Origin of the sequence: Bradyrhizobium sp. TM239, assembly GCF_036247985.1 — a bacterium.
GTDB classification, from domain to species: Bacteria; Pseudomonadota; Alphaproteobacteria; order Rhizobiales; family Xanthobacteraceae; genus Bradyrhizobium; species Bradyrhizobium ottawaense.
Window position 1 is genome coordinate 167,807 of record NZ_BTIR01000012.1, and the last position, 57,671, is coordinate 225,477.

Sequence of the window (57,671 nt, forward strand, 5' to 3'; positions counted from 1 at the left end):
GCCGAGCTCGCGCAGCTGCTGCAGGATCGTCAGCGCCTCCTCGTCGTCGCGGATCAGCACGGTCTCGGTGATCTCGAGCTCGAGCCGGCCGGGCGCAAGTCCTGATTCCGCGAGCGCCGCTGCGACCTTCAGCGCCAGCGTCCGCGAGCGGAACTGCACTGGCGAGACGTTGACGGCAATGTGAATCTGGCCGGGCCAGGACGCGGCCTCATGGCAGGCCTGCTTCAGCACCCATTCGCCGATCTCGCCGATCAGTCCGGTGTCTTCGGCGACGGGAATGAAGTCCGCCGGCGAGACCATGCCGCGCTCGGGATGGCGCCAGCGCAGCAGCGCTTCGCAGCCGGTCACGACATTGGCCGCGAGGTCGACCAGCGGCTGGTAGTGCACCTCGAACTCGCCGCGAGCCAGCGCCTGGCGCAGGTCGAGCTCGAGCTGACGGCGCAGCCTCGCCTTGGCGTCGTATTCCGGCGTGAAGACGCGGTAGGTGCGGCGTCCCTCCGACTTCGCCGCGTACATCGCAAGATCGGCGCGCTTGAGCAGGTCGTCGAGATTGTCGCCGTGGTCGGGCGCGATCGCGATGCCGATGCTGGCATCGGTCGGAATGTCCTGGCCCTTGCAATCCACCGGCGCACGCAGCGCCTTGAGGATATCTTCCGCCAGCGCCGACAGCTCGGCCGGATCGCAGGTCGCAGCCGTGACGATGGCAAACTCGTCGCCGCCGAGCCGTGCGACGAGGTCGTTGCCGCTGACGCAGGCGCGCAGGCGCACCGCCACCTGCCGCAGCAATTCGTCGCCGACCTCGTGTCCCAGCGAATCATTGACGCCCTTGAACTCGTCGACGTCGATATAGAGGATGGCGAACGGCTTGCCTTGGGCAAGCTCCGCCACGCGCCGCTCCAGATGACCGCGCAGCAGCACGCGGTTGGGCAAGTCGGTCAGCGCGTCGTAATGCGCCATATGCGCGATGCGCTCGTCGGCACGGATGCGCGCGGTGACGTCGTCATGGGTCGCGAGCCAGCCACCGGCAGCGCCGGGCTGGTTCTTGATCTCGATCAGGCGGCCGTCCGCGGTCTCCACGATGGTGCTCTGGGTGCGCCCGACATGGCTCAAAATGTCGTCGCAATAGGCCCCGACGTCGCCGTGGAACGAGCCGGTGTCATGGCGGTGCCGGATCACGTCGCGGAAAGTGGCGCCGGGCTTCACCACGTCGGCGGACAGGCCGTACATCTCGATGTAGCGCCGGTTGCAGACGATCAGCCGCTCGTCCTGATCGAACATCAGGAGCCCTTGCGTCATCGTGTTCATCGCGGTGTTGAGCCGCTGCTTTTCGAGCGAGAGCCGGTTCGTCACCTGGCGGAAGATCAGGAACAGCGTGAGCACCAGCAGGCCGATCGACAGCACGGCGACGGTGACGAAGAACTTCGTCTGCGTGCGCCAGGTCGCAAGCGTCGCATCCAGCGATTTGGTCGCGACCACGACCAGCGGCTCGCCGGCGAGGAGGCGCGAGGCGACGATGCGGTCCTTGCCGTCGATCGGGCTGGCGAGCTGCATGGTGACGAAGGTGCGATCGAACACCGCCACCTGCTCCGGCGTGCCCTTGCGAAAGTTCTGCCCGATCATCGCATCGACACGCGGAACGCGCGCCAGCAATTGGCCGTTCTGGTGGTGCATCGCGATTGAGGAGTCCTCGCCGAGCCCGGTCGAGGCGAAGAAGGATTCGAGCTGCTCGGGCACGATCGCGCGCGAGACCAGCCCGAGGAATTCGCCATGCGGGCCGGACACGCGCCGCGCGAACACGATCGCCGGCCCGCTGCCGAGCCGGCCGTTCACCACCTCCACGTCTTCCTGCGCGGTCGGATCGTTCTTGAGGCGGTTGAAGTAGCCGCGGTCCGCGACCGAGACGTCGGCGACCGGCCAGCGCCGCGACGAGTTGATCAGCATGCCCCTGGAATCGAACAGATTGGCGCCGGCGACGTCGGTCCAGCCGCTGGCTTTCGCACGCAGCACCTCGTGCATGGCCAGCGTGCCCATCTCGCTGCGGAAGATGTCGGCGGATTCGATGCCGCGGCTCTCGAGCTCGGTGATGATGCTCTTCTGGAGCACCGCGAAATCCTCGAACTCGCGGTCGAAATGCCGGGCCAGCAGGCGCACGGAATTTTCAAGGCTGTCGCGGCCGCTCTCGATCGCATTCTGCCGGAAGCGGTCGACGGTGAGCGCGGTGCCGATTGCGGTCGCGGCCATCAGCACGAAGCCGCCGACGATCAGCCATGTCAGTGGCGCTCCCCGCCAGCGACGGAGCAGCGCGCGCATGCGCGCGGTCCATCGGATCGATGTGCCCATCCAGCCCTCCCGTGGGATGCAAGATGCAGCAAAACCGACAAGACCCCGTTACCAGCGAGGGTTAGGAAACTATGAATCGGAACGAAATCAGAGGGTTGGTTCCAGCGCTCGCGGCGATTGCGTTGCACTCACCGCTTGATCTCCCATTCAAGCGCTTCCGCATTGCCCTTGGCGAACATCGCCGGGACATCGAACTTGCCGGTCTTGAGGTCATAGCGGCATTTCCAGTCGGCGAGCCCCTTCACGGCGACGTTCCTCGGATGCTTGTCCATTTCGCCTGACAGCGAGATCAGCAGGTAGCGGTTGTTGGGCCAGTCGACGCCGAGCCAGCGATACCCATCCTCCGTGCCTTTCATGAGATTGGCCGAGATGTGGTAGTCGAGCTTCATTTTCTTCGTGTCGGACCGGCTGTGGAAATAGTCCCAAGCGAGATCGCTGAGCGACTTCTTCGTTGCGCTTACGAACTTCCCGTTCTCGACATGGTAGAGAAAGAGGTCCTGCGAGCCCGAGCCAGTCTTCTGCATGCGCACCAGCCATTGCGAGTCGCTGGTGAAGCGGAAGCCGGCGCCATAGCCCTGCTCGGGCTTCAGCTCCGTCATCTGATCCCCGCGCCGCGCCCAGACCTGCCATTTGACGCCGAAAAGGTCTTCACTGTCCTTCATGTACTGCTCGAGCTTGGTGGTGCCGTCGGGCGAGGTGAAGGCGAACTCGGGCCTCTCGGAGAGGACGAAGCCTGGCGGCGGGCCGGAGGCTGAAAGCGCGGGGGAAGCGGCAAGCGTCAGGGCAAGCGCCAGCCCAAGGGTCAGACCAAGGGTCAGACTTGGGGCGGAACGGCGAAATGCGGTCACGGGAAAAATCCTCAAAAAATGCCGCGATGCGGCCTCGCGTGGTTTGACGCCGGCGGGGTGGCGCCGGTTCATCCCTGGACGCCGGGACGGAGTCTCATCCCATCGAACGTCTTGCTGCCGCAGCCAATTCGGCGCACCCTGCCGGCCTCGGTTGATTTGCCACCCAAGGTTCTTTTCCGATGATGACCGCATCCAAGGCCTTCATTGCTCTTTGCCTGCTCGCACTGGTCGGCACGGTGCTGGTGATCGGCCCGACCGAGCTGCGCCGCCTGCTGCCGGATGGGACCAAGACCGCCGTCGCCGCCAAGCCCGAGTCCAAGGTCGAACCAAAGGTCGAGGCCAAGGTCGACCTCAAGCCCGAGCCGAAACCGGAACAGCCCAAACCGGACCAGCCAAAGCTTGCCGCCATCGCGCCGCCTGCGCCCGCGGCGGCCCCGGCTCCCGAGCCGAAGGTGGCCGCGCTGGGCGAGACCCAGAAGCAGGTCACGGCACTGCCCGATCTCGCACCGGTCAAGCCGCCGCCGGCGGTTGCCGACACCGGCCCCCGTTTCGACGTCGCCCGCGTCGACGATCACGGCGAGGCGGCGGTGATTGCGGGCCAGGCCGCGCCGGGTGCAAAAGTCGAGCTGCTGCGCGACGGCAAGCCGCTCGATACGGTGGTCGCCGACGCCTTGGGCCAGTTCGTGATGACCCCGCCGCAGCTTCCCGCCGGCTCCTATGAACTGACGCTCCGCGCCAGGGCGCCGGACGGCACGGTCACGCAGTCCGGCCGGACCATGCCGGTGACCATCGCCGAGACGGCGCCGCCGCCCGCGCGTCCGGCGCCGGTCGCGAGGCAAGACGTGCGGCAAGACGCCAAGCAGGCCGAGAAGCCGGACGACAAATCGGATGTCGTGGCGTCCCTGCCGTCGACCTCGCCGCATCTCGCCTCGGCATCCGACAGGCAGGCGGCCCGGCCGAGGCTGGTCGGTGCGCCGAAACCCCGGGTCATGGCGCGGGCGCCGGCGGCGACGACCGTTGCATCGGCCTCGCCGGCGGACGTCCTCAGCGCCGCGCCGGCAGAGACAGGCAGCCGGGTGATCTCCCGCGGCGACAGCCTGTGGGCGCTCAGCCGGCTCGCCTATGGCGACGGCGCCCGCTACGCCGTGATCTTCAAGGCCAACCGCGACAAGATCCACAATCCCAATCTGATCTATCCCGGCCAGACGTTTGTGATGCCGCAAAAGGCGGAGTGAGGGCGCGATCTTTCTCCTCCTTCTCCCGCGAGCGGAATGACGTCAGCCGCCGCCCGCGACGCTTTGCCCTGTATCCCCCCGGGGAACAATTGGTTCCCTCGCGCGTCATCTCGATGCGCCGCAGTGCGTGCGTGGCGCTGGGAGGAGGCCGAATGGTCAAGTCAGCGGTCGTGTCAGGACGCATGGGACTGGCGCTGGCGGGCGCGACCATCCTGATTGCGGCAGTGCTGCTGCCTGGTAAGGCCGAAGCGCAGTTCGGATTGCGCGGCGGTCCGCTCGGCGTCGCACGCTTCGCCGTCGGCCACGTGATCGGCATGTCGCGCTTGCGCCATTCCCGCATGGCGGTACGGGGTGGCCGATATCGCTCCGCCGCGTTGAGATCGCAGGATCCTCGTCAAGATTCGCGCGGCGCCGAACGCGGCCAACCTTCCAATCCTTACGTCCTGCGTGCGGCACTCACGGCGCAAGCGGCGTTGTCGGGCTGGCAGGGCGGTCGCCGCCCGCAGGGCTGGTGGCGCCATCCCGACGGCAGTTACGGTTGGGTCGGCCCGGTGTTCTGGCCGTTCGCGCATGACGATCTCACCAATGCCGTCATCTTCGGCGATGCGACCAGCCTCTCGCTCTACGGCTATGGCGATATCTATGCCGCGATCTTCGCGCCCTATGCGGCGACCGAGCTCGCGGCCTACACCGCATCGCAAGGCCGGCGCGGACGACGAGTCCCGACCGCGGAGACCCTGTGCGAGGCCAGCGACACCGGCGGCCTGCCGGTCGACCGCATCGCTAGCGCCCTGCAGCCGAACGAATTGCAGCGCGTGGCGCTCGACGAGCTCGCGACCGCCTGGACCAATGCGCGCGACACCATCCGCGCCGCCTGCCTGGCGCAGGCGCCCGCCAGCGCATTGGAGCGGCTGGGGCTGATGCAGGCGCGCCTCGAGGCCATGATCAAGGCAACCGACGCCATCGAGGCGCCGCTGTCGAAGTTCACAGGTTTGCTCGACGACGGCCAGAAGGCAAAGCTCGAGGCGCTCTCCAAGGACCGTCGTGCCGCGCTTGCGGCCATGCAGCGCAAAGATACGAGCAAGGATGCGCAGGCCTCGAGCGCCTGCGACCCCAACAGCGATCCCCGCTATGACGAAAAGCTGCAGCGTCAGTACGAGCAGCTCGTGCAGCAGCAATGGCCGGCAGGCGACATCGCATCGACGCTCCGCCTCGACGACACCGCCCGCGCCCGCCTCGAGGTGCTCCAGGACACCACCTTGCGCACCATGGAAACGCTCAGCGCCTGCCCGTCACAGACGCCGGAGACACCGCAGGCCCGCCTCACCGCCGTGAAAGCGCGGCTGCAGACCATGCTGCAAGCGGTGAACGGCGTCACTGATGCGCTCGACGATTTCGAGGCCGATCTGAGCGACGAGCAGAAGGCCGGCTTCGAGGCGATCGGGCCGAAGCGCGGCGCGTGAGGCCGACGGCGAGACGCCTCCCCGTGAAATCGGTTAGCTAATCTCCCGCCTGACCTTCGCGGCCGCATCGCACATGGCCTTCAGCTTCCCGAACGCGGTCGCGCGCGGCATGTATTTCATGCCGCAATCGGGCGCGGGGATCAGACGATCGGGCGACACGTGCTTGAGCCCGTTGCGGATGCGATCGGCGACGGTATCGACGCTCTCGATCGCGGGGTCCGCAAGGTCGAGCACGCCGAGCATGATCTTCTTTGACGACAAATCCTTGAGCACGCCGAGGTCGAGCTTCGGCTGCGCCGCCTCGATCGAGATCTGGTCGGCAATGGTGTCGTCGAGCTCGGCCAGGAAGGAATAGCCGGCCGGCTTGTTCGAGCCGGGTACGACGGCCGCATAGCCGAAGCAGAGATGCACCACGGTCGGCACCGTGATCCCTTGCAGGGCGCGGTTGATCGCCTTGACGGCATAGCGCTTGGCGAGCTCGGGATTGTTGCGCACCCAGGGCTCGTCGAGCTGGATCACGTCGGCGCCGGCCTTTTGCAGATCGAGCGCCTCGGCATTGACGGCCTCGGCGAGCGCCATCGCCAGCTCTTCCTCGTCCTTGTAGAACTCGTTCTTGGCCTGCTGGCTCATCGTGAACGGGCCGGGAAGGGTGATCTTCGCCGCACGCTCGGTGTTCTCACGCAGGAACTGCATGTCATGCAGCTCGACCGGACTCTTGCGCTTCACCGGGCCGACGACGCGCGGCACCGGCGTCTTTGTGTTGCCGGTGCGCGCCACGATCATCGCGGGGTTGTCGCCGTCGATGCCGTCGAGCGCGGTGGCGAAGCGATTGGAGTAGCTCTCCCGGCGGATCTCGCCGTCGGTCACGATATCGATGCCGGCACGCTCCATGTCGCGGATCGCGACGATGGTGGCATCGTCCTGGGCTTCCTCCAGATGCTCCGCCGGCAGCCGCCACATGTCGTGCAGGCGGGTGCGCGGCACCACCTTCGACAGCATGGCGCGATTCACCAGCCATTCCGGCTGCGGATAGCTGCCGACCACGGTGGTCGGCAGGATGTGCGTCGGCATGGGCATGGGGTTCTCCTTCTTATTGTTATTGAACGCGATTGGTCAGGCCGCGCGCGTTGCCGCGACTGAACCCTCGTCCTTGACGGGATTGCGCAGGATGCCGATGCCCGAGATTTCGATCTCGACGACGTCGCCGCCCTTCATCCACAGCGGCGGCGTGCGATAGGCGCCGACGCCGCCGGTCGTGCCTGTGACGATCACGTCGCCGGGCACCAGCTCGGTGAAGGTCGAGCAATAGGCGATCAGGGCCGGCACGTCGAAGACGAGGTCGGAGATCGGTGCCTTCTGCACCTCGACGCCGTTGAGCCGGGTGATCAGCGTCTGCGCGGCGACATCGGTCAGCTCGTCGGTCGTGACCATCCACGGCCCGAAGCCGCCGGTGCCGGCAAAATTCTTGCCCGGCGCGAATTGCGAGGTGTGGCGCTGCCAATCGCGGATGCTGCCGTCATTGTAGCAGGCATAGCCAGCGACATGGCCGAGCGCAGCTTCACGCGAGATGCGGCGGCCGGCCTTGCCGATGATGACGGCCATTTCGCCCTCATAGTCGAACCGCTCGGATTCCAGCGGCCGGATCATCGGCTGGCCGTGGCCGACCTGGCTGTTGGCGAAGCGGGTGAAGATCATCGGATGCGCCGGCGTCGGATGGCCGCTCTCGGCAAGATGCGTGGCGTAGTTGACGCCGATGCAGAAGATCTTGTCGGGATCTGGCACCGTCGGCAGCAGCGCGACGTCTTGAAGCGCATAGTCGGGCTTCTCGGCCGCGAGCTTCTTCAACTCATCGAGCGCGCCCTTTGCAAGCAGCGCCTTCAGCGTCGGATAGGCCTTCAGGCGCTTGCCGGCATCGATGACACCCTTGTCGGTGACGATGCCATAGCTCGCGCTCCCCGCGATGGTGAAGCTTGCGACTTTCATGGGTCAAACACTCTCTTCGATGGAGGAAACATAGTCGTTGATCGGAAGCGCGATCTCGCCGACCCGGATCGGAACGCAGGCTGGTGGGAAGTCCTGGCGGAAGCGGGCGCCGGCCGCACCGGCGCGGTCGAGAAAGCGTTCCAGATGCGCCATCGCGCCGGTCGGCAGATCGTGCAGCACCATCAGCGTCCAGGGCTGCCGGCTGCATTGGTCGCGCGCGCGCTCGGTCCAGCCGTCGGGGTCGTCCCAGTCGCGCGGAATGGCATTCCAGAGCACGCAGCTGTGTTTTTTGCGGGTGAGATAGTCGACGACGGACGGCTTGAGCAGCCGCGTGTCCAGATTGCCACCACCGCCGAACGGCCGGAACCAGCGCTGCGGATGCGCGAGATCGCCAATCGCGTCCTGCGTGCGGCCGATCTCGTTCTCCGCAGTATCGCGCCCGGATTGCTCGCCAAGCGGAATGCTGTGCGTGAAGGTGTGGTTGCCGATCCAGTGCCCCTCGCGGTGCGCGCGCTCCGCAAGGCCGCGCCGCTCGGGGTCGGCGAGCTTCTCGCCAATGACGAAGAAGGTGGTCTTGATCCCGCGCGCGGCCAGAATGTCGAGCACGCGCGGCGTCACATCGGGATCGGGGCCGTTGTCGAATGTCAGGGTCAGGTCGTACACGCAGCTACCTCAGGTCGCCGGCTGCATCGCGCCCGTCGCGATGTCGTCGTTGGCCTGGCCGGCGCGGGTGCCGGTCTGCCAGATCGCCGCCTTGCGCTCGATCCACCGGATCACGGCGTTGAAGCCGATCGCGAGGAACAGCACGAGCAGCACGCCCGCGAACACGTGCGGGCTGTCGAGGATGGTGCGGTAGCGCGAGATCAAATAGCCGATGCCAGCCGAGGAGATCAGCATCTCCGAGACCACCACGCCGACGATCACCAGCGCGCCGCCGACACGCAGGCCTGACAGCACGGTCGGGATCGCCGCAGGGATGATGACGCGGACCAGCCGCTGGCTCAGCGTCGCGCCCATGCTGCGGGCCGCGAGCAGGAGCTGCGGATCGATGGTCTGGATGCCGGCAGCGGTCGCGAGCATGGTCGGCAGGAAGCCGTAGATCGAGGCGAACGCGATCTTGGATTCCGAGCCGATGCCCAGCCACACGGTGAAGACGGGATAGAGGATGACGAGCGGCACCGCGTAGAGGCTCGACACCATCGGCATGATCAACACGCGCGGGCGCGGCAGGCTGCCGACGACGGCGCCGAGCAGGATGCCGCCGCCGCAGGCGAACGCCATGGAGACCACGACCTCGTAGAGCGTGACCGCCAGCGCATGACCGTATTCACCCGCGTCGGTCCATCCGGCGATCAGCGTGGACGACAGCGAGGGCAGGAACAGTTCGGGAATGAGCCCGGCACGCGGCAGCAGCTCCCACAACGCGATCAAGCCGATCACGATCAGATATCGCAACGTCTTTGCACTTACTCTCGCACTGATCCTGGCGCTCATGATCGCCTCACGCCGATTTGCGGATGTGCCGCCAGATGCGGTCGCGCAGGCTGCCGAAGGCATCGCCGCTGAGCATCTCGTAGGTGCGGGGCCGCGGCAGCTGGACCTGAAGATGGTCCACGATCCGGCCGGGCCGCGCCGACATCACGATCACCTCGTCGGCGAGATAGACGGCTTCGGTGAGGCTGTGCGTGACGAACACGACCGTCTTGCCGGTCGCCGCCCAGATGCGCAGCAACTCGTCGCCCATGGTCATGCGCGTCTGCTCGTCGAGTGCGGCGAACGGCTCGTCCATCAGCAGCACCGGCGGGTCCTGCACCAGCCCGCGCGCGATCGAGACGCGCTGCTTCATGCCGCCCGAGAGCTCGTGCGGATGGCGCCTGCCGAAACCGTCGAGCCCGACCAGCTTGAGCGCATCCTGCGCCTTGGCGCGGCGCTCGGCCTTGGGCACGCCGCGCAGCGCCAGCGGAAACTCGACATTGTCCTCGGCCGTCAGCCAGGGAAACAGGCTCGCCTCCTGGAACACCACGCCGACCCTGTCGGGGTCTGGCTGCAGGATCGGCGCGCCGTTGATGGTGATGGTGCCCGCGGTCTGCTGGCGCAGCCCCGCCATCATCATCAGAAGAGTCGACTTGCCGCAGCCGCTGGGGCCGACCAGCACGACGAAGCGGCCGGGCTTGATGTCGAGCGAGACGTCCTCCAGCGCGACGACGTCCTGCGACCTTGTCTTGAACACCTGGCCGACATTCTTCACCTCGATCGCGCCGGCGCGCGCGGCGGGCTTCAATTGGGTCACGTTCGCCAATGGCTGCATCGCGTTTCCACCCATCTGACAAGTTCATTGAAGGTCATGGCGATCGCGGCGACCATCACGACGCCGGCGAGGAGCTGCTTCATCTGGAAATTCTCGCCCCAGGTCGCGATCTGGTGGCCGATGCCGTCGCGCGAGGCGTACATCTCGGCGAGGATCACGCCGGTGAGGTTGAAGATCATGGAGATCCGCAAGGCCTCCAGCAGCACCGGCAGCATGCTCGGCAGGTAGACGCGGAACGCGGTCTGCATCCGCGTGGCGCCATAGGAGCGCGCCACCGTCAGATGCTCGACCTTGACCGATTCCACCGCCGTCGTGGTCGACATGATCACGATGAAGATCGTGGAGAAGAAGCCGAAGCCGACCTTCTGGGCAAAGCCGACGCCGAACACCAGGATGAACATCGGCAGGAAGATCGATTTCGGGATGCTGAAGGCGAAGAACAATAGCGGCTTGGCGACATCGGCGAAGTAGCGGTTCTCCGCGACCAGGAAGCCGATCAACGCGCCGAAGGGCACCGCCAGCGCGAACGCCGTCAACACCTCGGTCGCGGTGACCATCAAATCCTTCTGCACCGCCCCGCGGCGCAGAAGATCACCGAGCGTCACGAACGTGTCGGATGCCGACGGCAGCAGCCGCGGATTGACGATGCCGCTGCGCGACAGCACCTCCCACAGCGCCAGGACCGCGACGATGATCGCGATCCGCGCGAGGTTGATGACGAGCGTGCCCTGCATCGCTGCTACTTGGTCGGGACGGGCTTGAACTTGGTCGAGATCACGTCCTCGACCGGCACGATGTCCTTGAGCCCGCCGAGCTTGGCGAGATCAAGCGAGAGCTGCACAGCGGCGCTGACATTGGCCGCGCCCATGTCGCCGCTGGTTTCCAGCTTCATGATCGTGTTGTCGTATTCGAGGCCGGCGATCTCCGGCGGCATTTCGTAGAGCTCGGCGATCAGCTTGACGGTGACGTCGCGGTTGGCCCGCATAAACGCGACCGCGCCATAGAGGGCGTTCACCGCTTTCTGCACCAGCTGAGGCTTGGCCTCGGCGAGCTTGTCGAGCACGATCCAGCCCGCGGTGAGGTTCGGCGGAACCGCGGTCGAATAGTCGAGGATGGTCTTGGCTTCGCCGGATTTCGCGATCTGGAAGCTCAGCGGCGAATAGACCACGGCGGCCTCGACATTGCCTGCGAGCAGGTTCGGCACCAGGCCGCCGCCGCCGACGGGCACGCGCGTGAAATCGATCTTCTTGTCCTGGATGGTCCACAGCGCCAGCAGGTCGGAGCCCGAGCCGGCCGCGGTGATCGCCACCTTCTTGCCGTTGAGGTCCTTGACCTCGAGCGTCGATTTGGTCGGTACCATCAGCTGCCAGCCGAAATTGCCCATCGCGGCGTTGGCGACGATGCGCGACATCACGCCCTTCTTGCGCCCGGCGGAGACCAGCGACGGCGGATCGAGGATGATGTCAGCCGCGCCTGCGGCCATGCCCTCGAAGGTTTCGGCGCCGCTGCGATAGATGGTCAGCTCGGCCTGGATGCCTTCCTTCTCGAACAGCTTTTGCCGCACCGCCGTCTCGGCGATCGTCGTCGGCCAGTAGGTTTTGGTGGGCAGGCCGACGCGGATGGTGTCGGCGGCGCTCGCAGGGCCGGCCAGGATTGCGGCGGCGGCGAGCGATAGGAGCGCATGACGGCGATTGATCTTCATTGTTTCCTCCCGGTCTGTCTTTTTTTGTGTGCCGGATTCTTCCGGATCGTCAGGTCGTGCGGCTCACCTCCGCAATGCGCGAGGCGGCGAGCTCGACGAACTCCTTGGTGGTGCCGAAATGCTTCGACAAGGCGCGAACTGCCGCATCCGCGTCGCGCTTCGTCACGGCAGCGACGATCGCCGCGTGCTCGGCCGCGACGTCGCGCGGCTTGACGCCGGGCTCGCGACGGATCGACAGACGTCGATATCGCTCGCTTTGCTCGTGCAAGACGTCGCGGAAGCCGAGCAGCCATGGCGAGCCGCAGGCGTTGACCAGCGCACGGTGGAAAATGCGGTGACGGATCACCCATTCCTCGTAATGCAACGTGGGATCGTCGGGGTAGTGATAGGGGACGGCTTTCAGATCCGCCCAGGTCGACTTCACCGACGCGAGCCAGGCATCGTCGCCCCGCTCGATCGAGCGTCGCAGCGCAAGCCCCTCGATGTCGATCCGGGTCTGCGTCACGTCGGCGAGATCGGCGAGCGACACCGGGCTGACGCGGAAGCCGCGCTGGTCCGAGGCTTGCACCAGGCCGTCGGCGACAAGGCGCGACAGTGCCTCGCGGACGGCGGCAAGGCTCACCGAAAACTGCTTGGCGAGGCCGGCGATATGAAGCTTCTGGGCTGGCAGCAGCCGCGCTGCCAGGATATCGGCGCGCAGCCGCTCATGCAGCGCCGAGGTCAGGCTGCGCGGACCATCCCCGCGGTTTCCGGACATATCGAACTGAAGCGGACCCATCGGGCGATGATTGCAAGGCGGCGCCCCGCGGTCAACAGAAAATCGAAAATCGATTTTTTTGGCTGGTTAAGCGTCGGCAGAAGGCGCACGCTCGCCGCCATCACCCGCACGCCCAGTCGAACTTCATCTCCTTGAAGTCGAGCTGCGCGTTGCCGCCGCCGAAATTGGTGCCGCCGAAATATTCCTCGAACTCGATGTAGAACGGGCTCATCTCGGGCACCGCCTGGCACGGCCGCATGGTGCCGCCGAGATGGTTGTGGGCGTGGTCCTTGCTCCACTCGTGCAGGCGGAAATTGTCGCGGCCCGGTTTGCCGCCGACATAGTAGTAATAAGGCTGGTAGCCGGTCGGCGGGTTGCTGCGAACGTGCTCGTCCTGCGGGCCCTTGCCGGCGTTGGGATCATCGGCGCGCGCCGTCATGCCAATCGCGCGGGTCTCGCCGAGATCGGCGCGCGGCGGGGTGGCAAACATCTTCTTGGCGAAAGTCGGAGCAGCCTCGAAGAACGCGCTGGCGCCGCCGACATCGAGCCATCGCGGCCGCTCGGCCGTCGCCAGCGCCAGCGGCGCGGGCGGCGTCGCGAACGGGCCTTCGTATTCGGCGCGCGTCAGCAGCAGCGCGGCATATTCGTAATCGAGGATATCGGTCATGCGCGAAAGCCGCGGATGCGAGGGCCGCGCCATCACCGCGTTGCGCACTTCGGGATCATCGGGCGCGCCGCCGTCATTGTGATCGGGCGCGGTGGCAAAGAACGACACTGCGACGATGTCCTCGCCATGCACGCGATAATCCTCCGGCAACAGCAGCGTGAAGCCGTGCATCAGCGGATAGCCGGTGACGGGATCGAGCGGCCATTGCTCGCTGCCGATGCCCGGCGGCAGGCCGTAGACCCAACCATGGTCGCGCGCACGGTCGACCGGACGGTCCAGCATCTGCAGATCATAAGCACGCGAAGGCAAGGCAAACGCCACAGGTAGTCTCCATCCGGATTGTTGCCTCGACGTTGAGGCGAGGGTTAGTCGCGGGGAGGAGGGATGTGGTTCGGGAGCAGGGGATTGTTGGCAACGGCGTCGCCTCATTCTCCCCTGTCGTCCCCGGCGAACGCCGGGACCCATAACCACAGGAAGAAGTTTGGCGAAGATGAGGTGTTCGATCTCAGGCATCCCGCAGCCGGTAGATCGCGCGGTAGGGGTGTGACGACCGGTGAGGGCACGCTGAGGCGGTTCTACCCCTATCTGATCTGTCCGCTTGGAAGCTCTTACGGAAAGGCTTATTCCTACGCTCTGCGAGAAGGAAACGATTGATGTCCTCTTCGCCGCCCTCCAGCACGGCGTCTTCTCCGGGCAGCTTTGACCATGCAATTCGAGTTTGATTGGGACCCGATCAAGGCGGAGAGCAATCGGCGCAAGCATGGGGGCGCCTTCGAGGCGGCGAGGGGCGTTTTCAGCGATCCGCTGGCCCTGTCGTTACTCGACAATGAGTCTGGCGAAAGGGGAGGAGCGATGGGTTACCATGGGCCGGAGCCCGGCTGGTAACCTGCTTCTGGTCGTTCATACCTATGTCGAGCTGACAGCGGACCGGGCCGCGATCCGCATCATCTCGGCGCGCTACCCGAGCCGCCGCGAGATCGGGTGTTATGAAGGTTGATCGGTGATCCGATGAAGGACGAATACGATTTCTCGACCGCCGCGCGCGGCAAGTTCTTCCGCAAAGGCGCTCGCCTCGTGCCGCCGGTCCACCTGGAGCCCGAGGTTCTAACCTACCTCTCGGACCTCGCAGAGACCCAGGGCACTTCGCTGAACGACCTCGTGAACACCCTCCTCAGGGAAGACATCGAGCGCCTCGACGCAGAGAAGCAGCACTCGCCCCGACCATAGGTCTGCTCCCAGCGGAGGCCGCGATGAAGGTTTCAAATGGGATGACGATCTGGCTGTGGCTCTTCCCCCGAAGCTGATCGACCAGCTTGCGCTCAGGGAGGGTGACGAAATCGTCGTCACCGGTGGAAGCGCGACCACTGTCGAGACTCTGGACCAGGGGCGGGCTGCGCGAAAACCCGCTGCGTTGAATTGTCGCTTCCGACCGCATCCGTAACCCATTGATCTGTCAGCCACCGTCTACTGTGCATGGGGTTGTTTTCATATTTCGAGCAGGGTTTGATGCTCGCGTTTGAATTCGGACAATCAAAAATTCTCTTTACCAGAAGAACAAAACACCCTATGCTCCGCTCCAACTCATCCCCCGGTAAGGGACGGATCGCGATCGTCAGGGTTCGTGGGGTGAGGGGCGGTGGACGCGGGCGGCGTTGGCGCCAGGTGCGGTCGCAGGGCGGGGTGTCCCCGTGAGCGATCAGCGGGCGCGTGTACGACGGTGCTTGCCTCGCGTACGGCAAAATCGTGTGGTCGTGACGCCCGAATTTCTGGCGTCAAGTCTTGCAGCGGTGCGCTGGTCCGACCGGACCTGTGCATCCGATGAAAGCTGCAAGACGACGGTGGCAACAGAGAATCGACTCACCGGCGAGAGCGCGACATAAGCCGTTTCAACCACTGCGCAGGGAAGGCCGGGCATCCGGTCGCACCTGTTTCTCCCCTGTGAGCGACTATCACGCACTCATGCACAGGGGTCTTGCGGGTGCCAGCCGGTGCCCGGTCTTCCCTGCGCCCTTCCATTTCGAAGGGTGCCGTGACCTAAGCAAAACCCGGGCGCAATCCGCCGCGGGATCGCGATAGGCTGTCTGTGAGGGATACAAGGGCCCGTAGCCCGGATGGAGCGAAGCGCAATCCGGGACCGCCATCGCTTGTGGCACGACCCCGGTGCGCTCCGCTCCATCCGGGCTACGGCACCGTCGAGGAGCCTAGCCCCTTCGACGCGCGACCGACGCATCCACCACGTTCTCCACTTCCTCGCGCCAGTTCAGAATCTCCATCGCCAGCACGGGATGATTAAAGCCCTTGAGCTGGAGATCGTCGAGCGCGCGCGCTTCCACCCAGGGCTCGACGATGCCGTAGACGCGGCGGCTGACCACGATCTGGTTGGGCTTCGCCTCGCCGCACAGGCGGGAGGCGAGGTTGGTGACGCTGCCGATCGCGGCATATTCCAGCCGCTGTTCGAAGCCGACCTGGCCGAGCGTGGCATAGCCGACCGCGATGCCGATGCCGAAGCCGAGGCTGTGGCCGCGGTTGCGCCAGCGCTCGGTCAGCGGGCCGATCGTGTCGCGCATCTCCACCGCCATCTTCACGGCGCGCTTGGTGTGGTCCTCGAACTGGATCGGCGCGTTGAACAGGATCATCACGCCGTCGCCGGCGTATTTGTCGAGCGTGCCCTCGTATTTGAAGATCAGCTTGCCGAGCGCGGCGTGATATTCGCGCAGCACGTTCATCGCCTCTTCCGGCTCGGTCGCTTCCGTGAACGCGGTGAAGCCGCGCAGATCGCAGAACACCACGGTCACCTCGCGGCGCTGGCTGGTGAGCAGGCCCTCGGGGCTATCGGAGGAGGCGATCAGCTGCGCCACCTGCGGCGCCAGGAAGCGCTCGAGCTTGCGGATGCGCTCGATCTCGCCGAGCTGGGTCTTGACGCGCTCCTCCAGCGACTTGTTCCAGTTCTTCAATTGCTCGGTCTGCTCGCGCAGCTTGTCGGCCTGGGCGCGCACGGTCTCGTTCGCCGTCTCCAGGGCGTGGCTCTTGTGGTCGACCTCGGTGAACAACCGCGCATTGCGCATCGCCAGCACGGCCTGGTTGGCGAAGGTGCGCATCAGGCCGATGATGCTGGCGGCGAACTCGCCGCTCGCGCGGCGCAGCACCACCAGCGAGCCGAGCGTGCCCTGCTGGTCGACCAGCGGCACCACCAGCACCGAGTGGAAGCCGGCCGCGATGGCGACCTCGCGCAGCGGCTGCTCGGCGGCATCGCCGAGTTCGGCAATCGCGATCGGCTCGCCGCTTTCGGCGGCATCGCTCAGGATGTTCTCGCCTTCGTCGATGGTGACATGGGCGCCGTCGGCGGATTTGTCGATGCCGTTGGCCTCGACCAGATTGAAGCGGCGCGTCTCGGCATCGAAGCCGTAGATCAGCACCGCATCGGCATGCGTGATCTCGATCGCGCGCGCGGCGATCGTCGGCAGCACGGCGTTGAGATCGAGCGAGGCGGCGACGGCGCGGCCGACCTCTTCCAGCACCTTCAGCTCGTTGATCGACTGCGCCAGATCGCGCGTGCGCTCCTCGACCTTGGTCTCCAGGTCCGAATAGGTCTCCTGGATCTGGCCGGCCATGCGGTTGAACTGACCGGCGAGATCCTCCAGCTCGTCCGAGGTGCGCACTTCGATACGGTGGCTGAAATCGCCCTCGCCGAGCCTGTAGGCGCCGTCGCGCAGCGCCGTGATCGGAATGATCATGCGGCGGGCGAGCAGCGTGCCGGCGAGGATCGCGACCATCAGGCCCATGCCGATCAGAAGCGCGATGCGCACCAGCTGGTCGCGGATCGGCATCAGGGCCTGCGTGGTCGGCTGCTCGAACAGCACGCTCCAGCCGAGCTTCGGCACCGTGCTCGCGGCGCTCATCACCGCATGGCCGTTGAAGTCGGTGCCCGAACTGTCGCCCTCGTGGCCGGGTGCGATCGCAGCCGCCACCTGCGGCAGCTTCGACAAATCCTTGCCGACATCGGGCCCCTTCGACGACGTCGCCAGCACGCGGCCTCGGGGATCGACGACATAGGCAAAGGCGGCCTTGCCGACTTGCGCGTCGGACAGGAAGTCGGAGAGAAAGCCAAGATCGATCTCGGCCACGGTGACGCCGGCGTTGAAGCCGGAATGCGCCACCGAGATCGACATGAACGGCGTCCGGTCGGCGAACCAGGCCGGCGCATAGCTGACGCCGCGGGCCACGGTGTCGGTGAAGCGCATGTCGCGGGAGAGGTCGGCGTTGCTGCCGGTCGTGGTCGACTGGCGGGAGACGCGCAGCACCTCGCGGCCTTCGCCGTTGAGCTGGAACAGCTGGTTGACGACCGAGACCTGGTGCAGCAGCTGGGCGTAGTCGGCGCGGCGCTTCTCGAGGGTGTCCTGGCTCGCCCGCGTCACCCAGCTGATCTGGCGATCGAGCTCCGAGATCGACTGCTCGATCCGCCGGGCGGCGGCTTGCGCCTTGTCCTCCAGCCCGTCGGTCAGCTGTGTCTTGGTGGCGCGGTAGGAGATCCAGGTCTCCATCGCGCCGTTGACGGCGAGGACGAACACGACGAGGCCGACGAGGGAGACGACGTATTTGGCGAACAGGCCCTCGCGCAGAAACCGTGTCTTGTCGTTCGCTCCTGCCATCCCGATCCTCTCGCGCCGCCATCGACGCCGGCGCTGCGGGGTCCTTCTATCACAATTCGGGCCAAAGGGCCGCCGAGCGGCCGGCGTGGTTACTCGCCGTGGGACGCCGTCGCAGGTAAAAAGGGACGGATTGCCGAGGCCTCCTCCGTTCGGAGGAAGCCGGAAGCGGGGCGGCTGGTGTAAGCGGATGACCTTGGAGCCAAGCCCGCGAATCCGCCCATCACCGGTTGAAAAGTTGCCGCAGCACGTCGTTCATTGGCTGACTGTCCTGCTGCGCGACCGGCGGGTCCTCCAGGGCCGGAGCCGCGGGCGAGGCCTGCGGCGCCGGCGTAGAGGGCGTTGCCGGCAGGCTGCGGCTGCGGCCACTGCCTGGCGCGGCGCCGGTGCTGCTTCCCGCGCCATTGGACAGCCCCTGCTGAATCAAATTGCCGATCGCCTCGCCCAAGGGTCCGCCGAGCAGATTGTTCTGGCCCGGCTGCTGGGCTTGCGGATTGGCATTTCCGGCCGCATTGCCGCCGGGTGCGGTGGCTCCGCCGAGACCGAGGCTGCCCAGGATGTTGCCGAGCCCGGCGCCATCAGGGCCGAACAGGCCCTTGCCCATCTCGCGCAGCTTGGCATAGGCGGCATCCGGATTGTCCAGCATGCCGGCCACGTCGGGGTAGATCTTGGGCTGCGACCAGCTGCCCTGGATCATCACGGGAATGCCGAAGCCGACCGGCTCATTGGCGCGGCCCTGGCCTTCGGTCGTCATCACCAGCTTGGGCTCGACGCGAAAACCCATCATCTTGGTGTCGAGCGCGATGGTGCCGGCACCGGTCACGCGCACCAGCGGTCCGATCAGGTTGAGATCGGTCGTCACCGCCTGGCCCTTGTCGATGCGGAAGGAGGCGGAGAGCTGCGACAAATCCGTGCTCTGCTCCTGGCCGGCATTCTGGTTGTCCTGCCAGCCGGACAGCGTGCCCGACGTCAGCGAGCGGATCATCTGCGCGACGTTGATGCCGCGGATGGCGCCGTCCTGGAAATTGACGAAGGCCGTGCCCTGCATGTTCGCCATCAGTGCGCGCTGGCTGGTGCCGGCGCTGCGAAGAGCGAGCTTGGCCTGCAGCTTGCCGTCGATGCGGTCGAATTCGGCAAGGCCCTGCAGCAGCGGCAGTGCGCGCACGCCGACGAGATCGGAATGCATGGCAAAGCTCGGCGCGCCGCTGGTCGCATCCAGGATCACCTCGCCCGAGACCTGGCCGCCATAGGCCCCGAGATTGGCGGTGCCGGCCTTCAGCACGCCGCCGGCGAGCTTTGCATCGAGCGCCAGCGGCGCGATGCGGGCATCGCCGATCACGGCCTCGCTTGCGGAGATCCGCACTTGCGCATCGACATAATTGAGCCCGGACACGTCGATCGGCGCATTGCTCCAGGGCTGCCCGGCCGTGCCCTCCGGCGATTTCGCCAGCGGAATCGCGAGCCGCTGGAAGTCGAGGTCGAGCTTGACCAGCGGCTTGCTCGCGATGTCGACGGAAGCCCAGCCGTTGAAGGCGCCGTCGCCGAGCCGGCCATTCACGCCGTTGATCATCACGACATCGCCGTTCATTCGCATCTCGGCGTGACCGGTGAGCTGAGACTTCAGCACATCGGGCATGTCGATGGCGAAATCCACCGGGATCGTCGGCCGGTCGGCCGGCGGCGCCGGCGTGGTCGCCTTGATGTCGAACTTGGTCGGGTGGTCGCCGACGCGCGCGGTGCCGGTGATGCCGACCTTGCGGTCGCGGCCGATGGTGGCGTCGGCGTTGATGGCGCTGATGCGGCCCTCGACACGATCGCGCACGCGCGCGAATGCGACTTCGCCGTCGGTGACCTTGACGCGGTCGATGGATGCGCCGCCGACATCGAGCGCGAGCGGTTTCGACGAGCCTGCCGCATTCGGCAGGCGTTCACGCAGCAGCGGCTGGTAGAGCACGGGATGGGTGACGATCAGCTCGCTGATCTGAGGGCGGCCCGACCATACGCTGGAGAGCGACATGTCGGCCTGCACGCTGTCGACCGTCAGGCGCGTGATGCCGCTGCGATCTCGGGGATCGGCAAGCGAGAGGTCGTTCAGGGTGACGTTCAGCGTCGGCCACAGGCTGATTTTGGTGGTGCCGTCGATCGACAGCCGATAGCCGGTCGCGCTCTCGACGCGCGAGGCGATCGTCGAGGTCAGGAAGCCCGAGGGGATTCCGACCACCAGCAGGAGTGCGATCACGATGATGACGGCGGCCAGTGCCGCGCCGGCGAATTTTACTGCTCTCATCTCGACTTTCCACTGACGGACGATCGGCGTCGAATCCCGCCGACTATCCATCCTTCGCGGCCGAGTTTATCCCCGGACGGGAAGCGGCTCCAAGCGCGTAAAAATAGTCAGGGGGTGCTGCAAAGTTATGTGACTTATGACACACTTCCCCGACGCGGTTTTACGCGATCCTGATCGTGATGGTTTCAAGCGATTTGCCAAGACGACTGAAAATACGTCTGACAAGACAACTGACCAGGACTTCACAAGGACATTGAAATGAGCAAGCAGGCCGAATTTGCGGTCATCCTGAAGATGAACGCAATGTTCGCGGATCTCGGTACAGACGAGCTCCAGCGGTTGTCCAATCTCTGTCACACCCAGCATCTGGGGAACGGCGAGGTGCTGTTCCAGAAGGGCGATGCCGGCGACGCGCTGTTCGGCGTGCGCCGCGGCCAGGTCCGCATCGAGACCGGCGCTTCCGACGGCAGCCGGCTGACGCTCAATTTCATGGGCCCGGGCGACCTGTTCGGCGAGGTCGCGGTGCTGGACGGCCAGAATCGCACCGCCGATGCGACCGCGGGCGAGGCCAGCGAATTGTTCGTGCTGCGGCGCGAAGACTTCCTCGCCTTCCTCGAGCGCGAGCCGAAGGTCGCGATCAAGATCATCGCATTGCTGTGCCAGCGCATCCGCTGGCAGAGTGAGCGTATGGAGGAATCCATGCTGCAGCCGCTGCCGGTGCGCCTCGCGCGGCGGCTTTGCGCACTCGCCGCCGATTTCGGTTCCGAGGTGCACATCTCGCAGGAACAGCTCGGCGTCTTCGTCGGCGCCGCCCGCGAGAGCGTCAACCGCCAGCTGCAGGCCTGGCGCAAGGAAGCGATTTTGGATCTCCAGCGCGGGCGCATCCTGCTCAGGAACATGACCAAGCTGACGGCGATCGCGCGGAACGAGTAGCAGCTAGGCTGCCTCCGGCACATAGTGCAAGAGCAGCAGCTCGGATCGCAAACAGGGCGCAACGGCGTAGGGCCGCCCATCGTCGTCGCTGAATTCGACAAGTACTGTCTCGTCGTCGAACTCTTCGACGATCGTGCCAACGTTTCCCCTCGCCAACCGGTGCTCAGGCAGGTTTGCGAGCAATGCGACGACGTCCAGCGCTCGCGGTGCCCGATCTTCCTTCTTGTTCGTTGCGCTCATCATAGCACCCAACAGGTGACAAACGTCGGCCGGTCGTCGCCGACCCGTATGATCCGGCTCCAGCCGCTCGAACCCTACTCCGCCGCGGGGTGGATGATATTCTTCGGCGCTGGCCCTGCTTCCGCCGGTGCGGCGTCGTGATGACCACCCGTCTCGGCATCCTCACTGTGCACGATCAGCCGCTTGGCGAAGCGCCAGATCAGGGCGCCGAGATCGTCCATCACCATGAACATCGCGGGCACGAACACCAGCGACAGGATGGTCGAGAAGATCAGGCCGCCGATCACCGCGAGCGCCATCGGCGAGCGGAACTCGCCGCCGGCACCGACCGCGAGCGCGCTCGGCATCATGCCCGCGGCCATCGCGATCGTGGTCATCACGATCGGGCGGGCGCGCTTCATGCCGGCGTCGATCATCGCCTCTTCGCGCGGCTTGCCGGCGTGAATGGCTTCGATCGCGAACTCCACCAGCATGATCGCGTTCTTGGTGACGATGCCCATCAGCATCAGAATGCCGATCCACACCGGCGTGGTCAGCTGCTTGCCGGTGATGAGCAGGGCCGCGATGGCGCCGCCGATCGAGAGCGGCAGCGAGAACAGGATGGTGATCGGCTGCAGGAAGGTGCCGAACAGCAGCACCAGCACGGCGTAGACCATCATCAGGCCCGCCGTGATCGCGGTGGCGAAGCCGTCGGACAGCTCGTTGAGGCTTTCAGCGTCGCCGGAGGGAGAGACCTTCACGCCCTTCGGCCGGCTCTTCATTACCGGCAGGTCGTAGATCTTCTTGGTGGCGTCGCCGAGCGCGGCCGAACCGACGAGGTCGGCGGCGACGGTCGCCTGCCGCTCGCGATCGTAGCGGTTGATGCTGGTCGGACCCTGGTCGAGCTTGACGTCGGCGATGACCGAGAGCGGCACGCCGCCCTTCTCGCCGTGCTCGCCGAGCGGCACGCGCAACTGCTCCAGCGTCTTCAGATTGCCGCGCGCGGCATCCTCGAGCTGCACGCGGATCGGCACCAGGCGGTCGCCGACGTCGAATTTGGCGAGCGCGGGTCCGACGTCGCCGATGGTGGCGACGCGGATGGTCTGCGACAGGCTTTCGGTCGAGACCCCGAGCCGCGCGGCGAGATCGGCGCGCGGTTCGACGCGCAGCTCCGGCCGCTCCAGCGTGGTTTCCGAGATCACGTTGGAGATGGTGGAAATCCGCTTCATCTGCGTCGCGAGCTCGCTCGCGAAATTGTTGACGATGTTGGCGTCGACACCGGTCACGACCAGCGAGATGGCGCGCAGGCCGTTCTCGTCGAGGAACCAGAAGCGGATGTCGGGAATGTTCTCCAATTCCTGGCTGATCGAGAATTCGAGCTCGCGCTGGGTGATGTCGCGGGCATCCTTGGGCGTGTAATTGATGATCAGCGCGGCGCGCCGGACTTCCTGGGTGCCCGGCGGAACGCGTCCGCCGTCGACGAAGATGCTCTTCACCTCGGGCCGTTTGCGCAGGCGCGCGACGATGTCCTCGGTGACCTTCTCGGTATAGGCGAGCTGGGTGCCCGGCGGCAGCTCGAGGGCAAGCAGCGAGCGCGAACTGTCCTGCGCCGGCAGAAAACCCTGCGGCAACAGCGTAATGCTCCAGATCGAGGCGGCGAAGACGCCGAAGCCGACCAGCACCGTGATGAAATAGTGTTTTACCGACCAGGCCACGATCCTGTGATAGGACCGCAGCACGCGGCCGGGCGGCGGTTCTTCGTGAGTGCCGGGCTTGAGGAAGTAGGCGGCGAGCACCGGCGTGACGAAGCGCGCCGCGAGCAGGGAGAAGAACACCTGCACCGAGACGGTGATGCCGAACTGCTTGAAGAACTGTCCGGCGATACCCGACATGAAGCTCGCCGGTGCGAAGATCGCGATGATGGTGAGCGAGATCGCGATCACCGCGAGGCCGATCTCGTCGGCGGCCTCGAGGGCGGCACGATAGGGCGACTTGCCCATGTTCATGTGCCTGACGATGTTCTCGATCTCGACGATGGCGTCGTCGACCAGAATACCCGTCGACAGCGTAATGGCGAGGAAGCTGACGAGGTTCAGCGAGAAGCCGAGCAGGTCCATCGCCCAGAACGCCGGGAAGATCGACAACGGCAGCGAGATCGCGGCGATGATGGTGGCGCGCAGGTCGCGCAGGAACAAGAGCACGATGACGACGGCGAGGATGGCGCCTTCGAACAGGGTCGAGATCGCCGCGTGGTAATTGCCGTTGGTATATTCGACCGAGGTGTCGATCACCTTCAGGTCGACGTCGGGATAGGCGGCCTTGAGTACGTCGATGCGCTTCTGCACGGCCTCGGCCACCTTGACGTCGCTGGCGCCCTTGGAGCGCTTGATGCCGAGCGCGACGATCGGCTCGCCGTTGAAGCGGGCGAAGGTGCGGCGGTCTGCGATGGTGTCGGTGACGGTGCCGAGATCGTCGAGCCGGACCTCGCCGCCGCCGAACAGCGGGATCATGGTGCCGGCAAGATCGCTCAGCGTCTTTGCGCCGGCGAGCGTGCGGATCGCCTGGTCGTTCTTGCCGATCTCGGCGCGGCCGCCGGCGACGTCGACATTGGTGCCGCGCAGGCTCTGGCTGACATTGACCGCGGTCAGCCCCATCGCCTGCAGGCGGTCGGGATCGAGCGAGACCAGAATTTCGCGCTCGACACCGCCGATGCGCTCGACCTGGGCGACGCCGCGCACGCCTTGCAGCGCGCGCTTGACCACGTCGTCGACGAAGTAGGAGAGCTGCTCGGGCGTCTTGCCGGGCGAGATCGCGGCGTAGGTGACGATCGGCAGGCCGATGACGTCGACGCGCTGGATCAGCGGCTCGGTGACATTCTGCGGCAGGTTCGACCGTACGCGCGTCACCGCGTCCTTCACGTCGTTGAGCGCGCGGTCGGTGTTGGTTTCAAGCGCGAACTGGATGGTGGTCACCGACAGGCCGTCGGTGATCTGCGAGGTGATGTGCCGCACGCCCTCGACGCCGGAGACCGCGTCTTCGACCGTCTTGGTCACCTGGGATTCGAGCTCGGCGGGCGCCGCGCCGAATTGCGACACCGCGACCGAGATCACGGGAATGTCGGCCGAAGGCAGCCGCGTCACCGCGAGCTTGGTGAAAGACACCCAGCCGAGGATCAGAAGGATGATCGAGAAGACGACCGACGGCAGCGGATTCCGGATCGACCAAGCCGAGATATTGAGAGCCATCAGCGTACCCGCGTGCGATCGAGTTCATCGGCGAACATGGTCTTGATCTGGTCGCCGTCATGGAGCGAAGAGCCGGCGTCGGCCACGACGATTTCGCCGACGTCGAGGCCTTCCAGAATTTCCGTCGCGTTGTCGGACGAGAGCCCGACCCGCACCTTGCGCGTCTCGATCGTGTTGCCCTTGACGACCTGAATGGTGAGATGGTCGATCGCGGTCTTGGGGATCGAGACGCCGCAGCTTCGCTTGGCGTCGATCGAGGCGCGGGCGAATACGCCGACCTTCAGCGACGGATTGTTGGTGACGCTGATGCGGACGCGGCCGAGCTGCGTGGCGCGGTCGATTTCGGGCGCAACCAGCCGGACCCGGCCGATCAAATCGGGCGCGTCGTCGCGGCTGATCCGTACGGTGGCGCCGGAGCTGAGCTTGGGCATGTGCACCGCCGGGACCTGAGCATCGAGCTCGATCTCGTTGTTGACGGCGATGCGGAACATCGGGCCGGCCTGCGGGGATGCGGGCGCGCCGACGATGGTGCGGACCTCGGTGATGAGGCCCGGCGCAGGCGCCTTCAGCGAGATCGGGCCTTGCGGACCGGGTCGCTGCGGCTGACCCGGGATCTGCGGCGGCGCGGTCAGGCGCACCAGCTCCTGGTTGTCGGCAACGACGGTGCCTTCGGTGACGAAGAGATCGGTGACCTTGGATCCTTCCTGGTCGGCGACGACCACGGCCTCGCGGCGCGGCACGAAGAAGCCGGTCACCCGCACGAGGTCGGAGAAGCAGGCATTGGTCGACTTCGTCACGATGACGAGCGCCTCGCTCTGCGTCTCCTTCGGCTCGGGGCGCTTCCGATGCTCGAACAGGTAATAGCCGACGCCGAGCGCGACGACGAACACCACGGTTCCGGCAGGCTTGAGATATTTGGAGAGATTCATCGCCGGATCATCCTGGCCTGGCTCACGGCCGTCCGCGCGAGGCCCATGAAAAGCGTTTCCCTGAAACAAAGCGGCGTCCCGCAAGGCTGCGGGACGCGCTCTGGAAGCGAGACTTTACACCACATCACGACTTGTCACTTCAAAGGATTACGTCGTGCTCACTTCGATGCGGTGGTCTTGTTTTCCATGTTGACGACTTGGACGCGGCGGTTGACCTCCGCCATCGGCTGGCTCGGGTTCTTCAGCTTGCTCTTGCCGTAGCCGACGGTGACGAGGTCGGTCGCGGAGATGCTGTACTTCTCGACGAGGTAGCGCTTGATCGAATCTGCGCGGCGTTCCGACAGGTCCTGGTTGTAGGTTTCGCCGCCGGCGGCGTCGGTATGACCGGCCACCACGAAGGTGGAGCCCTTCAGGTCGGGACTGGTCAGCGCGCGACCGAGCGCCTGCACGGATGGCATCGACTTGGCGCTGATATTGGCGGAGTTGTAGTCGAAGGTGATTTCGAGATCGATGTTCGGCTTGTCCTTGGCGACTGACGCGATTTCCTCGCGCTCGGTCGAGGACAGCGAGCGCGTCGAGCGGCCGCGCACCGACTGGATCAGCTTGCTCTCGGCGGCGTTCGGCGCGGGATCGGCCTGCGGGGCGATCGAGAGGCCGCGGGTCAGGGGCTTCTTCTGCGCCGGCGCCAATGCGCGGACGATGTCGTCCTCAGTGACGTTCTTGCTGTTGCCGTCATCGCCGGCGAAGGCCGGCGAGGCCGGCAGCGACAGCGCGGCACCAAGAGTAATGCCAAGAGCGATGATCGACAGGATCGAGGTAAGTCCCTTTGCAGCCGATTTCATAGCCAGTCCCTCCTGCGCAGTCAGCTCGCGCGGTTCCAAAATTCCTGCCAAAATTCCTGCAATGAGCCCCCCGGGGAAGGCCGCCTGCGGCATCCGTTCGTTAGTCTTCCCTGGGCCCCCAGGGGTTCGAGCCGCCGCCTGCCTCAATTCAAAAAAATACTAGCGCACTCCGTAGCTTGCGAATTCCTGAACGATGTTCGGATCCATCGCCTTGGCATTGGCGATATCGAGCGCGCCTTCCTGGGCTGAGCCATTGCGTTGCTTGGCGAGGCCGCGTCCGTAGAGCGAGGAGGTCAGGCGCGGGTTGATCCTGAGGGCCGCATCGAAATCGGCGATGGCATTCTTGACCGCGCCGGATTTGAGGTTGACGAGCCCGCGGCTGTCCAGCGCATCGACGAAGTTCGGCCGCAGCCGCAACGCCTCGTTGCAATCCTTCAGCGCGCCCTGGAGGTCGCCGACCACGGTGCGGGTCCAGCAGCGGTTGTTCAGCGCCTCGACATCCTTGGTATTGATCCGGAGCGTGTCGTCAAAATCCTTGATGGCGAGGTTGTAGGCGCCCTTGCTGGCATAGACCTGGCCACGCCGGTACAGCGCATTCACATCGTCCGGATTGGCGGCGATCTTGGAGGTCAGGCTCTTGATCGTGGGATCGTCGGCCAGCGCGGCAGCGCTCGGCCCGCTGTCCGTGCTCGGCGCCGGAGCGGGATCGATCGGTTTTACCGGCGGTGGCGGCGGGGGCAGGGCGGCCTCGACCTGCGGCTTCGGTGTGGGGGCTGGTGCGGGCGCTGGCGCCGGCGGCGACGCAGGCGCGGGCGCCGCCGCGGTGTCGGCCGGCTTCGGCGGCGGAGGTGGTGTCGGCGGCGCGGGCGGCGCCGGCGGCGGGTTGTTGGCGACGACCGGCGGCGGCGCGGGAGGCGCGGGCGGCGTCGCCGGTGCCGGGCGCGGTCCGCCGGCTCCCGGGCTGAACGAGAAATCTTCGGCCAATGAAGAGGATATCCACGGCACCTGCTCGCCGCGCGAAGCGCGGGTGACGCCCATCTTGGTCCGGTTCAGTGTCTCCTCGGCCATCAGGTCGGGGACCCGGATTTCCTTCAGGAGCTCCTGGACGAACAGGCTGTGCTCGCCGCCGGCGTCGGAGACCACCGAGGCCAGCGCCGCCGAATACATCACCAGCGTGCCGTTCGGCGCGATGACCGGGGTCAGGCCAGCCGAGAAGCTGCGGAACCGGCGCTCGAACGGATTGCGCCGGGAGGCGTCGATCAGCGCGATCTTGACGCCGGCGCCGCGGGTGTTGAGCTCGCCGAGGACGGTCTCAAGGCTGAAACCGTCGCGGCGTACGTCGGATTCGGTCCAGATCTGCGCATCGATCGGCAGCATGTAGCTCTGGCGCGCCGATTGGATGCCGAAGCCGCTGAAGAATACCAGCGCCACCGATCCCGGCTTGATCTTGCCGTAGAGCTTGTCGAAGGCGCGGCGCATGCCGTCGCCGGTCAGATTCTCGCCGATCTCGACCGAAAAGCCATCGCGCTTGAGCTCGTCGGCGACGTCGCGGGCATCGTTGATCGGTTCCTTCAGCGGGGCATCCGCATCCGGATATTTGGCGTTGCCGATGACCAGCGCAAAACGGTCACCGGCCGCAAGCGATGGGGCAGTCGGGACGAGCGAGATGAGCAAGGGCAGAAGAAGAAAGAAGCGAATTTTCATAATCAGCGCGGTCCAGCCAAAAAGGCGCCGTTACCAGCTTGCGCCGCGGCGACCTTAACTTACGCTTCTTGCATTATCAAACCGGGGACGGGAGGCGTCAACCGCTTGGAGATTCGGCGTTATCGCGACGATTGACCGCAACGCCTGGGCGCGCCGCTGGGGGAATAAACAGTCTGTCATGTTTGTGCTCGACCTGATCCGGCTCGATCTTACCGGCAGCACGTTAGGGCCTCCATGGCGACCAAAATGTGATTGGTCTCACATTGAAGGCCTGCCCCGTCGCGCGCCGCGGGGCGTTTGACCTTTGCAGCGGACAATGGCTTGGTGCGCAGGATCGTCCCGGAAGGTCCACTCAGAAAAGCAAAGCAAAAAGCAGGAATCATGGGAAACGCCTACGAAATCTACGCCCTGCGCTATGCGACGATGTCGCCGCGCACCCCCAGCATGAACTTCCTTCAGCCCGATCCGCATGACAGCGCGGCGCAGGACCTCGACTATTTCGTCTGGCTGATCCGCGGGGGTGGCCGCGACATCCTGGTCGACACCGGCTTCAATGCCGAGGAGGCGAGCGCACGGGCGCGCAAGCTGACGCTCAATCCGGTCGATGCGCTGGAGCGCTTTGGCGTCAAGGCATCGAGCATTCGCGACGTCATCGTGACGCATCTGCATTACGATCATGCCGGCAATCTCGATCGCTTCCAGAATGCGCGCTTCCATCTCCAGGAGCGCGAGATGGCTTATGCGACCGGCCGCTGCATGTGCAACGGCCTGCTGCGACATCCGTTCTCGGTCGAGCACGTCACGCAGATGGTGCGACATGTGTACGGCGAACGCGTCACTTTCTATTCGGGCGACGGCGAGGTCGCGCCCGGCGTCACCGTGCACCGTGTCGGCGGCCATTCCGACGGCTTGCAGGTGGTCAGGGTCGAAACTGCGCGCGGGCCGGTGGTGCTGGCGTCCGATGCCGCGCACTACTACGCCAATCTGCAGCGCAAGAGCCCGTTCCCGATCGTCTACAATGTCGGCGACATGGCGGTCGGTTGGGAGACGATCGAGCGCCTCGCCGGCCATCCTGACAGGTTCATCCCCGGCCACGATCCGATCGTGACCGAGATCTATCCGCGTGCCAGCGACAAGGTCGATGCCTGGGCGCTGCATCTCGCGCCGTCGCGGTCGTTTGCGAAGTGACACCGAAGCCGTCATTCCGGGATGCGCCGAAGGCGCAGGCCCGGAATCCATCGCGCCACCGGCGATGTGGATGAATGGATTCCGGGCTCGCGCTACGCGCGCCCCGGAATGACAGAACAAGCTAATACGCCTGCTTGGCGTCGGCCTCTTTGCTGGTCTGGATCAGATCGAGACTCTCCTCGATCTTGCCGAGCAGCGCCGAGAGCTGCTTGCGCTCCTGCGCGGAGAGGCAGGCGAGGATCTCGTCCTCCCGTCGCAGCAATTGCGGGAACAGCTCCTCGTAGAGCGCGCGGCCCTTCTTCGTCAGTTGCAGGCGGAATTCGCGGCGGTCGGCTTCGTTCTCGACCCGCTCGATCATGTTCTCGCTGAGCAGCGCGGTCACCGCGCGGCTGATGGTGGATTTGTGCGTACGGGTGCATTGCGCAATGTACTGCGCGCTACAGGCATCGTTGCGGAACCCGAGCGTGGCGATCACGCGCCAGGCCGGAATGTCGAGACCATGCCGTTCCTGATATTCGACCGAGAGCGCGGAACTGACCTCCGCTGCGAGCCGGTTGAGACGGAACGGCACGAACTTGAACAGGTCGAGCCGTGCCTTTGGCCGCACGGAGGCCTCATCGGCTTGCCGTGCCTTCAGTGCGATATCGCTGGATGTCCTCGCCAAGGAGCGCGCTCCGAATTCCAGTTGACGGCCGGCCGGCTCCGGTCCAAAATAGTTGCACGTGAGACTATCTAGCAGATCAGTGCTCTCCTGACCATAGCCGAGGTTCGAGTATGGCGCAGGCCAAGCCACTTCAGGTCAAGCCACTTCAGGCCAAAGCCCAATTCGGCTATCGCCGTCACCCCGATCAGGATCGTCCCGGTCAGAATCCGGCCGAGCATCCGGTCGTGGTTGTCGGCGCCGGCCCGGTCGGGCTGTCGCTCGCGATCGATCTTGCCCAGCGCGGTCAGCGCGTCGTCCTTCTGGATGACGCCGACCGCATCGGCGAGGGCTCCCGCGCGATCTGCTTCTCGAAGCGGTCGCTGGAATATTGGGACCGGCTCGGCGTCGGCGACCGTATGGTCGCCAAGGGCGTGGTGTGGAGCGTCGGCCGGATCTTCCACGGGGACTCCCTGCTCTACCAGTTCAACCTCCTGCCCGAGGACGGCCACAAGCGGCCCGCCTTCATCAATCTCCAGCAATATTACGCCGAAGCCTATCTGGTCGATCGTATCAGCGATCTGCCCGAGATCGACCTGCGCTGGCGCAACAAGGTGACGGCGCTGGAGCAGCGCAACGACGGCGTGGCGCTGACGATCGAGACGCCGGAGGGTGCCTATCGCCTGCACGCGCAATATGTGATCGCCTGCGACGGCGCGCGCTCCTCGCTGCGGCAGATGGTCGGCGCGGAGTTCGCGGGACAGGTGTTCGAGGACCAGTTCCTGATCGCCGACGTCAAGATGACCGCGGAATTCCCGACCGAGCGCTGGTTCTGGTTCGATCCGCCGTTCCATGCCGGCCGCTCCGCGCTGCTGCATCGGCAGCCCGACGACGTCTGGCGCATCGATCTTCAGCTCAATCGCTACGCCGATCCCGTGGTCGAGAGGAAGCCCGAGAATGTGCGGCCGCGGATCGCGCGTATGCTCGGCCACGACAAGTTCGAGTTCGAGTGGATCTCGCTCTACAAATTCCAGTGCCGGCGGATGGACCGTTTCATCCATGGCCGGGTGATTTTCGCCGGCGATTCCGCGCATCAGGTTTCGCCGTTCGGTGCCCGCGGCGCCAATTCCGGGCTCGAGGACGCCGAAAATCTCTCCTGGAAGCTCGACCGCGTGCTGCGCGGCACCTCGCCCGCAAGCCTGCTCGAGAGCTATCATGCCGAGCGCAGCATGGCGGCCGACGAGAACATCCGCGAGTCGACGCGCTCGACCGATTTCATGGCGCCGAATTCGCATCAGGAAGCTCGGCTGCGCAAGGCGGTGTTGTCGCTCGCCAAGGAAACCGAGTTCGGCAAGCGCATGGTCAATGGCGGCCGGCTCTCGGTGCCTTGCAGCTACGATTCCCCGCTGTCATCGCCGGATGCAGATGCCTGGGGCGGCGGACCGTCTCCCGGCTGCTCCATGCTCGATGCGCCGGTTGCCGAGCAGGCCTATCTGACGGACGCCTTCCGCAAGGGTGGAACGGACTTCACCCTGCTGTCGTTCAGCAATGGCACGGCGATCGATGTGCCCGATGGCGTCAAGGATGTTCGCATCGGCGGCGAGGGCGGACTTGCCGATCCCTCGGGCCTCGTCGCAAAGCGCTATGACGCCGCGCCGGGCGCTGCCTATCTGCTCCGGCCCGATGGCTATGTCGCCGCGCGCTTTCGCCATCCGACGCGCGCGGCGATCGCGGCGGCGTTGTCGCAGGCCCAAGGTCTCAATTGAGGTTTCGCATGCCACTTTCCACCAGCTCCAACTTTGCGCGGCCGGACGATGCCTTTCGCGCCATCGTCGAGGCGCATCGCGGGCTCACGGAGGAGCAGAGCGCCGATTTCGATGCGGCGCTGGTGCTGATCCTCGCCAACCATATCGGCGAGATCGATGTGCTGCGTGAGGCGATCGAGCTTGCCAGACGTCGCATGATCGACGGTCAGCAGCAGCAACAGCAACAGCAATAACCCAAAAGACTCAAAGGACGAATTGATGGCGAAGAACTTCGCATCCACCGGCGATCTCGCCGAGAAGACAATCACCTTCTCCGAGATCGGCACCGATCTCTATGCCTTCACCGCCGAGGGCGATCCGAACACGGCCGTGATCGTCGGCGACGACGGCTGCCTGGTGTTCGACGCGCAGGCGACGCCGGCGATGGCGAACAAGGTGATCGAGCGCGTCAAGACTGTCACCGACAAGCCGATCAAATATGTCGTGCTGTCGCACTATCACGCCGTGCGCGTGCTCGGCGCCTCCGCCTACAAGGCGCAAGGCATCGTTGCCTCGCAGGAGACCTATCGTCTGATCGAGGAGCGCGGCAAGCAGGATTGGGATTCCGAATACGGCCGCTTCCCGCGGCTGTTCCAGGATGCGCAAAGCATCCCCGGCCTGACCTGGCCGACGCTGACCTTCGAAGGCGAGATGTCCATTTTTCTCGGCAAGCGTGAGGTGCGACTGATGCAGCTCGGGGCCGGCCACACCTCAGGCGACATCGTCGCCTGGGTGCCCGATGCCGAAGTGATGTTCTCCGGCGATCTGATCGAATATCACTCGGCCTGCTATTGCGGCGATGCGCATCTGCGCGAGTGGCCGATGACGCTGAATGAGATTCGCAACTTCGATCCCAAGGCGATCGCGCCGGGCCGCGGCGATGCGCTGAAGGGTACGGCCACGGTGCGCGAGGCGATTGCGATGACGCGCGACTTCGTCACCTCGCTCTATGGCGCGGCCGAAATCTCGGTGGCGAAGGGGCGCACGCTGAAGGAATCGATGGCGGCGACGCGCGAAGTGATGGACCCGAAATTCCACAGTTTCGCGATCTACGAGCACTGCCTGCCGTTCAACGTGTCGCGCGCTTATGACGAGGCGTCGGGAATCGACGATCCCGTGATCTGGACCGACAAGCGCGACCAGGACATGTGGGCGGCCCTGCAAGGAGGAGGATAGTCATGAACATCAACACCTCGCCCGATCAGATCGTCCGCAGCTCGGCGCAGGTCACCCCGGGCTACATGTCCGGCTTCGGCAACAGTTTTGAGACCGAGGCGCTGCCGGGCGCGTTGCCGATCGGGCGCAACTCGCCGCAGCGCTGCGCCTACGGGCTCTACGCCGAGCAGCTCTCCGGCTCGCCCTTCACCGCGCCGCGCGGCACCAATGAGCGTTCCTGGCTCTATCGCATCCGCCCCTCGGTGAAGCATTCCGGCCGCTTCGAGAAGGCCGATGCCGGACTGTGGCGTTCGGCGCCATGCCATGAGTACGATCTGCCGATCGCGCAGATGCGCTGGGACCCGACGCCGCTCCCGAAGGATGAGGTCACCTTCGTTCAGGGCGTGCAGACCATGACGACGGCGGGTGACGTCAACACGCAGGCCGGCATGGCCGCGCATGTCTACCTCATCACCAAATCGATGGTGGATCAGCATTTCTACAATGCCGACGGCGAGCTGATGTTCGTGCTGCAGCAGGGCAATCTTCGCCTCGTCACCGAGTTCGGCCGCATCGACGCCGAGCCCGGCGAGATCGTGTTGATCCCGCGCGGCGTCAAGTTCCGTGTCGAGATTCCCAACGGACCGGCACGCGGCTATCTCTGCGAGAATTACGGCGGTGCCTTCACGCTGCCGGAGCGCGGGCCGATCGGCGCCAACTGCCTCGCCAACGCGCGCGATTTCCTGACGCCGGTGGCGCATTACGAGGATAAGGACACGCCGACCGAGCTGTTCGTGAAATGGGGCGGCTCGCTGTTCAAGACGACCTTGCCGCATTCGCCGATCGACGTCGTCGCCTGGCACGGCAACTACGCGCCCTACAAATACGATTTGCGCACCTTCTCTCCCGTAGGTGCGATCGGCTTCGATCATCCCGATCCCTCGATCTTCACGGTTCTGACCTCGCCGTCGGAGACCACGGGCACCGCGAATATCGACTTCGTCATCTTCCCCGAGCGCTGGATGGTCGCCGACAACACCTTCCGGCCGCCCTGGTATCACATGAACATCATGAGCGAGTTCATGGGCCTGATCTACGGCGTCTACGATGCCAAGCCGCAAGGCTTCGTCCCCGGCGGCATGAGCCTGCACAATTGCATGCTGCCGCACGGCCCCGATCGTGACGCCTTCGAGCATGCCAGCAACGGCGAATTGAAGCCGGTGAAGCTGACGGGCACCATGGCCTTCATGTTCGAGACCCGCTACCCGCAGCGCGTCACCGCGCATGCCGCGAACGCGTCCACGCTGCAGGACGATTACGCGGATTGCTGGAAGGGCCTGGAGAAGCGGTTCGATCCGAGCAAACCGTAGTCCTTTCGTCATTGCGGGATGCGCCGAAGGCGCAGGCCCGGAATCCATAACCACGATCGTGAGTATGGATTCTCAGATGCGCAATTGCGCATCTTAGCTCGCGCTCCGCGCGCCCCGGAATGACAGCGGAAAAACCGTCAACAACTCCGGCAGGAAACCCATGCCCCATCCCAACGACCCCAGCCTCCGCTCCTTCATCGAGATTGATCCTTCCTCCGACTTCCCGATTCAGAACCTGCCCTATGGCGTGTTCTCGACCGCGGCCAATCCGACGCCGCGCGTCGGCGTTGCGATCGGCGATTACGTGCTCGATCTCTGGGAGCTCGAGCAGGATTGCCGGCTCGAGGTCGGCCCGCTCGGCGTATTCTCCGGGGCCTCGCTCAATCCGTTCATGACGCTGGGTCCGAAGGTCTGGACGAAGACGCGGGCACGGATCAGCGAGCTTTTGCGCGCGGATCATCCGGAGCTGCGCGACAACGAGGAGCTGCGCAAGCGCGCGCTGGTGCCGATGCGCGATGCGAGATTGCATCTGCCCTTCACCGTCTCCGGCTACACCGATTTTTACTCGTCCAAGGAGCACGCCACCAATGTCGGCGTGATGTTCCGCGGCAAGGACAATGCGCTGCAGCCGAACTGGCTGCATATGCCGATCGCCTATAACGGCCGCGCCTCCACGGTCGTGGTCTCCGGCACCCAGGTGAAACGGCCGCGCGGGCAGCTGAAGCCGCCGAATGTGGAGGTGCCGAGCTTCGGGCCATGCAAGCGGCTCGATTTCGAGCTGGAGATGGGTGTTGTCGTCGGCCAGCCCTCGCCGATGGGTGGCATGCTGACGGAGAGCCAGGCCGAGGAGATGATCTTCGGCTTCGTGCTGCTCAACGACTGGAGCGCGCGCGACATCCAGCAATGGGAATACGTGCCGCTCGGCCCGTTCCTCGCCAAAGCGTTCGCGACCTCGATCAGCCCATGGGTGGTGACGCGCGAGGCGCTGGAGCCGTTCCGCCTGAAGGGACCGGAGCAGCAGCCGGTGCCGCTCGACTATCTCAAGCAGGGCAAGCCGCAGAATTACGATGTCGACCTCGACGTCTCCTTGCGCGCCGCCGGCGCCAACGCGCCCGCCGGCATCAGCCGCACCAATTTCAAGTACATGTACTGGTCCTCGGTGCAGCAGCTGATGCACCACGCTTCCTCCGGCTGCGCCATGAATGTCGGCGATCTCCTCGGCAGTGGCACCATCTCCGGTCCAGAAAAGAACCAGCGCGGCAGCTTGCTCGAGATCAGCTGGAACGGCACCGAGCCGGTCGAACTCCCCGGCGGCGCCAGGCGCTCGTTCCTGGAGGATGGCGATAGCCTCGTCATGCGCGGGTGGTGCCAGGGCAGCGGCTATCGTGTGGGCTTCGGCGAGGTCGAGGGGACGATTTTGGCGGCGGAGTAGCCGCGCGCTCCTGTCTTGTAGGGTGGGTTAGCGTCAGCGTAACCCACCTCTTCAGTGTCCGCGGTCGCAGACGTGGTGGGTTACGCTGCGCTAACCCACCCTACGCATCAACGCCGTGGAGAGACCTACCGCCTCTCCGGCGGCACGTCGCGCACCCGCGCGCAATGCGCCGCGACGTCCTCGACGCTGTACTTCAGATGCACCCGCTTGTCCGACGGCGCCTGTTTGCTCGTGCAGACGCCCGCGCGCCATTCCTGCGTCGGCCTGATCGGGCGCGGCGCAAAGCCGCCGCCGCAGTTCGGGCAGACGTTGGACAGCTTGGTCTCGACGCAGTCCACGCAGAACGTGCATTCATAGGAGCAGATCCGCGCGTTCGTCGCATCGGGCGGCAGATCGCAATCGCAATATTCGCAGTTCGGTCGAAGCTGGAGGGCCATGGCTGAATCTCCGGATTGGCAGGGATCATCGCAGACCGCGCGTGGAGCGCGAATGACGTAGTTCCCTCGATTTCAGCCGCTCTTGATCTCCTTGAGCGGCAATCGCGAGCTCTCCTTCAGCCTGTCCAGCACGATCGAGGAGCGCACATGCGCCACGCTCTGATGCGGCATCAAGACGTCGTTGACGAGGTTGGATAGGCCCTTGAGATCGCGCAGCACGGCCTTGAGCACGTAGTCGGCGTCACCGGTGAGCGAATAGGCCTCCTGGATCTCGTCGATCCGGTTCACCAGCGCGCGGAAGCGCTTGGAATTGTCCGGCGAGTGGGTCGCAAGCCCGACCTGGATGAAGGCGATCACGCCGAAGCCGAGCGCCTCGCTGGAGAGATCAGCGTGATAGCCCGCGATCACCTTCTCCTCCTCCAGCCGCATCCGCCGCCGCGAGCATTGCGAGGCCGAAAGTCCCGCGAGGTCGGCGAGCTCCTGGTTGGTGAGGCGGCCGTCGTCCTGGAGCGCGCCCAGGATCTTGAGGTCGAAGGCGTCAACCGGAATCATGCGTGTTTTATCCATTCCATGCACAGATCATGCATAGGATAGCCAAATGCCGTCCCGTTTGCACGCTTCTTGCGCGTCTCATGAAGGATAATTCCTTCCCAGCAGCCATTTGGGAGAGCACCATGGGTCCGTTTCCGCACGATGCACCGCCGGCCACGATCACCGCCGACAATCCGATGGGCACCGACGGGTTCGAGTTCGTCGAATATGCGCATCCCAATCCGGAAGAGCTGCACGCGCTGTTCAAGCTGATGGGCTATGCGCCCGTCGCGCGCCACAAGACCAAGACAATCACGGTCTACCGCCAGGGCGACATCAACTATCTCGTCAACGAGGAGCCCGGCACGCATGGCTACGAGTTCGTCGCCGCGCACGGCCCGTGTGCGCCGTCGATGGCGTTCCGCGTCGTCGATGCGAAGGCGGCCTATGACCGCGCGATTTCGCTCGGTGCGGAGCCTGCCGATGTGTCATCCGCGCAGAAGACGCTCGATGTGCCCGCGATCAAGGGCATCGGCGGCAGCCTGCTTTATCTCGTCGATCGCTATGGTGCCACGGGCTCGGCCTATGATGCCGACTACGAATGGCTCGGCGCGCGAGATCCCAAGCCTGCCGGCGCCGGCCTGTTCTATCTCGACCATCTCACCCACAACGTCCATCGCGGCCGCATGGATGTCTGGGCCGGCTTCTACGAAAAGCTGTTCAGCTTTCGCCAGATCCGCTTCTTCGACATCGAGGGCCGCGCTTCCGGCCTGTTCTCGCGCGCACTGACCAGCCCGGACGGCAAGATCCGGATTCCGATCAATGAGGACGCCGGCGATTCCGGACAGATCGAGGAATATCTGAAAACCTATCGCGGCGAGGGCATCCAGCACATCGCCTGCGGCTGCCGCGACATCTACCGCACCATCGAAGGCCTGCGCGACGCCGGCCTGCCCTTCATGCCGTCGCCGCCCGAGACTTATTTCGAGAAGGTCGACACGCGCCTGCCTGAGCATGGCGAGGATCTCGCGCGGCTCCGGAAGAACGGCATCCTGATCGACGGCGAAGGCGTGGTCGAGGGCGGCCAGACCAAGGTGCTGCTCCAGATCTTCTCGGCCAACGCGATCGGCCCGATCTTCTTCGAGTTCATCCAGCGCAAGGGCGACGACGGATTCGGCGAGGGCAATTTCAAGGCCCTGTTCGAATCGATCGAGGAGGATCAGATCCGGCGTGGGGTGTTGAAGGTGGATGCGGCGGCGTAAGCGTTGCGCGTGAGACGCGACCTGCCGCCACATCATCGGTGTCGTCCCGGACAAGCGTAAGCGCAGATCCGGGATCCATACCCCCAGGGTCGCGTTGTAGAGCGAGCCGCCAACCCCGAGTCTTCGCCAAACACAATCCTGTGGTTATGGATCCCGGATCTGCGCGCGCTTATGGCGCGCTTGCCCGGGACGACGGCGGAGATTGACGCGACAGCAGAGAGTCTAACGCCCCGCCCACGCCTTCGTCACCGCCCCGATCTCCGCTCCCTCCGGCTCGCGCACCGTCGAGGGCGTGCGCGAGAATCTTGGCGCGGGTGCCGGCTGCTTCACGCCGTGGCGCTCGATGAAGACCTCGCGCGCGACCATGTGCGGATGCTTTGTCGCTTCCGACATGGTCAGCACCGGCGCGAAGCAGATGTCGGTGCCTTCCATGATCTTGCACCAGTCCTCGCGCGTCTTGCTCTTGAACACGGCCTTGAGCTTCTCCTTCAGCGCCGGCCAGGCCTTGGGGTTCATCTGCGCGTCGAAATCGGCATCGGCGAGGCCCGCATGCTCGCGCAGCAGCGCGTAGAACTGCGGCTCGATCGAGCCGATCGAAACGAAATGGCCGCAGGCGCATTCATAGACGCCGTAGAAATGCGCGCCGCCGTCGAGGAAGTTCTGGTTGCGCCCCTCGGTCCAGCGTCCCATCGTCGTCATGTCGAAGAAGAACGACATCAGTGATGCCGCCCCGTCGCACATCGCGGCATCGACCACCTGGCCCTTGCCGGACCGCTGCGCTTCCAGCAGCGCTGCAAGCACGCCGACGACGAGATAGAGCGCGCCGCCGCCGAAATCGCCGACGAGATTGAGCGGCGGCACCGGTGCTTCCTTCGTGCCGATGGCGGCGAGCGCACCGGTGATGGAGATGTAATTGATGTCGTGGCCAGCCGCGTTGGCGAGCGGGCCTTCCTGGCCCCAACCGGTCATGCGGCCATAGACCAGTTTGGGGTTGCGCGCGAGCACGACGTCCGGCCCGAGGCCGAGCCGTTCCATCACGCCGGGACGAAAACCCTCGACCAGCGCATCGGCGCTGGCCAAGAGGTCGAGCACCTCTGCGATCGCGGCCTTGTCCTTGAGGTCGAGCTCGATCACCTTGCGGCCGCGCCCTGCCACCGACTTCATGCTCTTCTTCGCGCCGACCCGGTCGAGCGTGACGACGTCGGCGCCCATGTCGGCCAGCATCATGCAGGCGAACGGACCGGGTCCGATGCCGGCGAATTCGACGATGCGGAAGCCCGAGAGCGGGCCGGAGCTGCGGACGGTCGAGGTGGGCGCTGATTTGTCGAGCACGTTGTTGTTTCCTCGGGTCGCGGGCGAATGCCGGTGGTTCGGCAATCGCCGCTGACATTCTTCTTTGGAGCGAGTTAATCGGCTGATTAACTTTTCCCGCCTTCATGCCAGCGAGGCAAGCGCTTTTGATGCCGCATGGTCAAAATAAAACGGCGCGCACCGAAGTGCGCGCCGCGGAAAATTTGTGTCGAGACGCTGGCGACGAGATCAGCCCGCAGCAGCCACCGCGCGCTGTGCCATCACCTTGACGAGGTTGGCGCGGTATTCGGCCGTGCCGTGGATATCGGCCAGCAATCCGTTCGCCGAAATGCTGACGCCGTCGATCGCCGCCGGCGACCAGTTCGCTTTCAGCGCGGCCTCGATCGCGGGCACCCGCATCACACCACTCTGTGAGGCGCCGGTCGCGGCGACCCGAACCTCGCCCGATTTGGTCTGCGCGACGAACACGCCAGTCAGCGCAAAGCGCGAGGCCGGATGCCGCATCTTCTCGTAGCCTGCCTTTGCCGGCACCGGGAACGACACGGCGGTGATGATCTCGCCGTCTTCGAGTGCCGTGGTGAACAGGCCCTGGAAGAAGTCCTCGGCCGAGATCGACCGCTTGTTGGTCTTCACGGTGGCGCCAAGGGCCAACAAAGCGGCCGGGAAATCCGCGGCCGGATCGTTGTTGGCGATCGAACCGCCGATCGTGCCGCGGTAACGCACGGCGGGGTCGCCGAGCACCGAGGTGAGATAGGCGATCGCGGGAATCGCCTTCTTCACATCGGCATTGGTCATGATGTCGTAATAGATCGTGGCGGCCTTGATGGTCAGCGTGTCGCCCGACAATTCGACGCCCTGCAGCTCCTTGATCTTGCCGAGGTCGATCACGTCCGAGGGGCTTGCGAGGCGCTGCTTCATCACCGGCAGCAGCGTCTGGCCGCCGGCAAGGAACTTCGACTCGCTGCCCTTGGCGAACAGGCTGACGGCCTCGTCGACCGAGGAAGCGCGATGATAGGTGGTCTGGTACATCTTCGTTCCTCCCTCTTAAGCCGCGTGGATCGTGCGCCACACCCGGTCGGGGGTTGCGGGCATTTCCAAGTTGTTCTTGCCGATCGCATCCGTGATCGCGTTGATCACGGCTGCAGAGGCGCCGATCGCGCCGGCCTCACCGCAACCCTTGATGCCGAGCGGATTGCCCGGGCACAGCGTCGTGGTGTGGGAGAGGTTGAAGGAGGGTACGTCGTCGGCGCGCGGCATGGCGTAGTCCATGAACGAGGCCGTGACCGGCTGGCCGTTGGCATCGTAGATCGCATGCTCGAGCAGCGCCTGTCCGATGCCTTGAACAAGGCCGCCATGGACCTGGCCCTCGACGATCATCGGATTGATCAGCCGGCCGAAATCATCGGCCGCGACGAAGTTGACGAAGGAGGTCTTGCCGGTGCCGGAATCGACCTCGAGCTCGCAGATATAGGTGCCGGCCGGGAAGGTGAAGTTGGTGGGGTCGTAGAAGGCGCTTTCCTTCAGGCCCGGCTCCATCCCGTCAGGCAGATTGTGCGCGGTATAGGCCGCGAGCGCGACCATCGGCAGGGCAATCGCCTTGTCGGTGCCGGTCACCTTGAACTCGCCGTTCTCGATGACGATGTCGGCTTCGGAAGCTTCCAGCGCGTGCGCCGCAATCTTCTTGGCCTTCGATTCCATCTTCTCCATCGCCTTCAGGATCGCGGTGAGGCCGACGGCCGCCGAGCGCGAGCCGTAGGTGCCCATGCCGAACTGCACCTTGTCGGTGTCGCCATGGACGATCGAGACCTGGCTGATGGGAACGCCGAGGCGCTCCGCGACGAGCTGGCAGAACGTGGTCTCGTGACCCTGGCCGTGGCTGTGCGAGCCCGTCAGGATCTCGATGGTGCCGACCGGGTTGACGCGCACCTCGGCCGATTCCCACAGACCGACGCCGGCGCCCAGGCTGCCGACCGCCTTCGACGGCGCGATGCCGCAGGCCTCGATGTAGCAGGACACGCCGATGCCGCGCAGCTTGCCGTCGGCTTTCGCCTTGGCCTTGCGGGCGGGGAAGCCGGCATAGTCGATCGCCTTCATGGCAGCGTCGAGCGAGGCGTTAAAGTCGCCGGTGTCATAGGCCATGATCACGGGCGTCTGGTGCGGGAACTGGGTGATGAAGTTGCTCCGCCGCAGCTGGGCCGGATCGACCTTGAGCTGCCGCGCCGCCGTCTCCATCAGCCGTTCGATCAGATAGCTCGCCTCGGGGCGGCCCGCGCCGCGATAGGCGTCGACCGGCGTGGTGTTGGTGTAGACCCCGATCACCTCGGCGTGGATCGCCGGGATGTTGTACTGGCCCGACAGCAGCGTCGCGTAGAGATAGGTCGGCACCGACGACGAGAACAGCGACATGTAGGCGCCGAAATTGGCGTAGGTCTTCACCTTGAGGCCGGTGATCTTGTTGCTGGCGTCGAACGCCAGCTCGGCATGGGTGACGTGGTCACGGCCATGCGCGTCGGTGAGGAAGGCCTCGGTGCGGTCGCCGGTCCATTTCACGGGACGGCCGATCTTCTTGGAGGCCCACAGTGCCACCATCTCTTCGGGATAGATGAAGATCTTGGAGCCGAAGCCGCCGCCGACGTCGGGCGCGATCACGCGCAGCTTGTGCTCCGGCGCGATGTTGTAGAAGGCCGACAGCACGAGGCGGGCGACGTGCGGGTTCTGCGAGGTCGTGTAGAGCGTGAAATGCTCCTCCGCCGCGTCGTAATCGGCGATCGCCGCGCGCGGTTCCATCGCATTCGGGGCGAGGCGGTTGTTGGTGACGTCGAGCTTCACGACGTTGGCCGCCTTGGCGAAGGCGGCATCGGTGGCACCCTCGTCGCCGATCACCCAGTCATAGACCTGGTTGCCGGGGGCCTCGGGATGAAGCTGCGGCGCGCCTGATTTGATCGCGGCGTGGACGTCGGCGACCGCGGGAAGTTCCTCGTAATCCACGACGACGGCCTCGGCCGCATCGCGCGCCAGATTCTTGCTCTCGGCAATCACGACCGCGACGGCCTGACCGACGAAGCGCACGGTCTCCGGCGCCATCGCCGGCCATGCGCCCATCTTCATCGGGCTGCCGTCCTTGGAGGTGATGGCCCAGCCGCAAATGAGGTTGCCGACCTTGTCGTCGACAATCTGCTGGCCCGTGAGCACGGCGACCACGCCCGGCATCTTCAGCGCGGCGGAGGAATCGATCCCCTTCACCTTGGCGTGCGCGTGCGGGCTGCGGATGAAGTGGGCATGGGTCATGCCCAGCAGCTTGATGTCGTCGACGTAGCGGCCCTTGCCGGTAATGAAACGCTTGTCTTCCTTGCGCACGACTCGCGCGCCGATGCCTTCTACACCCATGTCTGGTCCTCCCGACCGGAAATTTCTTTGACCGCGCTTTCCCTCGAAAGCTGCAGCCGTGGTTCTTTTCGAGGCGAGCCGCTCTACTCGGCCGCCTGCGAGACCTTCATGCGTCCGGCTGCATCCAGCACGGCTTTGACGATGTTGTGGTAGCCAGTGCAGCGGCAGATATTGCCTTCCAGCTCGGTGCGAACGGTGGCCTCGTCGAGCTGGCCGCCATGACGATGCACGATGTCGATCGCCGACATGATCATGCCCGGCGTGCAATAGCCGCATTGCAGGCCGTGATTGTCGCGGAAGGCGGCCTGCATCGGGTGCAGCTCGTCGCCCTTGGCGATGCCTTCGATGGTGGTGATGCTGGCGCCGTCGGCCTGGCCCGCCAGCATGGTGCAGGATTTCACCGCGCGGCCGTCCATGTGCACGACGCAGGCGCCGCACTGGCTGGTGTCGCAGCCGACATGGGTCCCCGTGAGGTTGAGGTGATCGCGCAGCAGCTGGACCAGCAGCGTGCGGTCCTCGACGTCGACAGCAACGGCCTTGCCGTTCACTGTCAGTTTGACTGTAGACACGATGTCGTCCTCCCAGAATGTTTGTAGTTATTCCAATTAGAAACAGCGCAATGAAACTTTGCAACTGGGATTTTGGGTCGCCGGGCGTCACGAAACGGTCGTCGAGGCGCCGCGATCAGACAACAGCGATCCGTGCCGCCGCCAGCGCATGGCGCGACCTGTCCGAAACCTGCAAGGAGATGGTCTCTCGTCTTCCGCAGCGTCCACCTCTGGCATCGCGCGAAGGCTGCTCGCCCCGCGGATGTCGGTCCTGGCGCCGCCGATTGTCTCTCCCTTGGGATTCTTGTCGTCGTTCCGCAAATAGGAGCACGGCCGGGCGACTTTGTAATCGCGATCTTGGTAGTAGGATTTGGTGCGGTAAGCCATTGATTTCATTGAAGCGCTGATCGCCCGCGACGAGCCGGGCCGGCTCGGGGGCCTGCCGGGAAGCGGACTGCCCGAGTCCGCCTATACCCCCTGGCGATCGGTGGACGCGAAGAAACAGCCGATCTCTCGAGATGGCCTCGCCAATCGAGCGCCTACCGTCGTGCTGAAGGTGGGCCGGTCAAAGCGAGCGACAACGAGACCGTGACATTGACGGATATCGTAACGCCCAGCGGCCATCCGTCGCGGCTGAACCGTCGTCGTGATTTGTGGCCGTCGCGGATGCCGACTTTCGACGGAACGCGCGGATGGCTGCACGATGTTGCCGCAATCCGATCGCTGGTTTCGAGCTGCCAACGAGCGACAAGAAGCGAGTGACGACAACGAGATGAGTGGCCAAGTCTGACAGTGATTTGCACTACTACCTTCCGCCTATACTAAGCGCGAAAGGGCGATGCTGTAATTTCCGTGATGGTTCGCAGGTGAACTGCGTATCGAAAAGCGCAAAAAGCGCATCGGCGCCCAACTTGGCGCGCAAAGCAACATCACGGAGGGAATAATGACCTTTGGAACGAGGGGCTTCTTGGCCGGCATTTCGATGATCGCGATGCTGGGCGCCGGCACGATTGGCGTTCGCGCCAACGATTCACTGCTCAAAGCGCAATCCGATTCCAATCAATGGGCGGTGGCGGGCCATGACTACGCCAACACGCGGTTCAGCCCGCTGAACCAGATCAACGCCGAGAATGCCGGCAAGCTGTCGCTTGCCTATTCGTTCTCGCTTGCATCGCTGCGCTCGAACGAATCTTCGCCGATCGTCATCGGCAACACGTTGTATGTCTCGACATCATGGGGGCCGAAATACGTCTATGCGCTCGACGCCGCGACCGGCGTGCGCAAGTGGACCTACGAGCCGGAGATTCCGGACGACGTGCTGCAATACGCCTGCTGCGACGTCAACAATCGCGGCGTCTCCTACGCCGACGGCAAGATCTTCGTCGGCCGGCTCGACGGCAAGCTGACCGCGCTCGACGCTGCGACGGGCAAGGCGCTGTGGACGGCGAAGGTGGTCGATTACAAGCAGGGCTCGGTCATCACCTCGCCGCCGCTGGTCGTGCGCGACAAGGTCATCACCGGCTTCGGCGGTGGCGAGTACGGCGTGCGCGGCGCGCTTCAGGCCTTCGACATCAACACCGGCAAGCTCGCTTGGCAGACCTTTACCGTTCCCACGCCGGAGGAGCCCGGCGGCGATACCTGGAAGGGCGATTCCGCGCAGCATGGCGGCGGCGCGGCCTGGCTGGTCGGCTCTTATGATCCCAAGACCGATACCGTGTATTGGGGCACCAGCAATCCCGGGCCGTGGAACACTGCCGTGCGCTCGACCGGCAATGGCGATTTCGGCAAGCTGACCAACCTCTACACGGCCTCGACGCTGGCGCTCGACCCGAACACCGGCAAGATCAAATGGCATATCCAGACCACGCCCGCCGACGCCTGGGACTATGACGGCGTGAACGAGGCCGTGCTCGCCGACCTCAACATCGGCGGCAGCAACGTTCCGGCGCTGATGAAGGCGGATCGCAACGGGTTCTTCTTCGTCGCCAACCGCGAGACCGGCAAGGTTCTTTCGGCGGAGAAGTATGTCTTCTCGAACTGGGCGCAGAAATTCGATCTCGCCACCATGCGCGCGGTCGAGGATCCCGACAAGCGTCCGGGCCCCGGCCATCCCGCCAAGGACATCTGTCCCAATCTGATCGGCGGCAAGAACTGGCAGCCGATGTCGTTCAACCCGCAGACCGGCCTCGTCTACATTCCCTCCAACAATGTCTGCATGGATTGGTCGGTCAGTGACGTCGCCTACAAGCGCGGCGTGTTCTATCTCGGCGCCGAATTCCCGACCAAGGGAGGCCCCGGCGGCTTCCTCGGCGAGCTCGTGGCCTGGGATCCCGTCAACCAGAAGAAAGTCTGGTCGATCAAGGAAGACCTGCCTTTCAATGGCGGTACGCTGACCACTGGCGGGGGTCTGGTGTTCGCCGGCAACATCCATGGCGATTTCCGCGCCATCGATGCGAAATCCGGCAAAGTGCTCTGGAGCAAGAATCTCGGCTCCGGCATCGGTGCGGGTCCTGTGACCTACATGGTCGACGGCAAGCAATACGTCGCCATCGTCGTCGGCCGTACGGCAGCACTGCCCGCGTTCCTGGGCGAGGTTGGCAAGAAGATGACGGCTGCAGCTCCCGAGGGCGGCTCGCTCTTCGCGTTCTCCGTCCAGTGACCACTGGCGCGTGTATCCCGGGGTGACGGGATACACGCGCTCTTTTCCCGAAGTGTGATCGCGTCGTTGCGGCCGAGGCAGGGCCATGTCGCAACGTCACGCCAACAATGCCCAACCACGGGAGGTGAGGATGCGTCCAAATCGTTCTGGCCTTGGCCATAGCAAACGTCGCGCCATCGCAGCTTTACTTGCATGTGTTGCCGGTTCCGCGCTCATCGTGCCAGCCGCCACAAGCCGCGCCGACGAAGTGAAGCCGTTCCGGCTCTGTGCCGACCCGACCAATCTTCCGTTCTCGAGCAACAGCCCCTCGCAACCCGGCTTCTATGTCGAGATCGGGCAGGCGCTGGCGCGGGCGCTCGGGCGGCCGATCGCCTATGATTGGTACAAGTCGTATTTCGGCAAGCGCACCGTCCGCGTGACGCTGCTCGGCAAGCAGTGCGACGCCATGATCGGCCTGCCGCGCTCCGAGGATTTCATGGGGCCGGCCGTCATCTTCTCGAGCACGGTTGCGCGTGAAGGCTACGCCCTCGTGACCGCAAAGGACCGGACGGTCTCCGGGGTCGACGATCTCCGGGGCAAGCGGGTCGCCGTGCAGTTCGCCAGCACACCGCAAAACCTCCTGGCGACGCGTGACGAGATCCAGAAGGTGACGGTGCTGTCGCCCGAGGAAGGCATGCAGGCGCTCGATCGGGGCAATGCCGACGTCGCCTTTATCTGGGGACCCGTGGCGGGCTGGCTGAACAAGACCGTCTACCAGGATCGGTACCGCGTTCAGCTCACCGAAGGCGAAGGTCTGTCGTGGGACGCGGCGATCGGCTTCGCAAAGGCCTCGACAGAACTGCGCGACCAGATCGATGCGGTTTTGCCGGACCTCGAGCGCACCATCGCCGACCTCAAGGTGAAGTATGGCCTGCCGACCGGTCAGGCTCTCCACTTCAATGCCGTGCAGACGCCGGCCGGAACCACGACCGGAGCCGGGACCGGCGCGGCGCAAGTGGCCAGCGTCGTCGCGACCGAGACCAAGGGCGACGCGCTGGCATCGAATGCCGAAGCTGTCGGCCTGGGCAAGGAGATCTTCAACGGCACCTGTGCGCATTGCCATGGTCCCGACGCGATCCAGAGCGAGCGGAAGATCGATCTGAGGCTGCTGCGTCACCGCTACGGCGACGAGATGCGAGAGAAATTCTTGACCACGGTGCACGAGGGGCGTCCAGCCAAGGGCATGCCGTCCTGGAAAGAGGTCTTCACCGACGGCCAGTTCGACAACATCTACGCCTTTCTGCTGACGGTTCAGGCCGAATCGAACGACTGAATGGTCTTGACCGGACGGCATCGGGGAGATGTTCTAGGGTCCGTTTCGCATCCATCGGCACGAACGTCCGATGGATGCGCCCGCGCGATGGACCCCGGGGAAGGTGCCATGACCAGCTTCCTGATCATCGACGATCATCCGCTGTTTCGCGAGGCGCTCGGCAATGCCGTGCGGTTGGCGCTGCCGGAGGCCCGCATTCTGGAAGCGATGTCGATCGAGGACGCCTTGCGGGTTCTTTCGGTCGAACGGGGGATCGACCTTGCGCTGCTCGATCTCTCGCTTCCCGACGCAACCGGTTTCTCCGGCTTTCTCAGGCTGCGCGAGACCTATCCGCGCCTGCCGGTCGCCATCGTCTCGAGCGAGGAGGATCAGCATGTGGTCCGCGAGGCGCTGGCGCTGGGTGCTGCCGGCTATCTGCCGAAATCCACGTCCAAGCGCGAGCTCGCGCAGTCGATCGAAGGCGTGCTCGGCGGATCGGTGTCGGTGCCCAAGGATTTCGTGGCGGAGCCGCAGCGGAAGCGGGCCGACAGCAGCAAGGCACTCAGGGTCAAGCTTCGCGAGCTGACGCCGCAGCAGCTTCGCGTGCTCGATCTCCTTCGCCGCGGCTATCCGAACCGGCAGATCGCGCAGGAGCTTCAACTCGCCGAATCGACCGTGAAGGCACACATCACCGAGATCCTGCGCAAGCTCGGACTGTTCAGCCGCAACAAGGCGATCGTCGAGATCGGCAAGGTCGACCTGCCGGATCCACGGCGGCCCCATCCGAGGATCGATCGCGGGAGGCCGCAATGAGCTGCTGGTCCGATTTGATCTGGATCAAGCCGGGTTGCTCCGGCGACGGCATGCTCGCCGGTCTGATCGCTGACTTCGGTGACGAGCTGGGAACGGCCCAAATCTGATGCGGTTTCTGATTGTCGAGGATCATCCGCTGTTTCGCGAGGCGCTCGAGGGAGCGCTGCAAATGGCGACGCCGGATGCCGAGATGCTTCAGGCCACCTCGATCGACGGTGCGCTCGAGTTGTTGGCGTCGAGGCCCGATGTCGACCTCATTCTTCTCGACCTGTCGATACCCGGGACGACCGGACTGTCCGGCATCATCCGCATCCGCAAGGCGTTCCCGCGCATTCCCGTCGTCATCGTGTCGGGGCACCAGGACGCGCAGATCATCTCGGGCGCATTGTCGCTCGGCGTATCCGGCTACATCCTGAAATCCTCGTCCAAGCAGGAGCTGGCGCATTCGATCAGCGAAGTCGTGCGCGGCGCGGTGTGTCTGCCGGCCGCTTTTCGGGCGCTGGCCCGCCCGCAGCGTTCGCCGATCGCGGCCCAGGAGCTCCTGAAGCGCCTTCACGATCTGACGCCCCAGCAATTGCGTGTCCTCGAAATGCTCAAGCGCGGCCTGCAGAACAAGCAGATCGCCTTTGAGCTGAAGATCTCCGAGACCACCGTGAAGGTTCACGTCTCGGATATCCTGCGCAAGCTGAACGTGATGAGCCGCACCAAGGCGATCGTCGAAATGTCGAAGATCGATTTTGTGACGCTGGCGGGCGCGGGAGCGGCCGCCAAGCGCGACCGCGCCCGGACCGATCCGCAGGCATGATTGCCCCTCGCTCGCCGTCGATGCGGCGCGAGGTGATGAACTAGCTCAGCAGGAACGACAGCAGCGCGCGCATCTCCGCCGGCCTGATCGGCTTCTTCAGCACCTCCAGCCCGTAGCGACTGGCTTCCGCCGCAGCCTTTTCGGAATAATCCGCCGTGATGATCATCGCCGGCACGTCCGACTTCAACCGCTGCCGGATTCCCTCGACGGCCGACAATCCGCTTTCGCCGTGATCGAGGTGGAGATCGGCGATGATGGCGTCCGGCGTGCCGCCGAGCTCACTCAAGCGCTGGGCGGCATCCGCGGCGGATCTCGTGGTCGCGACATCGCAGCCCCATCCTTCCAGCAAGGCAGCCAGCGCCTCCGCGCCCGAGGCGTCGTTCTCGATGAGCAGGATCTTGGCCCCTCCCAGACCGCCATAGTGCAGATCGGCGGGCTTCATCTCCTGCAGGTCGTCGCTGACATCGGCGCGATCGGCCTGCTCCAGCTCGAGCACAAAGGTCGATCCGCGGCCGACATGCGAGGACAGCCGCACCTCGTGCCCGAGCGCCGTCGCGAAGCGGCGCACGATCGAAAGTCCGAGACCGAAGCCGGCCTGGTCGGTCGCGCTCGCGTCGCCGCGCTGGAATTCCCGGAAGATCGCCTCCTGCTGCGCCTGCGCAATTCCGGGGCCGGTATCGGAGATCTGGATCGCGATGCGATCGCCACGCCGTCGGCATCCCATGATGACGCCGCCGCTGCGGGTATAACGGATCGCATTCGCGAGCAGATTTTGCAGGATCCTCCGGAGCATCATCGGGTCGGACAGGACCGCGAGCGGCGAGGTGCGGACGCGCAGGGACAGTCCCTGCCTCCAGGCGATCGGCTCGAACTCGTCGCGGAGCTGGTCGAGCAGCGGCCCAAGCGCGATCGGCCGCACGTCGGGCCGGAGCGCGCCCGCATCGAGCTTCGCGATCTCCAGAAGCGAGCGGAGCAGGTCTTCCAGCGTAACCAGGGACCGGTCGACCTGGTCGATGAGCAGGCCCGCTTCCTGCGACTCCATCATCTCGGTGAGGGCCGACAGGGTCAGGCGCGCCGCGTTCAGCGGCTGCAGGAGATCGTGGGTGACCGAGATCAGCACGGACGATTTCAGCGAGCTTGCAGCTTCCGCCTGCTGCTTGGCACGGTACAAGCCTTCGTTGGCCCGCTCGACCGAACGCAGGGCATCCCGCAACTGATGGGTCCGGTCGCGAACTTGATGGTCGAGCGCGATTGCGGTTTCGAACAGTGAGAACGCATTGAGCTGCTGGTCCATCGACCGCTCGACGCGCGACATCAGCGCCGCATTGATCTTCTTCAGCTTGACGGACTCCCGCCGGAGCTGCTCGATCGTTTCGGCATCCTGCCAGGTCTCTGCCACGTCGGCTCCGTTACGTCGGCCGCCTGCCGATGGCGACGCCGGTGAAGGTCTGATTCACGTGCATCGAGCCGAACTGTTCGCCGTAGGTATGGAACCCGACGACGCGATTCTGCCGGTACAGCTCGGACATTTCGCGTGAAAGCTGATGCTGCTCGGCATCCAGCCGGCGTAGCAGGCATTCGAAGCCAATATAGAGAGAGACGTCGCCGATCTGGTCACGGGTTTCCGCGAAGGCGTCGCGGGTGGCTCCGACCAGGCTGCACGAGGTTGCCGTCGTCAGCACCATGCCCTCGTCGATCGCGCAGAAGAAGCGCAGCGAGCCGTCGGGATCGACGCGTTGGATCGACCGCGCATAATAGGACCCGCCAACCCGGACCAGCACCGGATGGGATGCGAAGGAGAACGGGTCGAGCTTTGCGTCGATGATTCCGACGGCACGGGAATATTCCGCGGCGGCAGGCTCGGCGTTCAATTCCTTGACGACGCGCTGCTCGATATCGGCCTCGGTGACCACCATCTTCTGTGCGGTCGGCTCGAAATTGTCGCATTTGAACACGCGGAACGGCAGCGACGTGTTCAGGAGAATGAGGAGAGCCGCGTCGGTGTGGGCCTTGCCGTCGAAGAACACCCAGGTCCTTTCGAAGCGCAGGCCGTCGCCGGCCGACCCGCCGACGATCGGGATATTGTCGAGCGAGGCATAGAGGGCGGACATCACCGCTTCTTCGCGGCGGCACATGCCGTCGATCAGCACCAGGCCGAAAGGGTTGCGGCCGCTGACCTCCGAGGTTGTCCGCAGCAGCTCGTGGCGAAGCTCGCTGCCGATCCGGCGGCCGTCCTCGACGTGGAAATTGGCGAGATTCAGGATCGGCCGGACCACGGCGTTGAAGTCGGCCTGGCTGAACGTCATCGCGACAACGCTGTTCTCGTCCCAGCCGTCCGGCGCCAGCTCGCCTGCCGTCGTGCAACCGCAGACCGGCGCGTCCGCAAAGTGTCTCGTGATCTCGGCGATGAACCGATGAGGATCGTAGCGGGGGGAGAGGAAGACCAGGACCAGGGCCAGCTCGTCCGACGGAAGCTGGGCGACCAGCTCGGCAACGGCCTCGTCGACGGTCGGAGCTTTCGATTTCGCGACCGCAACGCCGGACGAACCGCCAAACCGAAGATCGGCCTGCCCCACTTCGTTTCTCTCCTCAAGGACCGGCTTGGTCTGTCGCCAAGATCTGTCGCCAAGTGCCGAAAACAGTAGGGCTTTTTCATTCTACCCGCAACAAGTCGCACAGTGTCGTCCGGACGGGAAGCTGCCGGCCTGGCGCTTGCGCGGCCCGGGATTGCGAGCCGGAGGAATTTACCGCCCCTTGACGATTCTGCCTTAGTTTTGCGCATCCGGTCGGGGAGGCGGGGCGCCTCCGGATCGTGGCTGTTTGGAATGAATAATGGGGGTGGGAATGTCCGGGCGTATCGCGTCGCCGTCAAAGCGCACAATATTTCCCACCCTGAGGTTCCGCGCCAAGATCATCCTGGGCTTTGCGGTCGTGCTGGCGATCTCCGCCGGCAGCATGGCTTTCTCCTATTTCGGCTTCGAGCGGGTTTCGGCCGGGGTCGGGTCCTACCGCAGCAGCGTGTCGGAGGCCGACCTCGCCCGCAACATCGACCGCGAGCTGCTCGCCTACCGTTCGGCCGTCAAATATTTCGTCGTCACCGGCAAGGAAGATGACGCCAAGGCGGCGATTGATGCCGAGGCCAGCCTGAAGAACGCCATCGACCAGGCCGTGAAGAGCGCCAAAGCCCCGGCGCGGGGCGAAAGTCTCGACAAGCTCGCCAAGGAGTTCGCGAATTTCTCCGCAACCTTCGCCAAGGTTCTGCAGGCCAAGCGTGACAGCACGTTGCTGGTGCAGAACCAGCTGCAGCGCCAAGCCAATCTCCTGAAGTACAAGCTGGACGATATCGGCAACAACGCTTCCGATTCCGAGGCGCAGTCGATCGAGTTCGGTACCAAGCAGGTCAACGCCCAGTTCCAAACCGCGAGTGCTGCAGCCACCAATTTCGTGCTCACGTCCGATCAGGCGATCGCGACCAGCGCGCTGGCGCGGCTGAAATTCGTGGAGAACTCGCTCGGCGCGGTCTATTCCATGGACGAGAAGATCGTCGACGGCCTGAAGGAGGCCAAGACCATCCTCGGCGCCTATCGCGAAGCGCTGGAAAAGCTGATCGCCAACGCCAAGTTGGTCGACAGCCTCGTCACCGAAATGAGCGGCTCGGCCGGTGCCATCCTGCAAGGCGCCACCGCCATGAAGGCGGACCTCGTCGCCGAGCAGCAGCGGCTGGATTCGGAATCGGAAGCGACGATCGGGAAGACCGAGCAACTGGTTCTGATGCTGGCCATCGGCGGTACGCTGCTTGGTGCGGTCCTCGCCTTCCTGCTCGGCACCGGCATCTCGCGTCCGATGATCGCGATGTGCAAGGCGATGCGCGAGCTGGCCTCGGGCAATTTCGACGTGGTGCTGCCGGGTCTCGGCCGCAAGGACGAGATCGGCGAGATGGCCGGCGCGGTCGAGGAGTTCAAGGTCCAAGCCGTGGCAAAAGCCGAGCGCGATGCCGCCGCCAGCGAAGCCCAGAACAGGGAGGCGAGCGCGGCCCGCCGCTCCGAGCTGATCCGCTTCGCCGATGATTTCGAAAGCGCGGTCGGCGCGATCGTCTCCAACGTCTCGGCCTCGGCCGTGCAGCTGGAATCGGCGGCCTCGACGCTGACCCGCACCGCCGAGACCACCCAGAGCCTGTCGAGCCAGGTCGCGGGCGTGTCCGAGCAGGCGTCCTCCAACATGCAGTCGGTCGCCACCGCGACGGAAGAGCTCTCGGCCTCGGTCGAGGAGATCGGCCGTCAGGTCCGCGATTCCAGCCGGATTGCGGAAGCCGCCGTGGTCCAGGCCAAGGAGACCGACGGGCGCATCGGCAAGCTGTCGCATGCCGCCCAGCAGATCGGCGAGGTGGTCAAGCTGATCACCGCGATTGCCGAGCAGACCAACCTTCTGGCGCTCAACGCCACCATCGAGGCGGCACGGGCCGGCGAGGCCGGGCGCGGCTTTGCGGTGGTTGCCAGCGAGGTGAAGTCGCTGGCGAGCCAGACCGCGAAGGCGACGGACGAGATTTCCTCGCACATCACGGGCATGCAGGGCGCCACGGCCGAGTCGGTTGCGGCGATCAAGGAGATCGGCGCGACCATCGGCCAGATCTCGTCGATCTCGACGTCGATCGCGAGCGCGGTCGAGCAGCAGGGCGCGGCGACGCAGGAGATCGCGCGTAGCGTCCAGACCGTCGCGCAGGGCACCCAGACCGCGGCCACCGACATCGGCGAGGTCAACCGCGGCGCCGCCGAGACCGGCTCGGCCTCGGAGGAGGTGCTGCACTCGGCCAAGACGCTGTCATCCGAAAGCACCCGCCTGCGCGCCGAGCTCGATCGCTTCATGGGGAATATCCGGGCGGCGTAAGTTGCTTGGGCTCGTCGCGAGCTAGCCTCTCCGCTGTCGCCCCACTCTCTACTGTCGCCCCCGCGAACGCGGGGGCCCATAACCCCAGGGAGCGGTTATGGAGCATGCAGGTAACTCCGAGTCTTCGCCAAACTCCTCCCTGGGGTTATCGCGACGAGCGCAAGCGCTCGCGCGGAGGTCCCGATCTGCGCTTCGCTTGTCGGGGACGACAGCGGAGTGTGCATCTCCCCCGCGTCACCTAACCGCAAGTTGCGGCGCCATAAATTTACCGTGGCTTATCCTTTGCCAATTACCGTGCGGACGAGTCAGGAAGCGGGCTGCTTCCGGGCTGCGCCTGGTTTTCCGCGAATGGAATGGGGTGGGGGAATGTCGGTCAAGTCCAAGTCCAAGTCGAAGTCGAACCAATCGAAGCTGCCAACCTTGCGTTTTCGCGCAAAAATCATCCTCGGCTTCGTGGCGGTGCTAGCCATCCTCGCCGTCAGCATGGCTTTCGCCTATTTCGGCTTCGAGCGGATCCAGGCCGCGGTGGCTTCCTACCGCACCAGCGTGTCGGAAGCCGACCTCGCGCGGACGGTCGATCGCGAGCTGATCGCCTATCAAGGACTGGCTCGGGCCTATACCCTGACCGGGGCGGTGGATGACGAGACCGCAGCCAAGGCCGCCGAAGACAATCTGAAGAGCGCGATCGCCAAGTCGATGTCCGCCACGACCGGCGCCGCCCGCCGTGAGCAGGTCGGCAAGCTGGAAGCCGAGTTTCAGCGCTTCACGAAGGTGTTCGGGGAGATCATCGTCCTGACGCGCGAGAACAACAAGATCGCGGCCGATGAGCTCAACAGCGTCGGCAACAAGATCCGCTTCAAGTTCGACGATCTCGCCGATTCCGCCGCGCTGGCGGGGCTGGCATCGGTCCAGACCACGGCCAAGGACATCACCTCGCAATATCTGGCGGTCTCCACCTCGGTCAGCGCCTTCGTGGCCAAGCCGGAGCCGAAGACCGCCGATGGCGTGATCGCCCGCATCAAATTCCTGGAGACGCTGCTGGTCTCGATCTATGCCAGCGACCAGAAGATCACCGACCGCGTCACCGAGATCGGCAATCTGCTGAAGCAGTACCGCACCTCCTTTTCAAAGCTGACCGAGAACGTGAAGATCATCGTCAAGTCGAACGGTGAGATGACCAAGACGGCGGCAACCATCCTCAAGCTCTCGGCCGAGCTGCGTTCGGATTTGACCGCCGACCAGCAGCGTATCGAGGCGAGCGCGAATGCGACCATCGGAGAGACCGAGCGGCTGATGCTGATGATGGCGCTCGGCGGCCTTGCCATCGGTGCGGTGCTGGCCTTGTGGCTCGGCAACGGCATCTCGCGTCCGATGATCGCGATGTGCAAGGCGATGCGCGAGCTGGCCTCGGGCAATTTCGACGTGGTGCTGCCGGGGCTCGGCCGCAAGGACGAGATCGGCGAGATGGCCGGCGCCGTCGAGGAGTTCAAGGTCCAAGCCGTGGCAAAAGCCGAGCGCGATGCCGCCGCTAGCGAAGCCCAGAACAGGGAGGCGAGCGCGGCCCGCCGCTCCGAGCTGATCCGCTTTGCCGATGATTTCGAAAGCGCGGTCGGCGCGATCGTCTCCAACGTCTCGGCCTCGGCCGTGCAGCTGGAATCGGCGGCCTCGACGCTGACGCGCACTGCCGAGACCACCCAGAGCCTGTCGAGCCAGGTCGCGGGCGTGTCCGAGCAGGCGTCCTCCAACATGCAGTCGGTCGCCACCGCGACGGAAGAGCTCTCGGCCTCGGTCGAGGAGATCGGCCGTCAGGTCCGCGATTCCAGCCGGATTGCGGAAGCCGCCGTGGTCCAGGCCAAGGAGACCGACGGGCGCATCGGCAAGCTGTCGCATGCCGCCCAGCAGATCGGCGAGGTGGTCAAGCTGATCACCGCGATTGCCGAGCAGACCAACCTTCTGGCGCTCAATGCCACCATCGAGGCGGCACGGGCCGGCGAGGCCGGGCGCGGCTTTGCGGTGGTTGCCAGCGAGGTGAAGTCGCTGGCGAGCCAGACCGCGAAGGCCACCGACGAGATCTCCTCGCACATCACGGGCATGCAGGGTGCCACGGCCGAGTCGGTTGCGGCGATCAAGGAGATTGGCGCGACCATCGGCCAGATCTCGTCGATCTCGACGTCGATCGCGAGCGCGGTCGAGCAGCAGGGCGCGGCGACGCAGGAGATCGCGCGTAGCGTCCAGACCGTCGCGCAGGGCACCCAGACCGCGGCCACCGACATCGGCGAGGTCAACCGCGGCGCCGCCGAGACCGGCTCGGCCTCCGAGGAGGTGCTGCACTCGGCCAAGACGCTATCATCCGAAAGCACCCGCCTGCGCGCCGAGCTCGACCGCTTCATGGGGAATATCAGGGCGGCGTAAATTCGCGGCCTCTGAAGTTCGCGTCGCCGCCTCATACTCCGCTGTCGTCCCGGACAAGCGCGCCTCAAGGCGCGCCGATCCGGGACCCATACTCCCAGCGAGGAGTTGCGACGGACGCTGACAACTTCGAGCTATCACCAAACCCGATCCAGTGGCTATGGATCCCGGATCAGCGCTCCGCTCCCGGCAACGCGACGCGTTGCCAAGAGCTCCGCTTGTCCGGGACGACAGCGGAGGTTTGATCTCACTCCCTTCCAGACAACCGCTTCAGCTCCAGCTTCGCCTTCTCCAGTCGCGTGCGCTGCGTCTTCGGCAAGTCTTGCCGGCGCGGTTGATGTAGAAGGTCAGCATCGCCGCGCTTGGCGCTCATCGTCCTGCGCGCGGCTGTTTTGCGCGAATGTGTCCTCTTTCTGACATGAGCCATGCGTCAACTCCCTGCGGCTCCATCGGAAACGAGCGGTAGGAAGGGCCGTTCCCATGGGAACCCGGCCTCGCCGCAGACGTTGTCGCAGGTGGCAGGCGGAATGCCGCACCCCGATGATCGGATCGACCCCGTCCACATCATGTGACCGGGGGCGCTTTTATTGATCAGACACAACAGCCCGATGGAATTGCAGCAACGCCCAGCGCCGAACTATGCTCCTGTTGTCGCGGCAGCCGCGACCGATCGCATCGTCGAGACCAGTATTCCCGCGCGGCTCGACGCGCTGCCCTGGAGCGGCTTTCACACCCGCGTGGTGCTGGCGCTCGGCATCACCTGGATCCTCGACGGGCTCGAGGTGACGCTGGCCGGCGCGCTCTCGGGTGCGCTGAAGCAGAGCCCGTCGTTGCAATTCACCAATTTCGATCTCGGCATTGCCAATTCCGCCTATCTCGCCGGCGCCGTGCTCGGTGCGCTCGGCTTCGGCTGGCTGACCGACCGCATCGGACGCAAGAAGCTGTTCTTCATCACGCTGGCGCTCTATCTCTCGGCGACGGCCGCGACGGCTCTGTCATGGAATGTCGCGAGCTACGCGCTGTTTCGTTTCCTCACCGGTGCCGGCATCGGCGGCGAATACACCGCGATCAACTCGACCATCCAGGAGCTGGTGCCGGCGCGCTATCGCGGCTGGACCGATCTCGTCATCAACGGCAGTTTCTGGATCGGGGCCGCAATGGGCGCGGTGGCGTCGATCGTGCTGCTGGATCCTGCCGTGATCAACCCCGATCTCGGCTGGCGCCTGGCTTATCTCATCGGCGCGACCGTCGGCCTCGTCGTGCTCTTGATGCGGATGTGGATTCCGGAGAGTCCGCGCTGGCTGATGATCCACGGCCGCCCCGATCAGGCCCACGCAATCGTCGACGAGATCGAACGCTCGGTGATCGGGCATGACCAGGATACGAGCGACGGGCGCTTCGCGAAGATCCGGCTGAAGATGCGCGATCACACGCCGATCCGCGAGGTCGTGCACACGCTGTTCTCGGCGTACCGCCAGCGTGCGGTGGTCGGCCTCGTGCTGATGAGCGCGCAGGCGTTCTTCTACAATGCCATCTTCTTCACCTTCGCGCTGGTGCTGACCGATTTCTACGGCATCAGCGCCGATCATGTCGGCTGGTACCTGCTCCCCTTCGCCGCCGGCAATTTCCTCGGGCC

General features: G+C 65.1%; 46 protein-coding genes and 1 pseudogene (2 of these 47 running past the window's edge). 19 read left to right on the forward strand and 28 right to left on the reverse strand.

The features are described 5' to 3' along the window. Positions 1 to 2,340, reverse strand: partial view of a bifunctional diguanylate cyclase/phosphodiesterase gene (locus AABA84_RS22210; RefSeq protein WP_338313115.1) — the 5' portion only. 321 nt of this gene lie to the left of the window's left edge; 2,340 of the gene's 2,661 nt are visible here — the first part of the coding sequence; it begins with the start codon at positions 2,338 to 2,340; its stop codon lies beyond the left edge, outside the window. Between the two features lie 128 nt (positions 2,341 to 2,468). Next, positions 2,469 to 3,188 (reverse strand): hypothetical protein, encoded by a 720-nt coding sequence (locus tag AABA84_RS22215; RefSeq protein WP_445083417.1) that lies wholly within the window; start codon positions 3,186 to 3,188, stop codon positions 2,469 to 2,471. A 179-nt stretch (positions 3,189 to 3,367) separates the two neighbouring features. Here AABA84_RS22215 and AABA84_RS22220 point away from each other — a divergent pair, with 179 nt between their 5' ends. Beyond that, a complete protein-coding gene (locus AABA84_RS22220) occupies positions 3,368 to 4,423 on the forward strand; it encodes a LysM peptidoglycan-binding domain-containing protein (protein WP_338313117.1) in 1,056 nt (351 codons plus the stop codon). A 152-nt stretch (positions 4,424 to 4,575) separates the two neighbouring features. Next, positions 4,576 to 5,886 carry a Spy/CpxP family protein refolding chaperone gene (locus AABA84_RS22225; protein WP_338313118.1) on the forward strand — a complete coding sequence of 437 codons (1,311 nt, stop codon included), beginning with the start codon at positions 4,576 to 4,578 and terminating at the stop codon, positions 5,884 to 5,886. 33 nt (positions 5,887 to 5,919) lie between these two features. On the opposite strand, the gene AABA84_RS22230 is transcribed toward AABA84_RS22225, so the two are convergent. The 9 genes from AABA84_RS22230 to AABA84_RS22270 all read right to left on the reverse strand — a co-directional run bounded on the left by AABA84_RS22230 (position 5,920) and on the right by AABA84_RS22270 (position 13,585). Beyond that, on the reverse strand, positions 5,920 to 6,963 hold the full coding sequence (locus AABA84_RS22230; protein WP_338313119.1) for a cobalamin-independent methionine synthase II family protein: 1,044 nt from the start codon (positions 6,961 to 6,963) through the stop codon (positions 5,920 to 5,922). 36 nt (positions 6,964 to 6,999) lie between these two features. Further along, the gene (locus AABA84_RS22235) at positions 7,000 to 7,869 is read right to left on the reverse strand and encodes a fumarylacetoacetate hydrolase family protein (RefSeq protein ID WP_338313121.1); all 870 of its coding nucleotides are present in this window, start codon (positions 7,867 to 7,869) and stop codon (positions 7,000 to 7,002) included. 3 nt (positions 7,870 to 7,872) lie between these two features. Next, the gene (locus AABA84_RS22240; RefSeq protein WP_338313123.1) at positions 7,873 to 8,532 is read right to left on the reverse strand and encodes a polysaccharide deacetylase family protein; all 660 of its coding nucleotides are present in this window, start codon (positions 8,530 to 8,532) and stop codon (positions 7,873 to 7,875) included. 9 nt (positions 8,533 to 8,541) lie between these two features. Beyond that, positions 8,542 to 9,363 (reverse strand): ABC transporter permease, encoded by an 822-nt coding sequence (locus AABA84_RS22245; RefSeq protein ID WP_338313124.1) that lies wholly within the window; start codon positions 9,361 to 9,363, stop codon positions 8,542 to 8,544. Between the two features lie 7 nt (positions 9,364 to 9,370). Continuing rightward, positions 9,371 to 10,177, reverse strand: a complete 807-nt coding sequence (locus AABA84_RS22250; protein WP_246551021.1) for an ABC transporter ATP-binding protein — start codon at positions 10,175 to 10,177, stop codon at positions 9,371 to 9,373. After that, the gene (locus AABA84_RS22255) at positions 10,156 to 10,911 is read right to left on the reverse strand and encodes an ABC transporter permease (protein WP_338313125.1); all 756 of its coding nucleotides are present in this window, start codon (positions 10,909 to 10,911) and stop codon (positions 10,156 to 10,158) included. The genes AABA84_RS22250 and AABA84_RS22255 overlap by 22 nt, the downstream gene beginning before the upstream one ends. Positions 10,912 to 10,916: 5 nt before the next feature. After that, a complete protein-coding gene (locus AABA84_RS22260) occupies positions 10,917 to 11,879 on the reverse strand; it encodes an ABC transporter substrate-binding protein (protein ID WP_338313126.1) in 963 nt (320 codons plus the stop codon). Between the two features lie 49 nt (positions 11,880 to 11,928). Then, on the reverse strand, positions 11,929 to 12,636 hold the full coding sequence (locus tag AABA84_RS22265) for a GntR family transcriptional regulator (protein WP_338313127.1): 708 nt from the start codon (positions 12,634 to 12,636) through the stop codon (positions 11,929 to 11,931). A 121-nt stretch (positions 12,637 to 12,757) separates the two neighbouring features. Further along, positions 12,758 to 13,585, reverse strand: a complete 828-nt coding sequence (locus AABA84_RS22270) for a hypothetical protein (protein ID WP_338313128.1) — start codon at positions 13,583 to 13,585, stop codon at positions 12,758 to 12,760. A 478-nt stretch (positions 13,586 to 14,063) separates the two neighbouring features. On the opposite strand from AABA84_RS22270, the gene AABA84_RS35055 reads away from it, so the two are divergent. Beyond that, positions 14,064 to 14,300: a BrnT family toxin gene (locus AABA84_RS35055; RefSeq protein WP_445083418.1), complete on the forward strand. Its 237-nt coding sequence runs from the start codon at positions 14,064 to 14,066 to the stop codon at positions 14,298 to 14,300. Between the two features lie 11 nt (positions 14,301 to 14,311). Further along, the gene (locus AABA84_RS22280; protein ID WP_338308967.1) at positions 14,312 to 14,530 is read left to right on the forward strand and encodes a hypothetical protein; all 219 of its coding nucleotides are present in this window, start codon (positions 14,312 to 14,314) and stop codon (positions 14,528 to 14,530) included. A 974-nt stretch (positions 14,531 to 15,504) separates the two neighbouring features. Here AABA84_RS22280 and AABA84_RS22285 read toward each other — a convergent pair. Beyond that, positions 15,505 to 17,952 (reverse strand): adenylate/guanylate cyclase domain-containing protein, encoded by a 2,448-nt coding sequence (locus tag AABA84_RS22285; protein WP_338313130.1) that lies wholly within the window; start codon positions 17,950 to 17,952, stop codon positions 15,505 to 15,507. Between the two features lie 220 nt (positions 17,953 to 18,172). Further along, positions 18,173 to 20,236 carry an AsmA family protein gene (locus AABA84_RS22290; protein ID WP_338313131.1) on the reverse strand — a complete coding sequence of 688 codons (2,064 nt, stop codon included), beginning with the start codon at positions 20,234 to 20,236 and terminating at the stop codon, positions 18,173 to 18,175. Positions 20,237 to 20,494: 258 nt separating this feature from the next. Here AABA84_RS22290 and AABA84_RS22295 point away from each other — a divergent pair, with 258 nt between their 5' ends. After that, complete coding sequence (locus AABA84_RS22295; RefSeq protein WP_094897208.1) at positions 20,495 to 21,169, forward strand: Crp/Fnr family transcriptional regulator; 675 nt, start codon at positions 20,495 to 20,497, stop codon at positions 21,167 to 21,169. A gap of 3 nt (positions 21,170 to 21,172) precedes the next feature. On the opposite strand, the gene AABA84_RS22300 is transcribed toward AABA84_RS22295, so the two are convergent. The 5 genes from AABA84_RS22300 to AABA84_RS22320 form a co-directional block, all read right to left on the reverse strand. Continuing rightward, positions 21,173 to 21,409: a DUF4926 domain-containing protein gene (locus AABA84_RS22300; RefSeq protein WP_095425535.1), complete on the reverse strand. Its 237-nt coding sequence runs from the start codon at positions 21,407 to 21,409 to the stop codon at positions 21,173 to 21,175. A gap of 74 nt (positions 21,410 to 21,483) precedes the next feature. Next, a complete protein-coding gene (locus AABA84_RS22305; RefSeq protein WP_338313133.1) occupies positions 21,484 to 24,633 on the reverse strand; it encodes an efflux RND transporter permease subunit in 3,150 nt (1,049 codons plus the stop codon). Then, positions 24,633 to 25,562, reverse strand: a complete 930-nt coding sequence (locus AABA84_RS22310; RefSeq protein WP_338313135.1) for an efflux RND transporter periplasmic adaptor subunit — start codon at positions 25,560 to 25,562, stop codon at positions 24,633 to 24,635. The genes AABA84_RS22305 and AABA84_RS22310 overlap by 1 nt, the downstream gene beginning before the upstream one ends. A 158-nt stretch (positions 25,563 to 25,720) precedes the next feature. After that, entirely contained in the window at positions 25,721 to 26,404 is a 684-nt protein-coding gene (locus tag AABA84_RS22315; RefSeq protein WP_338313136.1) for an OmpA family protein, read from the reverse strand. 159 nt (positions 26,405 to 26,563) lie between these two features. Continuing rightward, positions 26,564 to 28,108, reverse strand: a complete 1,545-nt coding sequence (locus tag AABA84_RS22320; protein ID WP_338313137.1) for a caspase family protein — start codon at positions 28,106 to 28,108, stop codon at positions 26,564 to 26,566. A gap of 381 nt (positions 28,109 to 28,489) precedes the next feature. Here AABA84_RS22320 and AABA84_RS22325 point away from each other — a divergent pair, with 381 nt between their 5' ends. Then, complete coding sequence (locus AABA84_RS22325; protein WP_271591184.1) at positions 28,490 to 29,296, forward strand: N-acyl homoserine lactonase family protein; 807 nt, start codon at positions 28,490 to 28,492, stop codon at positions 29,294 to 29,296. Positions 29,297 to 29,417: 121 nt separating this feature from the next. Here the strand turns inward: AABA84_RS22325 and AABA84_RS22330 are convergent, their stop codons facing one another. Next, positions 29,418 to 29,960, reverse strand: a complete 543-nt coding sequence (locus AABA84_RS22330; RefSeq protein ID WP_338313139.1) for a MarR family winged helix-turn-helix transcriptional regulator — start codon at positions 29,958 to 29,960, stop codon at positions 29,418 to 29,420. Between the two features lie 110 nt (positions 29,961 to 30,070). Here AABA84_RS22330 and AABA84_RS22335 point away from each other — a divergent pair, with 110 nt between their 5' ends. The 5 genes from AABA84_RS22335 to fahA all read left to right on the forward strand — a co-directional run bounded on the left by AABA84_RS22335 (position 30,071) and on the right by fahA (position 35,698). Further along, positions 30,071 to 31,702: an FAD-dependent oxidoreductase gene (locus tag AABA84_RS22335; protein WP_338313141.1), complete on the forward strand. Its 1,632-nt coding sequence runs from the start codon at positions 30,071 to 30,073 to the stop codon at positions 31,700 to 31,702. Between the two features lie 8 nt (positions 31,703 to 31,710). Beyond that, complete coding sequence (locus AABA84_RS22340) at positions 31,711 to 31,935, forward strand: DUF2783 domain-containing protein (protein WP_338313143.1); 225 nt, start codon at positions 31,711 to 31,713, stop codon at positions 31,933 to 31,935. A 25-nt stretch (positions 31,936 to 31,960) separates the two neighbouring features. Next, positions 31,961 to 32,917, forward strand: a complete 957-nt coding sequence (locus AABA84_RS22345; RefSeq protein ID WP_338313144.1) for an MBL fold metallo-hydrolase — start codon at positions 31,961 to 31,963, stop codon at positions 32,915 to 32,917. Between the two features lie 2 nt (positions 32,918 to 32,919). Beyond that, entirely contained in the window at positions 32,920 to 34,266 is a 1,347-nt protein-coding gene (gene hmgA / locus AABA84_RS22350) for a homogentisate 1,2-dioxygenase (RefSeq protein WP_338313145.1), read from the forward strand. A gap of 160 nt (positions 34,267 to 34,426) precedes the next feature. Next, on the forward strand, positions 34,427 to 35,698 hold the full coding sequence (fahA, locus tag AABA84_RS22355; protein ID WP_212253107.1) for a fumarylacetoacetase: 1,272 nt from the start codon (positions 34,427 to 34,429) through the stop codon (positions 35,696 to 35,698). A 125-nt stretch (positions 35,699 to 35,823) separates the two neighbouring features. On the opposite strand, the gene AABA84_RS22360 is transcribed toward fahA, so the two are convergent. Both AABA84_RS22360 and AABA84_RS22365 read right to left on the reverse strand, forming a co-directional pair. Continuing rightward, on the reverse strand, positions 35,824 to 36,135 hold the full coding sequence (locus tag AABA84_RS22360) for a DUF1272 domain-containing protein (protein ID WP_212253109.1): 312 nt from the start codon (positions 36,133 to 36,135) through the stop codon (positions 35,824 to 35,826). 72 nt (positions 36,136 to 36,207) lie between these two features. Beyond that, on the reverse strand, positions 36,208 to 36,687 hold the full coding sequence (locus AABA84_RS22365; RefSeq protein WP_212253110.1) for an Lrp/AsnC family transcriptional regulator: 480 nt from the start codon (positions 36,685 to 36,687) through the stop codon (positions 36,208 to 36,210). A gap of 122 nt (positions 36,688 to 36,809) precedes the next feature. Here AABA84_RS22365 and hppD point away from each other — a divergent pair, with 122 nt between their 5' ends. Then, positions 36,810 to 37,928, forward strand: coding sequence for a 4-hydroxyphenylpyruvate dioxygenase (gene hppD / locus AABA84_RS22370; protein ID WP_212253113.1), 1,119 nt, complete (start codon positions 36,810 to 36,812; stop codon positions 37,926 to 37,928). Between the two features lie 222 nt (positions 37,929 to 38,150). On the opposite strand, the gene AABA84_RS22375 is transcribed toward hppD, so the two are convergent. The 4 genes from AABA84_RS22375 to AABA84_RS22390 all read right to left on the reverse strand — a co-directional run bounded on the left by AABA84_RS22375 (position 38,151) and on the right by AABA84_RS22390 (position 43,195). Further along, the gene (locus AABA84_RS22375; protein ID WP_212253115.1) at positions 38,151 to 39,260 is read right to left on the reverse strand and encodes a CaiB/BaiF CoA transferase family protein; all 1,110 of its coding nucleotides are present in this window, start codon (positions 39,258 to 39,260) and stop codon (positions 38,151 to 38,153) included. A 207-nt stretch (positions 39,261 to 39,467) separates the two neighbouring features. After that, positions 39,468 to 40,268: an FAD binding domain-containing protein gene (locus tag AABA84_RS22380; RefSeq protein ID WP_212253117.1), complete on the reverse strand. Its 801-nt coding sequence runs from the start codon at positions 40,266 to 40,268 to the stop codon at positions 39,468 to 39,470. Between the two features lie 15 nt (positions 40,269 to 40,283). Further along, a complete protein-coding gene (locus AABA84_RS22385) occupies positions 40,284 to 42,626 on the reverse strand; it encodes a xanthine dehydrogenase family protein molybdopterin-binding subunit (protein ID WP_212253118.1) in 2,343 nt (780 codons plus the stop codon). Between the two features lie 83 nt (positions 42,627 to 42,709). Then, complete coding sequence (locus tag AABA84_RS22390) at positions 42,710 to 43,195, reverse strand: (2Fe-2S)-binding protein (RefSeq protein WP_018321562.1); 486 nt, start codon at positions 43,193 to 43,195, stop codon at positions 42,710 to 42,712. Positions 43,196 to 44,117: 922 nt separating this feature from the next. Between AABA84_RS22390 and AABA84_RS22395 the strand changes: the two genes are divergently transcribed. The 4 genes from AABA84_RS22395 (at position 44,118) to AABA84_RS22410 (ending at position 48,742) form a co-directional block, all read left to right on the forward strand. Next, positions 44,118 to 45,833 (forward strand): PQQ-dependent methanol/ethanol family dehydrogenase, encoded by a 1,716-nt coding sequence (locus tag AABA84_RS22395; protein WP_338313149.1) that lies wholly within the window; start codon positions 44,118 to 44,120, stop codon positions 45,831 to 45,833. 130 nt (positions 45,834 to 45,963) lie between these two features. Further along, entirely contained in the window at positions 45,964 to 47,145 is a 1,182-nt protein-coding gene (locus tag AABA84_RS22400; protein WP_445083419.1) for a c-type cytochrome, read from the forward strand. A 108-nt stretch (positions 47,146 to 47,253) separates the two neighbouring features. Beyond that, entirely contained in the window at positions 47,254 to 47,937 is a 684-nt protein-coding gene (locus AABA84_RS22405) for a response regulator (RefSeq protein WP_338308984.1), read from the forward strand. A gap of 106 nt (positions 47,938 to 48,043) precedes the next feature. Next, positions 48,044 to 48,742, forward strand: a complete 699-nt coding sequence (locus AABA84_RS22410) for a response regulator (protein WP_338313152.1) — start codon at positions 48,044 to 48,046, stop codon at positions 48,740 to 48,742. A 40-nt stretch (positions 48,743 to 48,782) separates the two neighbouring features. Here AABA84_RS22410 and AABA84_RS22415 read toward each other — a convergent pair whose 3' ends face one another. Further along, entirely contained in the window at positions 48,783 to 50,141 is a 1,359-nt protein-coding gene (locus tag AABA84_RS22415; protein WP_338313153.1) for a hybrid sensor histidine kinase/response regulator, read from the reverse strand. Positions 50,142 to 50,151: 10 nt separating this feature from the next. After that, complete coding sequence (locus AABA84_RS22420) at positions 50,152 to 51,318, reverse strand: FIST N-terminal domain-containing protein (protein WP_212253128.1); 1,167 nt, start codon at positions 51,316 to 51,318, stop codon at positions 50,152 to 50,154. A 268-nt stretch (positions 51,319 to 51,586) separates the two neighbouring features. Here AABA84_RS22420 and AABA84_RS22425 point away from each other — a divergent pair, with 268 nt between their 5' ends. Both AABA84_RS22425 and AABA84_RS22430 read left to right on the forward strand, forming a co-directional pair. Continuing rightward, positions 51,587 to 53,626 carry a methyl-accepting chemotaxis protein gene (locus tag AABA84_RS22425; protein WP_338308986.1) on the forward strand — a complete coding sequence of 680 codons (2,040 nt, stop codon included), beginning with the start codon at positions 51,587 to 51,589 and terminating at the stop codon, positions 53,624 to 53,626. A gap of 366 nt (positions 53,627 to 53,992) precedes the next feature. Further along, entirely contained in the window at positions 53,993 to 56,038 is a 2,046-nt protein-coding gene (locus tag AABA84_RS22430) for a methyl-accepting chemotaxis protein (protein ID WP_338308987.1), read from the forward strand. 244 nt (positions 56,039 to 56,282) lie between these two features. Here the strand turns inward: AABA84_RS22430 and AABA84_RS35060 are convergent. Next, positions 56,283 to 56,392 (reverse strand): annotated as a pseudogene (locus tag AABA84_RS35060) (DUF3175 domain-containing protein); the annotation flags it as partial. A gap of 251 nt (positions 56,393 to 56,643) precedes the next feature. On the opposite strand from AABA84_RS35060, the gene AABA84_RS22435 reads away from it, so the two are divergent. Beyond that, a protein-coding gene (locus AABA84_RS22435; protein ID WP_338313164.1) for an MFS transporter crosses the window boundary here: on the forward strand, positions 56,644 to 57,671 show its 5' portion. It continues 457 nt past the right edge of the window; only the first 1,028 of its 1,485 coding nucleotides appear in the window; it begins with the start codon at positions 56,644 to 56,646; its stop codon lies off the right edge, out of view.

Excerpts from the sequence above, each read along its gene's own strand:
- AABA84_RS22220 (WP_338313117.1), top strand. The coding sequence starts at position 3,368 with ATGATGACCGCATCCAAGGCCTTCATTGCTCTTTGCCTGCTCGCACTG.
- AABA84_RS22225 (WP_338313118.1), top strand. The coding sequence starts at position 4,576 with ATGGTCAAGTCAGCGGTCGTGTCAGGACGCATGGGACTGGCGCTGGCG.
- AABA84_RS22230 (WP_338313119.1), bottom strand. The coding sequence starts at position 6,963 with ATGCCCATGCCGACGCACATCCTGCCGACCACCGTGGTCGGCAGCTAT.
- AABA84_RS22235 (WP_338313121.1), bottom strand. The coding sequence starts at position 7,869 with ATGAAAGTCGCAAGCTTCACCATCGCGGGGAGCGCGAGCTATGGCATC.
- AABA84_RS22245 (WP_338313124.1), bottom strand. The coding sequence starts at position 9,363 with ATGAGCGCCAGGATCAGTGCGAGAGTAAGTGCAAAGACGTTGCGATAT.
- AABA84_RS22250 (WP_246551021.1), bottom strand. The coding sequence starts at position 10,177 with ATGCAGCCATTGGCGAACGTGACCCAATTGAAGCCCGCCGCGCGCGCC.
- AABA84_RS22255 (WP_338313125.1), bottom strand. The coding sequence starts at position 10,911 with ATGCAGGGCACGCTCGTCATCAACCTCGCGCGGATCGCGATCATCGTC.
- AABA84_RS22260 (WP_338313126.1), bottom strand. The coding sequence starts at position 11,879 with ATGAAGATCAATCGCCGTCATGCGCTCCTATCGCTCGCCGCCGCCGCA.
- AABA84_RS22265 (WP_338313127.1), bottom strand. The coding sequence starts at position 12,636 with ATGTCCGGAAACCGCGGGGATGGTCCGCGCAGCCTGACCTCGGCGCTG.
- AABA84_RS22270 (WP_338313128.1), bottom strand. The coding sequence starts at position 13,585 with ATGCTGGACCGTCCGGTCGACCGTGCGCGCGACCATGGTTGGGTCTAC.
- AABA84_RS35055 (WP_445083418.1), top strand. The coding sequence starts at position 14,064 with ATGGGGGCGCCTTCGAGGCGGCGAGGGGCGTTTTCAGCGATCCGCTGG.
- AABA84_RS22280 (WP_338308967.1), top strand. The coding sequence starts at position 14,312 with ATGAAGGACGAATACGATTTCTCGACCGCCGCGCGCGGCAAGTTCTTC.
- AABA84_RS22285 (WP_338313130.1), bottom strand. The coding sequence starts at position 17,952 with ATGGCAGGAGCGAACGACAAGACACGGTTTCTGCGCGAGGGCCTGTTC.
- AABA84_RS22290 (WP_338313131.1), bottom strand. The coding sequence starts at position 20,236 with ATGAGAGCAGTAAAATTCGCCGGCGCGGCACTGGCCGCCGTCATCATC.
- AABA84_RS22295 (WP_094897208.1), top strand. The coding sequence starts at position 20,495 with ATGAGCAAGCAGGCCGAATTTGCGGTCATCCTGAAGATGAACGCAATG.
- AABA84_RS22300 (WP_095425535.1), bottom strand. The coding sequence starts at position 21,409 with ATGAGCGCAACGAACAAGAAGGAAGATCGGGCACCGCGAGCGCTGGAC.
- AABA84_RS22305 (WP_338313133.1), bottom strand. The coding sequence starts at position 24,633 with ATGGCTCTCAATATCTCGGCTTGGTCGATCCGGAATCCGCTGCCGTCG.
- AABA84_RS22310 (WP_338313135.1), bottom strand. The coding sequence starts at position 25,562 with ATGAATCTCTCCAAATATCTCAAGCCTGCCGGAACCGTGGTGTTCGTC.
- AABA84_RS22315 (WP_338313136.1), bottom strand. The coding sequence starts at position 26,404 with ATGAAATCGGCTGCAAAGGGACTTACCTCGATCCTGTCGATCATCGCT.
- AABA84_RS22320 (WP_338313137.1), bottom strand. The coding sequence starts at position 28,108 with ATGAAAATTCGCTTCTTTCTTCTTCTGCCCTTGCTCATCTCGCTCGTC.
- AABA84_RS22325 (WP_271591184.1), top strand. The coding sequence starts at position 28,490 with ATGGGAAACGCCTACGAAATCTACGCCCTGCGCTATGCGACGATGTCG.
- AABA84_RS22335 (WP_338313141.1), top strand. The coding sequence starts at position 30,071 with ATGGCGCAGGCCAAGCCACTTCAGGTCAAGCCACTTCAGGCCAAAGCC.
- AABA84_RS22340 (WP_338313143.1), top strand. The coding sequence starts at position 31,711 with ATGCCACTTTCCACCAGCTCCAACTTTGCGCGGCCGGACGATGCCTTT.
- AABA84_RS22345 (WP_338313144.1), top strand. The coding sequence starts at position 31,961 with ATGGCGAAGAACTTCGCATCCACCGGCGATCTCGCCGAGAAGACAATC.
- hmgA (WP_338313145.1), top strand. The coding sequence starts at position 32,920 with ATGAACATCAACACCTCGCCCGATCAGATCGTCCGCAGCTCGGCGCAG.
- fahA (WP_212253107.1), top strand. The coding sequence starts at position 34,427 with ATGCCCCATCCCAACGACCCCAGCCTCCGCTCCTTCATCGAGATTGAT.
- AABA84_RS22360 (WP_212253109.1), bottom strand. The coding sequence starts at position 36,135 with ATGGCCCTCCAGCTTCGACCGAACTGCGAATATTGCGATTGCGATCTG.
- AABA84_RS22365 (WP_212253110.1), bottom strand. The coding sequence starts at position 36,687 with ATGATTCCGGTTGACGCCTTCGACCTCAAGATCCTGGGCGCGCTCCAG.
- hppD (WP_212253113.1), top strand. The coding sequence starts at position 36,810 with ATGGGTCCGTTTCCGCACGATGCACCGCCGGCCACGATCACCGCCGAC.
- AABA84_RS22380 (WP_212253117.1), bottom strand. The coding sequence starts at position 40,268 with ATGTACCAGACCACCTATCATCGCGCTTCCTCGGTCGACGAGGCCGTC.
- AABA84_RS22385 (WP_212253118.1), bottom strand. The coding sequence starts at position 42,626 with ATGGGTGTAGAAGGCATCGGCGCGCGAGTCGTGCGCAAGGAAGACAAG.
- AABA84_RS22395 (WP_338313149.1), top strand. The coding sequence starts at position 44,118 with ATGACCTTTGGAACGAGGGGCTTCTTGGCCGGCATTTCGATGATCGCG.
- AABA84_RS22400 (WP_445083419.1), top strand. The coding sequence starts at position 45,964 with ATGCGTCCAAATCGTTCTGGCCTTGGCCATAGCAAACGTCGCGCCATC.
- AABA84_RS22405 (WP_338308984.1), top strand. The coding sequence starts at position 47,254 with ATGACCAGCTTCCTGATCATCGACGATCATCCGCTGTTTCGCGAGGCG.
- AABA84_RS22410 (WP_338313152.1), top strand. The coding sequence starts at position 48,044 with ATGCGGTTTCTGATTGTCGAGGATCATCCGCTGTTTCGCGAGGCGCTC.
- AABA84_RS22425 (WP_338308986.1), top strand. The coding sequence starts at position 51,587 with ATGTCCGGGCGTATCGCGTCGCCGTCAAAGCGCACAATATTTCCCACC.
- AABA84_RS22430 (WP_338308987.1), top strand. The coding sequence starts at position 53,993 with ATGTCGGTCAAGTCCAAGTCCAAGTCGAAGTCGAACCAATCGAAGCTG.